Origin of the sequence: Mesorhizobium denitrificans (assembly GCF_003403035.1) — a bacterium.
Lineage (GTDB): Bacteria > Pseudomonadota > Alphaproteobacteria > Rhizobiales > Rhizobiaceae > Mesorhizobium_G > Mesorhizobium_G denitrificans.
In genome coordinates, this window is the sequence record NZ_QURN01000006.1 from 56,924 (window position 1) to 114,594 (window position 57,671).

Below are 57,671 nucleotides of genomic sequence, written 5' to 3' on the forward strand. Positions count from 1 at the left end.
CGACATTCTGCTCATCCCGGATGTGGCGATTTACACCGTTTCGGCGCGTTTTCTGCTTGCAGCGCTTGTGCTCACCGTCATCGAGCTTCAATACAGGTACAATGTTCAAACAACCTGGCTCGACTTCACGTGCGCTCTGACGATCGTATCGGGCTATCTGGTCTGGCTGTTGCCCGCGTCAGAGACTGTATTCAAGCAGACATTCTCTTATTACATGATTTTCGGCGCCATCTTCATGATGGGCGCGAACCTCTTTTTCAGCCTGCGTTTTTTGATGTCGGTCATCACATCAGGGCTGGTTCTCGTCATCTTTCTGCTCGCTCTTTTTGAGTTTTCGTCCGACTGGGCGTATCGGATAACGCTGGTCGTCTTCTATGTGTCGTGCTTTGCGTTTTCGTCGCACATCAACTGGAAGCTCAACCGCGAACGCTTCAATGTTTTCTTGAAAGCGCTGGAAGCTGAGGCCCGACAAAATGAAGCGATTGAGCGCGGTCAGGCGCTGCTGCGCTTGTCGCGCACCGACTCGCTCACGGGATTGAAGAACCGGCGCGCTATCGACGAAAGCCTGCGCGAATATTGGCGCGAGTGGAAGCAGTCGGGGCGCAACTTCGCTGCCATGTTGATCGACGTCGATTACTTCAAGAAGTTCAACGACTATTACGGCCATCAGGAGGGCGACGGCTGTCTGGTATTTGTCGCTGAGGCTTTGAGCCATGTCGTCAAGAATCACGAGGCAACCATTGGGCGCTATGGCGGCGAGGAATTTCTTGTGCTGGCGCGCGCCAGGAGCAAAAGACAAATTGCCGAGTTGACTGAGGCGATGCGCAGGGCCGTCGAGGATTTGGGACTGGTCCACGAAAAGCGGCATGACGGTATGTCTGTCGTAACGGTCAGCATTGGCGGTGCCTTCACACGCAAGCAGATCGGCACGAAATTCGAGAAGATCATTCACGAGGCTGATCGCGCGCTTTATCTGGCGAAGGCGAATGGCCGCAATTGCGTGCGGCTGTTTGATCCGGCCGATCTCGAATTCGGCGCCGAGAGCGAAGACATTGCGCTGTGGCTCAATGAAGCCATTGCGCAGGATTTGGTGGCTCTCGCATATCAGCCGATACTGGACATCCGCACCGGTCGCATGGAGGCTGTTGAGACTTTGATGCGGCTAAAGGCGCCGGACGGAAGTTCCATATCACCCAATCTTTTCGTGCCAATTGCGGAGCGCACCGGCGCGATTATCGAACTGGGTCGATGGGCGGTCGAAAAAGCCTGCACCGAAATGCTGGTCGAAAACCGGATCGAAATGGTGACGGTCAATGTTTCGCCGATCCAGCTCAAGGCACCCGGCTTTGCGGCGTCGGTCGGGGCAATCCTGTCGGAAACCGGGGTTGCGGGGCAACGCCTTGCTTTTGAGATAACCGAGGGGCTGGACCTTGAACGTCAGCCAGAGATCGCGACCTGCATCAGCGATTTGCGTGCCTTGGGCATCAACATCTGGCTGGATGATTTCGGAACCGGCTTTGCAAGCTTGTCGTGGCTTAGATTGATCGACTTCGACACCGTGAAGATCGACCGCTCCTTCCTGCATGATGCGGGCTTGCCGAGAGGAAAGGCGATGTTCCAGGATATGATCAGCCTGGTTCGCAATCACGGCCACAAGATTTTGATCGAAGGGGTCGAGACCGAAGAGCAGATGGCGTTTTTGCGCAAACTCGGCATCGACAAGGCGCAAGGTTTTCTCGTTGGTCGCCCTGTGCCTGCAAGATCCTACCCGCCTCGCGATCCAAATCGCCCTCAAACTCTGACCCGAAAACTGGCTTGATAGAGCTGCCGTTCGGCGCGAGCGCCTGTCAAAATCGTTTGTGATAAACCAGCGATTGATCGCTCGTTGTGCCTTGACGCCGGTAGTTACATGATATTCAACTAATAAAGAGATACTAATATTAAATTTGAACGCTGCGTGGCGTTTTGTATTCGGGGGCATAATCTATGCATGCTTGGAGTATTCGGAGCACCTTGGGAAATTGGCGTGCGGTACGGCTTTCGCTGTTGAGCCCTTTCCTGCTCTTCGCCTTGGCGGGCTCGGCAGCGGCTGCCGAAAAGGCGGATCAGTTCACGCTTGGCGGTAATTTGGGCAGCAATCGGATCGGTGGCTCAATCTCCTATTTGCATGCATTCTCGGGAAATCTTCGTAAAAGCGGCGCGATTGTGCGACTTGGGGCTTCCTCGGGCGAAACGGACGAGGATTACATATTTAATCCGGCTTACAGTGGCAGCAACTATTCGCTTGAAGCCCTTGCGGGCTGGCAGAGTTATTATCAGGGCTGGCGGTTCCGCGCACTCGCGGGCGCGCTCTATCGTGGCCGAGGTGGAGAAAACAACAACACGGACGGGCTCGCATTTAAGGTCTTGATGTAGGCCACTTCGCCCTGGTCCGCACCGACCTATGTCAATGGGACTGCCAGTTACGACACCGCAACGGATAGGGTTGTCTCACGCCTTCAGGTTGGTAAGCATTTCGGCAATAAGATTATTGGTCCGGAAGTCGGCGTTGCCTATACCTCCAAAAACCAAAGATATGATTTTGGATTGTTTTTGACCGGCGTCAAAGTGGACAAGCTCGGCCTGTCGTTCCGTATTGGCTATAGTCACAATGAGGGTGAAAGCGAAAAAATCGACTTGCCCTATCTTGGTATAAGCGCAACGTACCAGTTCTAGACGTTGCCGGACGTTGGAAAAGCACAGTCAATTTTCAAGCCGGTCGCTGCCAGGTTCTCGCTCGGAAGGCTTGCCGGTGCATAGAGCGCGCGGTCTCCAGCCAACGGAGTTTATCGAGCGTTCTTGGCCATGGGCTCTGGGTGGTGCGATACTGTGCTTGGCTGTGACCACGCTTCTCAAATGGCCGCATTCGGCGGTGCCGTCGAGATTTTTTCTTGCGTTCGGATTTATCGCCGTATGGCGATATAGCTGGGGAACCCTCCATTTCATTCGAGGCCTGTTATATTTGGGGTTCGTATTTCCGCGCCGTCGCGCCGCAGCGGCTGCGCTGGGCCCGGCCCATCCAATTGAGCATATTTTTGGAGTTATCTGCTCATTTCGTATCCCGGAAACCCAGTTCCGCGCCGTCTATCGTTCTTTGATTGCAAATTGTATTTCAAGCGCAATCCCGGCCACGCTTGTTGCCTCGGTCACGTCCGATCGTGATTGCGCAATTCTTGCAGAATTGCTTGAAGAAGCAGGAAATCCCGAGGCTCTGCGCATAATTGTGCAGTTCCAAAGAGGTGATGGCAAGCGCGAAGCCATGGCTATGGCTTTGCGCGCTATCGCGAGGGAGCAGCCGTCGCGGAATTCGGTGACGGTGCTGCTGGACGGCGATGTTGTGCTATCACCTTGTGCGCTTGCCAAATGCATCGACTTTATGGCCGCCAATCCAAAGCTGGCGGCAGTGACCACAAATAATGATGCGAAGGTCGAGGGCGGAAATCTGGTCCGCCATTGGTATCAACTCAGATTTGCCCAGCGGCATCTTTTGATGTCATCGCTTTCGCTTTCCGGGCGGCTTTTGGTTCTGACGGGGCGATTTTCACTTTACCGGACCTCAGAGGTCATCAAGCCCGCGTTCATAAATATCATTGAGCGCGACAGCATAAGCCACTGGCTGCATGGCCGCATCAAGCTGTTGAGCGGCGACGACAAATCTGCATGGCACCAGGTTTTGAAAGACGGTGGGCGGATGGCCTACTTGCCGGATGTGCTTGCGACGTCGTTCGAAGCAATGCCGGGAAACCGGGGTTTCGTTGCCGAAAGCACATCATTGATGATGCGGTGGTTCGGGAACATGCGCAGGGAAAATGGCCGCGCCATAGGGCTCGGCGTCAAACGCTGCGGCCCGTTTCTGTGGTGGTGTCTCGTCGATCAGCGAATTTCGCCTTGGACGACCCAGCTTGGATGCGCAATGGCCATCGTGACGTTGCTGCGCGGGCACCCCGACCTACTCATAATATGCGCTGCTTGGGTTGTCATGTCGCGCACGATATTGTCAGCGGCGTATGGCGCAATTTATGGCGGCTTTCATCCGGCTTGGCCAATGCTTCTTCTCTACACTCAGTATTGGGGAAGCGCCCTGAAGATTTATATGGCCTTCCATCCATATCTTCAAAGCTGGACGAGGCAGGGTATTTCGCGCAAGGAATCCAGCAAGCCCGCTCGGCTCGCAGCGACATGCCTTCACCTCTTTTCGATATTTTTCATCGCGGTAGCAGCGGTCAGCGTTGCCCGTTTCATGGGTGAAAGCTGATGAATCTGCATGCGGTGGCGAAGCCCCTCCCTCAGGGGTTGGAAGTTGAACGGCGGGATTCAAGAGAAGGCGTTGAGGTTACTCTGCCATTCAAGGTTTTTCACGGCGAGCACTGTTACAAAGGGATAAGGCTGTCACGCACCCATCTTGTTGTTGCCAACGATCATGAGATGCCAGCTTTTCCGGCGTCGCAGCCAATTGATGTGTCCGTGCGTCTCACGCTCTCTGGAACAGAATTTGTTTTGTCGCTGAGTGTCATGGCGAATGCTTGTGAACCCGGTATGACGAAATTGGACATCGCTGATATCAGCGAAGAAGCCGCGACTACACTTAGCAATTTCGTACGCATCGCCGTAACCGGGTGGCTTCCCCGCGCGGAAGATCTTGCGAAAGGCTGGGATAGTGAAACGCCGCTAAAGCAGGCTTCAACTCCGTCAGTACGGCGCGGGATATTTCCGTGGCTGGTTTTTGGGGCCAGCGCCTTGCTGCTGGCGTTCGGCGTAACGTTCACAGCCCAGCAAATTTATTATGACATGACGCGCATACGTGCAGAAGCGGCAGCAATTTCTGCGCCGCGCACAGATCTCATAAGTCACGAATATGGAAGCGTTGCGCCGGATATAGTCGGTGTCGGGGCAAAGGCAAAACCGGGACAGTTCCTCGCCCGTGTTGTCTCGGATGATCTGGAAGCTTCCATGAAGATGGAAGAAGCGGATCTGGCTCTATTGAAGGAAAGCGAGAGCGTTCCATCTTCCGCCGGCAAGCAGGAAATAATTCAAGGTCGAATTGCTGCGCTGGAGCGGCGCCGGCAAGCGCTATCTTATCGATCCCAGTGCGAGTGCAAAGTTATCTGGGCTGCGCCGCCGAATACGCCGGTCGCGCCCGGCACGTTGTTGGTCAGCCTTGTTGCGTCTGGTGCCGACCAGATCCGCGTGGAAGCGCTGGTCTCGCCTGCGGACGCACTCAACATATCACCCGGGCAGATGGCTACCGTTACGCCTGCTGGCTCGGCTATCGGTCGTAGTGCTCATGTAGGAGCAGTAAAATACGAGTTTGTACCTGCGCCAAAAATAGGACTCGGCAAGCGTGAAGGCTTTGTCACCGTCGAGCTTGTGATTGACGGCGCAGTGGATGAACTCATCCCCGGAACCCCTGCGGACGTTCTAATATGGAAATAAATTCATTGCGCCATCTCGCCTGGCCGAAGGTTTCAACTGTGCTCGCTGCAGCGCTTCCCTTCCTTCTGGCCTTTATTCCCGCTGCGGCGTTCTCAATGTCATCGGAGGAACGCGCGCTTCTCGATTTGAGCGTGTATAGCGTCCACGACAAAAACGCGGGTTATTTCGATAAGGAGCAGCGTAGGGCTGAGCTTGCCCACACGACTGATCGTGGTTTGCGCGCAGTAATGTCGCGCCTGAAAAAACGCGAACTGTGCGCTGCAAGCGTGTCGATCCCCGTTATATCAGGGGCGGAAGTCACTCCCCGTTTTTACGAGGACCGCGATGCGTGGCGTCGAGCCGCAGCGCCGTATCATGACTTCGAGGACATGGTCAGCAATCTGGCTGCCCAGCAATTCATAGCGCCGGACAAAAAATCGGGCGAATGCCTCATTTCTCTTCTGGATCATTGGGCGGCAAATGGCGCCTTTCTCAAGTTCGATATCGAGACTTCGGAGCGCCAAACCTGGTATCAGATCGAGTCATCCCTTTTCGCGGCCGCCTTTGCCTATTCGATCATTCGCGGCGACATAGTTGGTCACGACGAGGAGAAAGGACGCATCGAGTCATGGTTGGCAAAGGCCGCGAAGATGCATCTCGCGCATCCTGGAACGGACGATAATACGTGCTGCAACAACCATTTTTATCGTCGCGCGCTTTACGCTGCGATTATCGGCGTTGTTGTCGACGATGACGCCCTTTTTCGAGTCGGTATCAGCGCCATCTATTCCGCGCTTTCAGATGCCTCGCCAGATGGTGCGCTTCGCCTTGAAATGACCCGTCAGCAATATTCCGCCAAGTATCAGGTGTATGCCACTATGTATCTGGCCTTCATCGCTGAAGTGGCGGCGCGGCAGGGCTACGATATGTACAACCTCAAATTCAACGGGCGCTCGCTCGACGAAGTCGTGAGTTTCTCAGTCGCATCGATACTCTCGCCAGAGACTGCTGCGCAGGCCGCAAATACGCCGAATCAGGACACAGAGTTTTTGAAGGACAAGCAGTACTTCAGCTGGCTGGAGTTGCTATCACGACGCCCGCTTTGGCGAGACGCATCTGAAGCGCTGCTTTCGTCGCGTCGCCCTGCGTATAATCGTAGTCTGGGCGGCTACACGACGCTCTACTATTTCCCGGCAGCGCCGGCACAGAACTAGTTGGCAATCGAAACCGCGCTGAAAAAGAGGTTCTGGTAGCGGAGGAGGGATTTGAACCCCCGACACAAGGATTATGATTCCTTGGTGAATTGCCTGTTTTATTGGTTTTTGGCAGATTTGTCGCGTCCATGTCGCGTTTAATCACGAAAGTACGAAGTCTGCATGGGCTTTTAACTCTCGCCGTGCACCTTTGTGTCCCAGAGTGCAAAGCATAACCTTCACGCCCTCGCGGCGGACAAATTTAAAAGCCGGCACAAAATCGCTGTCGCCTGTAACCACTGCAACCGCTCGAACAGTATCGCGCAACGCTAACCGAGCCATGTCAAGACCGATGCGGATATCAACGCCTTTTTGGCCTATATCGAGGTCAAAATCTTTGTCAGTTATCGCGCGCGGGGTCTTTATCAACTGCTTGGCTGATCTCGGCTTCATCTTCCACTGCTGAGGCGTAAGCCGCGTCTCACCCATTCGGATGGCCACCCCGTCTTTCAATTCGAGTTGATCATACAGGCTCTGCGAATGCCGATATCGTTCGGTCGAAGAAAGGGGAAACTCTTCATTGCTGACCGGCTTTAGGATCGTTTCGCCTGAAGGCGGCGCATCATAATAGTATATGCGCATGAGTTCGTAGCTTTTGAGGTGCTCATTTGCACGGATTTCGTTGCACAGGTCGATTATATCATCGGCCAATGCCGGTCTTCCGAGCTTTTCTTTGAGCTTGCGAGTTACAAATCCGCCATCAAGCAAGATGGCATAGCGCGCGAGATACATGTTCCCCCAAAACGGATCCAGCCCATCCAAGCGCCGCTACTGCAGTGCTTATCGGATGGGCTGTCTCACCGTTTATCTCGTTGCTGGATCTGCCCAGCTGTATGAGGAGAGATAAGACTCAACTGCTTAACAGTCAATAATAGTCAATCGGTCTGAATCGATTTTATGTGCCACTTATCCGAGCAGCGCAGCTTCGGCAGCAGCTAGTTCATCAGCATCATTGGTACGCGGAAAGAGATGTCCATAGACGTCTGCCGTCATTGTGATCGATGAATGGCCCATGCGTTCCTGCACCACTTTCAACGGCAGGCCCAGACCGCCCTCCTGCGGCCGATTGATGAGCCATGATGCATAGAAATGCCGGAGCGCATGCAAGCCGGTGTACTTTGCGGCGAGGATCGGCTTGCCGTCCTTATTCAGATCGCCCGTGTCCACTGTAACGCCAGCCGCGATCATCGTCGGCACAAGTCCACGGCTGATGATGTTAGCATGGCTCTCGACCTTGCCGTTGCCGTTGGCGAAAATCAGATGCGAGGGGCGGGCGTCTTCGCGGATTGGGTTGCCCTCATTGTCCCTGCCTTTGACTGGCCTGCTGTAGCCGAGCCTCCATTCTCTGAGTGCATTCACCACCATTGGCGGAACAGGGATAGTCCTTTCGCCAGCACCAGATTTTGGGCGGCCAATATCGCCGAACTCGTCGGCCCGTTGCCGAACGCTGACAGATCGCCCTTCAAGGTCTACATCCTGCCAGCGTAAGCCGCGCAATTCGCTGGAGCGAACGCCGGTGAAGATCAGTGTCAGGAACAGTGGCCGCCAGCGGCCCGACAGTTTGCCCACAAACGCTTTGATCTCGTTCGGTGCCGGAATGTCTGTTCCCACCAGCAAACGCGCTTTCTGACGCCTTTCTGCCTGTTTCTCGCGGCCTCTGCGACGCGTTCCACGGATATCCTTCACAGGGTTACGCGTGATTAGCCCGCGTTCCTGCCCATCGGTGATTATTGCTCCAAGCGATCCTACAACCTTCTTGACCATTACCGCTGTGCGGCCCTGTGCTCGCAGCTTATCCTCGAAATCGCGTATGGCAGGCACAGTTAGCTTGGATAGCAGCGTGCTTCCAATAAATGGCTCTATATGCAGCGTGAGGTGTCGCTTACGTTGGTTCATGGTGCTACGTTCCAATCGTGCCTCATCGCCACTTGCGAGCCAGAATTTACCGGCTTTGCTAACGGTCACAGTGGCTCGGTCGGCAACGTGAACACCATCGCGAACCTCGACCTTGGCTGTGGCGGAAAACTGGTCGGCATCCTTCTTCTTCGCGAAAGTCTTCAGTCGGCGCACGTTTTTTGTATCGACGTAATCGACAATCCAAGCCTCTCTGCGCTCGCCTTTTGTGGTCCATACACGTTTACGAACGCTCATTAGTCTTCTCCACCGCTGCGGCAAGTCGCTCGATGGCGAGGGTGAGCCGATCATCGATGCCCATTGCACGATCCACAGCCTTAACGAAGGACATCTGCAAGCGGTGGACGATTTCAGCGCCAAGCGAGCGGTTATTTGCTTCTGCCTCTTCGGTCAGAAGGTCTCGAAGGCTAGCGGGATACCTGAAAGTCAGGCGGGCTTCTTCATCGGGTTTCATATCTTCTCCTTTTCGGCTGCTCATTACGCTCTGTCTCATATTGACACAGACCCCCGTATGTCCTATTTTGTCATCATATGTCACAAATAAAGGAAAGTCCATATGACTGACACTAATGAAACCTCGCCTCTGCTCTGGGAAGTGAAGGAGATTGCAAAGGCAATCGGGCGCACCGAGCGCGCAACCTTCCACCTTCTCGCCAAGGGACGTATTCCCGCAAAGAAGATCGGTTCGCAGTGGGTTTGCGACCGCGAACAGTTGATGAATTTCTTCAAGGAGACGGCAGCATGATCGAGGCTGTCGGTTCCATTTTTCTTGCCATGCTGGCCGGTGCGCTGGTGGGCGCACTTATCATGGGTGCCGTGTAGCGGCTCTCACACCATGATGCCCGAAAACAAATTTCTTCTGCCCGACAGCACGGTCGTCAAGGCCCTCTGCCGGGTTACGCGCGTATTGGAAGAAGCCGAAAAGGCGGTTGCGGATGGACGGACAGTTGCCGCCCGCAGCCATCTTAAAGCGGCACGCGCACACATCGATTTCCTCTTTGAGGATTACCTCCGTGCATTCTACTCCGACTAAAAACCTGCCCGTGATCGAGCAGGCACTTGAATACGCCCGTAACGGCTTTCCTGTTTTCCCCGTCAACCCGCAAACCAATAGCCCGCTGACAAAAAACGGCTTCTACGATGCCACGACCGATCCGGCACAGATTAAACAATCGTGGGACTGGACGCCCGACGCCATGATCGGCATTCCAACCGGCGCAGTGTCTGGTGTGTGGGTGCTCGACCTTGATAGGCCGAAGGAAGGCAATCAGGTCGATGGCGTTGAAGAGTTCGAAAAGCTACTCCGCCAATACAATGCCGATCCGATTATCACCCATACCGTCGTTTCTGCACATGGCGGACGTCATCTGTATTTTGCATACGACCCGGCTCACCCGATCAGGGGTTGGACCAATCTTGACAAAAAGCATATCGATACTCGCGGCGACGGCAACTACATCATCGCTGCCGGTTCGATCACAAGCGCCAATGAGCGCTATACGTTTGAAGACCCGTTTAGCCTCTACAAAATCGCGACAGCGCCTGACTGGCTGTATCAGTGGATTGAGGAGGCACGGCGGAAGCCATCCGCCGTTGACAGGCAGTATCAGCAAACGGCACAGCAGCAGATGGCTCAGCCTGCGGGCACAAAGCCTGCAACGCCTGAGTACGGCAGGAAGGCGCTGGAAAGCGAAGCGGCCAAACTGGCCGGAGCCCCCACGGGCGAGCGCCATAACCATACACTCAACAGCGCCATAAGCATGGGAACGATTGTTGCGGCAGGCGCGCTTACCAAAAGCGAAGTCGTCAGCGCACTGACAGATGCCTGCCACACGAATGGTCACATCAAGGATGACGGGGATCGCTCCGTGGAACAGACGATTAATGACGGGCTGGCTTACGGCATAAGCAAAGGCCCCCGCATGTTGCCTGAAAGCAAGTTCCACGATGAAACCAACAATACGGCAGACGCCGCACGGTTGCAAAAGGCGACCTGGGTCTGTGGTTCGGATTTCGCAGGTCAAGACATTCCCCCGCGTGAATTTCTCGATGATCGCGAGCTGATCCCGGTAAAGGCCGTTACACAACTGAGTGGTGACGGGGCCGTAGGAAAATCCCTTCTTGCCTTGCAAACTGCGATTGCAGTTGCGACGGATACAGAATGGCTTTCCAAGAAAGTTAAAGGTGGATCAGCGATCTATTTGTCCGCTGAGGACGATCTCGATGAAATTCGTCGCCGCATTGCCAAGATTTGCGAAGGTGAAAATATCGACCCCAACGATCTCAAAGACCTCCATATCCTCCCCTTGGTCGGAAAAGATGCATTGCTCGCCACTGTTCGGAAAGATGGTGTTGTCAAAGCGACTGAGTTGTTTGGAGAGCTTGCACGGAAGGTCGCCGAGCTTCAGGCAAAGCTCGTAGTAATCGATAATCTCTCGAATGTTTTCGCCGGAAATGAGAACGACCGCTCTCAGGCAACACAGTTTATTTCGCTATTGGACGGCATCGCCCTTCAATCGCGCTGTGCAGTGCTTCTGCTAGCACATCCCTCCGTGTCGGGCATGAATGACGGGACAGGCCGTTCCGGCACTACAGGTTGGGGGAACAGAGTTCGTTCCAAGGTCTATTTCGAACGCGTAAAGGGCGAGAAAGGCCTTGAGAAGAACGAAGACTTGCGGACGCTTACCTCGAACAAAGTTAACTACGCTAAGCAAGGCGAGGTCGTCCATATGCGTTGGGAAAACTGGCGCTTTGTGGCCGATGGTGTGGAAACGAGTCTGAACAAGGACGCACTTGCGGCAAAGGCTGATCGTGTCTTCATGATCCTGTTGCGGTGGTACAATGACAACAACCTATCAGTGGGTCCGAATCCCGGATCAAATTACGCGCCATCACTTTTCGCAAAAGACGACGCGGCGGAAGGCGTCACGAAAGAGCAATTTGGAAAAGCCATGAAGAGGCTGCTCGCTGCGGGTAAAATCGCGGTTCACGAAAACGGGCGTAAGACACAGCGGCTTCACATCACACCGCTGAAATATGGTGAAGAATGATGATCTTGGTGGCTTGCGGGTACATGACAGACGCGATGCAAACGCAATGGCCGAAAGTTACAGACGCGGTGCAGACGCCCGCAAACGCCGGAAAACATAGGTGCAGACGCCTTACAGACGCCAATCACGGCTATGCACACAGACGATCTGACAGACGCCCTACAGACGCTTACAGACGCCGCAAAAAGTACCTACAGACGCCTTACACACACACCCTCCTTTACTATGTAAAGGAAAGAGGGGCGCTTATTTGCGCGCCCTCCTTCTTTTCCCTTTTTGATTATCAAATGGATCGCAACCCTCTCGCAGAAGCGGGGCGGGCGTGGCGAAAACCTCCAGCGCATCGCACCGGTAACCGAGCGCCCCAATCATCTTAGCAAAACCTGTGTGGGAAAGTTTTAGCAAATGATGAAATATGAATGCCATCGTTTGAACTGCCGGGGGGCGGGTAAAGACCCATCAACCACCGATCAGCCAAAACCCGTCCGCCCCTCATGCGCAGATTTTTTTCCGCTGTCTGAAAAATCTAAACCGGAGTTTCTGCACCCTGTCATGAGCGTTTGATTTCGGATAGCTAATTAAGGACAATCAAACATGAAGGCATTTCCTCCGGATCGTTCCGCCGCAGAACGGCAGCGGCGCAGGCGGCTCCGTCAGCGACGTGGGTTATTGAGGTTGTCGTTCGATGTGGATGAGGTTCAGCATGTCGAACTGTTGATTGCCAGCGGGTATCTGCGAGCGGATCAGGCGGAAGATCGTGAAGCAATCAATCTGGCGACGCAGAGACTGAATCAACGGTTGGCGGTTGCAGACGTGGTTCAGTGACCGCTGGAATGCCTCCATTTGACTCAGCGAGACTCGCACAGCGCGTTTTGCATGGTTGCTGGTGTCGGACACCGGAAAAAGCTGGAGCCGCTGTAAGCGGCATTTCTGAGTCAAGAATCGAATATCAGTAACGGCTAAGAAGCCTGATTTCGGGGAACGATGCGTTGCTGTGGTGAGCGGCGGTTTCCGCGCAATTCAAAATAAGATTTTGCTTATGCCTCCCCTGTCTTCGTCTACGTCTGGGCCAGCAGCACGCTATTCAACTGCGAACTGCATACCATCTTGGAACAAACAAATAAGGGCGATCATGGATCAGGACCATGATAAATATCAAGATATTCATCAGATATTCCCATCCACGAATCACCCGCGGTCGGGCGATTCTTTCAGATTGTATCAATCCACCTAACCGACCAAAGCCAGATTAGTAATCGCTAATCCACAGGGCATAAAGTTAGATGTCAGCCCGGACATATAGGTAAACAACCCCTCACATCAACAATGACAGGCACTTGCCCAGTGAGGAACCCCACCTGATTGGATGGGGTTGCAGTGGTTTAACGCTTAGGCCAGCAAGACATCCTTTGGCGCAATACTGCCAAGACCTGTAAGTCTAACGCTGTCTGTCGCGCTCAACTGGATCACGCTGTCAGCACCGTCCGCAAGCAGGGAAAGACCAGCAAAGCTATAGACACCGAAGGCAGTCAGATCGAGCTTGTCTATACCTCTTTGGAAATCCGTGATTACGTCAGCGCCACCGCCCAAACCGATAACAAATGTATCTTTGCCTGCACCACCGGTCATGGTGTCATTGCCGCTTCCGCCCGTCAGCACGTCGTTACCGGAGCCGCCGTCGAGAATATTATCGGTGCCGCCATACACGGTAAGCCGGTCGTTGCCAGTGCCACCGAATACCCAGTTGGAACCAATGGACCCTGCCTCAATCCGTGCGACGAGCACGTCGTTGCCAGCGCCTCCGTCAAGAGTATTTCGAGACAGTATAAATTGATCGGTCCCGCGTATATAAGTTTGGGCAATGGAAGCGCTCAAGTGATCGTTGCCGTCGCCACCGTCAAGATTGTTGGAGAGGGTGTAAGTTCTGGAGGGACCGCCAGCTATAATTTCGGAGTTAAGATTGTCCTGACCCGCACCGCCAGAGAGCGAACTGTCAATCTTCAGTGACATCCAACCATCGGCATTCGTGCTGGCAGTCAAGACGTCGTTGCCAGTGCCCCCGTCAAGATTGGTCTTTATGACCGTGTCACCATTGCCTAATGCGGTGTGAGTTGAAGTCAGCACGTCATTGCCTTCCTCGCCAAACAGTTCGTTCGTGCCGTAAGCGGAAGAGGTATTCGAGGAGATTCTTGTGCTTGCGGTTACGGTATCGTTACCCTTCCCCCCATGAACGACATTACGTGCGTCATATGTTGACATTGCCGGCGCATAAACAGTTGCCTCAATGACGTCATTCCCGTCGCCGCCGCTGACGTCATTCAATGCCAATTCCAAGTCTGAATGTTTGTGCGCAGCAGCATAGGCGACGATGTGGTCTTTGCCAGCACCGCCGTCAATTACGTTTACTACCCAGTTATCGCCAATGTTCCCCATCGCCTCGGCTTTTGCGGTGATCGTGTCGTTTCCTGCGCCGCCGAAGATTCTGTTTGTGATTACCGCCTTTTCACTAGAAAGCTCATTGACGGTTCCTCTGACATTGATCGTGTCGTTACCGCTTCCACCGTCGGCAAAAAGGTCGGATGTCCACGTGTCAGCCTTCATCAACAATGGAGACGACGAGGTGTCAGCCGTCATCAACGACGGGAACGACGAGCTAAGGTTAAGTTCGTCGTTGCCCGCCCCGCCCATCTGAATACCGCTGACTGATTGAACAGGATCACTCGTAGCGCTGATTGTCGTTGTCAGAACGTCATTTCCTGCACCGCCGAATAGTGCCGTTTCATTCTGCGTGCTTGATAGCTTGTCAGTGCCGCCCAAGCCAAAAACCATATCACCAGGCAATTCAGCCGCCAGCACGTCGTTCTTATCGGTCCCCAATATCAGTCGGCGGATTGAGCGGATAAAAGGTAGCCAGTCCAGCCACGGAGAAGTTGCCGTGAGATTGTCTAAACCGCCAATTGCATTTGCCACTTGCACCGCGTTTTCGTCATTTACTGAAACTATGCGAACCATTGCGATCTATCCCCCTGCGATCAGATTCGTTTCGGAGGGAAAGTATTGCAGTTTGCTTGAACAACTGCACTAGGGCGCGCGGGCAAGCGCAAATATACAATTAGCGCTACCACGGCCTAAATGGAATGAGCGATGCTCAAGAAAGACTCGACAAGCTTAAATGGCTTGTCATATGCATCCACAGAGCAATGCCCAGCCTGCTTGAACGTATGAAAAACGGCACCCTTCGCCATTATGCGAGTTAAGGTGACACTTTCGGATTGTGTGAAATTTTTTTTGATGAGCAAGAACGAAGATTAGCAAGCACTAGTCACAAAGCCTGACGCCCGAAAGTCGGCTCCCGGCGTGGGTAGGCCGCGCAAGCCTTCATGTCAGCAAGAATCAGTTACTTGCTTTCGATCAGTTCAATTACCTTAAACAACCCATCCAGATCAGATGGGCAGTTGTCCGTGAAATCTTGGTCGCAAGCGTCAGAAATTGCGATTGCTTCGGCAAGTTTACGCACACCTTCTTCACCCCACTTCTGGGATACTTTATATCGCAAGGATTCCTCATATGCTGTGTTGAGCATCCGAAGACCATAAGAATTCAGTTCGTCACGTGAAAGCTTGCGAATTCGCAGCGAAGAAGTTGATTTCATGAGCGCCAAAACGGAGGTGCTAACTCTATTGCGCTCAAAGAGATTCTCTATTTTTTCATATGTGGTCGCAAAATATCTATTAATAGATGTCGGGTTATTTGGTACGTCACTCGGTAGTTGAGATACCGAAATATTATGGACGCCAACTTCACCGCCGATATATCTGTATCTCCCTCCTGCTAATATAAGTACACAACTACTGTAGCATTTGTTGGAGACACCAACACGAGCGCCATACTTCGAGAATATGTTAGATATGTTGATCGCCGGTTCAACATAGCCCCCCTCACTGTCGAGGCGGACTTTCCATATTGATCCAAAACTTGTGGGCTTGTTGGTATTCTTGTCGTAGAAAAGATCATATATAAAAGTTAAAAAAATTGAATCGGCGTAGTTTATCTTTCCATATATGGTTACATCTACATATTTCGACGGGCATCCAAATGCGTTTTGGATGTTATCTAGTTTTGAAAGGAGTTCTTCCCTTTTTTCTGTGGGAAAACAGCTTCCGCAATCACCTTCCATTTCGAGAGTTGTAATATACTTGTCGTCTATAGAGCAGTTCAAGCGCACGTATGCATACGCCGACTCAGCGTTGCACACGAAGAACGCCGACAGCCCAAAAAGTAACAGTGATGATGACACGTGCTTTAGGTACATGGCACACCTTGGATAACCTAACTCTATCGCTGTTTTAGAAGCCGCTTTACAACTGCGGCAAGTTCGACGTTCCGATAATCAGGTCGAACAATAGTGTTAACCTCTTGCGTTTATTCCTAGGTATGTAATCCTATCTTGACTGATTCACCCCAATTCCGATTGGTCGATTATCGCAAGATACACCCCGATGCGCACGGCCACACCCCGCATTATCTCGTTTACAGGGATGATCTTTGGTGCGGCTCGATCTACCGATGGCCGGGCACTGCAGAGGTGCAGTGGCACTGGATAGTCAATGGCTGTGTGTTTGTTCAGCAGCAGGACCAGAGCACCGGCGTGATGCACTTCAGCGAGCATGGTTCAGAGGATACGAGAGAGGAAGCCATGAAGGCATGGCGGGCGGCATGGCACCGACTCAATCCAGACCTTGACGCCATGCGCGTCGATCAAAACAACTTCAAATCGAGAGTGCGACGGCCTGTAGATCAGTATGCCGAATACCAGCGCGTCGTTAAACGGGACAGGGAGGCGTTTCTGGCGCGAATGGCAGAGACGGTGATGCGGTAGGATTTTGCTATTCCTTTTTGTCCTCGATGAAATCAGTCAGAGAACTCAGGAGTCCTTTTTGGTTTGAGTTTTTTTCAAGCTCCTCAGACAATATCGAAGAAGTAGATTTGATTTCATCAAAACTTTTAGGCCAGAACGCAACGGGACGACGCATTGCGTCGCGACGGTTGCCCAGCAAAGCTTCTGCGATTTCTTGAACGTTCTGGTCGTGAACCAATTTACGAACGTCGGACTGAATGAAAGTTATAGCTCGCTCTATCCGCTCCATCCTTTCTGCTGGAGTTGGCTCTGCCATCACTTCATGCTCAGAGAATTCTATTTTCGCATAGGTAACTTCGAATTTTGGCCACCAAACCTCAAAAGTCTCCTCCAAATTCTGTTGTAGCAATGGCGAAGGCAGTTCGCCATTTAGCGTCCGAACCAGCGACAATATCCCGTCTTTGCTGACCTCTGCCGCTTGGAACGCCTGCAGAGGATTCCCGGTGAGTTCAATCACTTTCATCTGGCAAAGCAGTGGAACGACTCGTCCCTCCACGTGTTTTGAAAGCGCCCCGGCTTCGAACTGAATCCAAGGCGCTTCTTTGTTGGAGCGGGTTACGATCACAATTCCAAAGTTTGTAGATTCGAGTTCTTCCGCCAAACGCGGATACCAGCGTTCTCCGCCTTTAATGTCCTTGGAAGAGACGAAAACTCGAACGGTCTGAAGGACGTTTGGCAACCAATTATGCAATAATTTAGCTACTGCTTGACTTGAGTCACCTGACCAACTGACGAAGACCTTAAAATGTCCCGCTCCTTGCCCTGCTGACATGGCTCTGCTCCCTCTCCATGTCGCAATCATGTCGCATGGATTTGCCGAGCGCCAGTGGAAGTCATTGAAATTCAACGGAAATGGTTTGCAACATAATGCAACATAAAATCTGCCGTTACGGAGGATTTGGTAGAAGCTAATCTATTGAATTTGCTACGGAATTTAATGGTAGCGGAGGAGGGATTTGAACCCCCGACACAAGGATTATGATTCCTCTGCTCTAACCAACTGAGCTACTCCGCCCCAAGATGAGCAACGCAGATGCGCGGCTCTGTCCGAAGGACGCGCGGATATAGGATTGGACTGCGGGGCATGTCAAGTTGCCGATTGCACTGCAGCAGTGCAAATCTGCTTATGCGTCCGCAGCGAAAATCACCAGCAGGTCCTTCGCGTCGATCTGGTCGCCGCTGCGCACCAAAACTTCGGCGATTGTGCCGTCGCGTTCGGCGTGCAGCGCCGTCTCCATTTTCATGGCTTCGATGGACAACAGCACGTCTCCGGCCTGCACGCTCTGGCCTGCATTCACCGCAAGCGTTGAGACGACACCTGGCATGGGCGCGCCGACATGCAGCTCGTTGCCTACGTCCGCCTTGCGCCGTGCCTTACCATTGGATGCGCCATGCGCGCGATCTGGCACCTTGATGCGGCGCGGCTGGCCGTTCAATTCGAAGAACACCGTCACCATGCCCTTTTCGTCCGTATCGCCGATTGCGAGGCAGCGGATCACCAGCGTCTTGCCGCGCTCGATGTCGACGAAAACCTCGCCCTCTGCTTCCATGCCGTAAAAATAAGTCGGCGTCGGCAGCACGCTGACGGGCCCATACAGTTCTTGCGCGGCCGCGAAGTCGGTGAACACCTTCGGATACATCAGCCACGACGCAAATTCGTATTCGCTCAATGTGCGGCCGAGCTTCTCCTCAATGTCCTTGCGGCTTGCCTTGAGATCGGCGGGCTTGAGCAGTGCGCCGGGCCGTTCGGTATACGGCTTGTCGCCCTTCAGCGCCTTTTTCTGCAACGCTTTCGGCCAGCCGCCGGGGGACTGCCCCAGATCGCCGCGCAACATCGAGATCACCGAGTCGGGAAACGCAATGTCTTTAGCCGGATTCTCGACATCTGCTACGCTCAGCTCCTGGCTCACCATCATCAGCGCCATATCGCCGACCACCTTGGATGATGGTGTTACCTTAACAATATCGCCGAACATCAGGTTCACGTCGTGATAGGCTTGCGCCACTTCATGCCAGCGCGTTTCCAGCCCAAGCGAGCGCGCCTGCTCCTTGAGGTTGGTGAACTGGCCGCCCGGCATTTCATGCAGATACACCTCGGATGCAGGGCCTTTCAGATCACTTTCAAACGCCGTGTATTGGTTGCGCACTGCTTCCCAATAGAAGGAAATGCGGCGGATCCAGTGCGGATCAAGACCGGAATCGTGCGGTGTGCCGCGCAGCGCTTCCACAATCGAGCCGAGGCAGGGCTGAGACGTATTTCCTGAGAACGAGTCCATAGCGGCGTCGATGGCGTCGGCACCGCTCTCCACTGCCGCCAGCACGGTTGCTGCCGAAAGCCCGGACGTATCATGCGTGTGAAAATGGATCGGCAGGCCCGTCGCGTCGCGCAACGCCTTGAACAGCACGCGCGCGGCACCGGGCTTCAGCAGGCCGGCCATGTCCTTCACAGCTATGATATGCGCACCCGCCTTCTCAAGCTCCTTGGCCAGTTCAACGTAGTAGCGCAGGTCATATTTCGCGCGCTCCGGGTCAAGAATGTCGCCCGTGTAACACATGGCCGCTTCGCAAAGCTTGTCTTCCTTGCGCACGGCATCCATCGCCACGCGCATGTTTTCCACCCAGTTCAGGCAGTCGAACACGCGGAACAGATCAATGCCACCGCTTGCGGCCTGCTTCACGAAATGCTGCACGACATTGTCGGGATAGTTCGTGTACCCCACGCCGTTCGCGCCGCGCAGCAGCATCTGCAGCAATATGTTTGGCGCTGCTTCTCGCACCTTGCTCAGGCGTTCCCACGGGTCTTCCGTCAGGAAACGCATCGCAACATCGAACGTCGCGCCACCCCAGCATTCCAGCGAGAGCAGTTGAGGCAGGGCGCGCGCATAGGTTCCCGCGATACGGGCAATGTCGTAGGTGCGCATGCGCGTTGCCAGCAGCGATTGATGCCCGTCGCGCATGGTCGTGTCAGTCACCAGCACTTGCTTCTGCTCGCGCATCCAGCGTGCAAAACCTTCCGGGCCGAGCTCATCCAGTTTTTGCTTGGTGCCGTTTGGAATCGCCCCGGTGAACCACGGAATGACCGGTGCTGCCGCTTCGGGGTCTGGCGCCGGTCGTCCGCGCGTTTCGGGATGTCCGTTCACGGTCACGTCCGCCAGATAGTTCAGTAGCTTGGTGGCGCGGTCCTGCCGCTTCACCTGCGTGAAAAGCTCCGGTGTCGTATCGATGAAGCGCGTCGTGTAGGAATTATCGTGGAAGCTCGGATGCGCAATGATGGCTTCGAGAAATGTCAGATTGGTCGCCACGCCGCGGATGCGGAATTCGCGCAGCGCGCGGTTCATGCGCGCGATTGCCTCTTCCGAAGTCGGAGCCCAGGCCGTCACTTTTTCCAGCAGCGGATCGTAGAAGCGGGTGATCACCGCGCCGGAATAGGCTGTTCCTCCATCCAGCCGAATGCCGAATCCCGTCGCGCCGCGATAGGCGGTGATACGCCCATAATCGGGGATGAAATTGTGCTCCGGATCTTCCGTTGTGATGCGACACTGAAGGGCGTGGCCGTTCAGCTTGATGTCTTTCTGCTTCGGCACGCCGGATTCGGGCGTGCCGATTGCATAGCCGTCGAGAATGTGAATCTGCGCCTTGACGATGTCGATGCCGGTCACAGCTTCCGTGACCGTGTGCTCCACCTGAATGCGCGGGTTCACCTCGATGAAGTAGAATTTGCCGCTATCGGCGTCCTGCAGAAACTCGACCGTGCCGGCCCCGATATAGTCTGTTTCCTTCGCGATCTTCAGCGCATAGCCGCACAACTCCTCGCGTTGTGCGTCATTCAGATATGGCGCGGGCGCGCGCTCGACAACTTTCTGGTTGCGCCGCTGGATTGAGCAATCACGTTCGAACAGATGAACGGCATTGCCATGCGTGTCGCCCAGAACCTGCACCTCCACGTGGCGTGCGCGCTCTACCAGCTTTTCGAGATAGACTTCGTCCTTGCCGAATGCGGCTTTCGCCTCGCGCTTGCCCTCGACCACTTCACGCAGGAGGTCTGCTTCGGAGCGAATGGCGCGCATGCCGCGTCCGCCGCCGCCCCATGATGCTTTCAGCATCACCGGATAGCCCATCTCGCGGGCAAGCCGCTTCACCTCGTCCATGTCGTCGGGCAGCGGGTCGGTCGCCGGCACCACTGGTACACCCACCTGAATGGCGAGATTGCGCGCGGCCACCTTGTTGCCCAGCCGCCGCATGGTTTCCGGTTTGGGGCCGATAAACGTTATCCCTGCTTCCGCGCAGGCGTCGGCGAATTCGGGGCTTTCCGAAAGCAGGCCATAGCCGGGATGGATCGCATCCGCGCCTGAATATTTCGCAACGCGCAATATCTCATCGATCGAGAGATAGCTTTCGATCGGGCCCATGTCTTTGGTGAGCCATGGCCCGCGCCCGACCTGATAGCTTTCGTCTGCCTTGAAGCGATGGAGCGAATATTTGTCTTCTTCCGCCCATATGGCGACGGTTTTCAGGCCCAGCTCATTAGCTGCACGAAAAACGCGGATGGCGATTTCCGACCGATTGGCAACGAGAATTTTCTTGATAGCCACGCACCAGCTCCCGCAGAACTTTTCCTATCTGCTTAGCTGAAAAATTGTGCAGTGCAAACAAATTTGGCAACATGAAAATCGGCCAATCTGCGAGAGATGTTTATCACCTCGTAGCTTGGCCGCTTTTGCCGTGGAGCAGGTGGGCCGATCCGCGTCTTATTTGTTGAGGATCAGCTTGCCCTGACGCGTGATCTTCAGGCGATAGAGCGACTCGCCATGCGCAATCCCGATTTCATGTTCTCCCCGCTCGAACAAGCTGCTGCTCGACAGGGTCCGCACGCCAATGCGCGTTTCGAGCGACCGTTGCGGTTCGTTGCGTTCATTGCGGAGCGAGCGGTGGAACTGGGGATTATACGTGTTCATCAGTGGGCCCTATTGATCGGGTGGTTCGAGCCGAACCGCTATATTCTTGACGAAAAATATCAAGTTTAATTCGGAACGCAAGCGGCGAATTTGGAAACGACCAATTTTCGTGTTGGATGAGTGTATGAGGTGTCGAATTGTATCCCTCATCCCGCTGCCGGCACCACACGCCCCAATTAACTTTTCTGGCCCATTCAATACACCTTGACGCTGCATTGAACCGATTTAACTTTGCGCGGATTCGGGAAACGGGTGGATTTGCATGAACACCGCGCAGAATTTGGCAACGGCGCAGCGTGGGCGCTGGGCAGTGGCAGGGCTGTTCTTTCTGAACGGCTTCCTTGTCGGCAGTTGGGCTCCCCAGATTCCAGAACTCGCAACGCGGCTGGCAATTCGCGAGTCGACGCTCGGCATTCTGATATTGGTGTTCGGCCTGGGCGCGATGTCGTTCATGCCGCTGTCGGGTGTTCTCATGTCTCGCTATGGTTCGCGCCGTGTGGGGCTCGGTTTCGCCTGCGCGTGCGTTTTCGCGCTGCTCGCAGTCGTATCCGCTCCCAACGTTCCGCTTGTGGCCATTGCGATGTTTTTCTTTGGCGGCGTTGTCGGCGCGATGGATGTCGCCATGAACTCCAACGCCGTTGCGGTCGAAAAGAAATTGTCGCGCGCGATCATGTCCTCGTCGCACGGTTTCTGGAGCCTGGGCGGCTTTGTCGGCGGTGGTCTGGGCGGGCTCATCATCCAGAATTTTGGGGCGTTCGCCCATGCGGTGAGCGTCACCATCGCACTGGCCATCATGCTGGTGCTCGCTGCGCGCTATGTCATCGACGACAAGCATCCGGAAGCGAGCAAGCAGAAAAAGCCGATGCGGCTGCCGCGCATTGCATCTGTTTATCTCGTGGGGGCGGTGGCGCTCTTTGCAATGATACCGGAAGGCGCGATTCTGGATTGGGGCGCGCTTTACCTCCGCAACGAGCTTGGCGTATCCATCGCCACCGCCGGGCTTGGCTTCGCACTCTTTGCGGGTGCGATGGCGGTGCTGCGATTTGTGGGCGACCGTGTTCGTAATCGCTTCGGCGCCGTTCAGACCATGCGCATTTCGTGTCTTATCGCAGCGGCGGGCATCTTCGTGGCGGGGTTGTCGCCATGGGCGTGGCTGGTCATTGCGTCATTCGCTGTTGCGGGTGTTGGCATCGCCAACATCGTGCCGATTGCCTTCTCAGCCGCAGGCAACCAGCCTGGCATTTCTGCCAGCACCGGCATGAGCGTCGTCACCACGATTGGCTATTCCGGAATTTTGCTCGCGCCTTCGGCAATTGGCTTCGCCGCTGAACATGTAGGCTTTTCTTGGGTGTACATTGCGCTGTCAGTGCCGCTGATCGTCGTTTGCGCATGTGCGGAACTCGTGCGTGCTGCGGACTTCCAGCCGGATCGGCAGATAGCCGGACCTGAGATGATCTAGGAGACGCTCCACCCGACCCTTCGGGCCATCTTCATCAAGTGGAGGGAAGGTGCCACCCAACCGAAGTTTCCAAACATAAAGGTTGAGAGGCTATCCAAGTTAACCCCCTCCCCTCGATGGGGAGGGTGGCCCGAAGGTCCGGGTGGGTGAAATCTTGATCGTCTACAGCCGTCCCATCAACAGCAATACCAGCACGACGACGAGCAGTACGCCGACGATACCTGACGGGCCATATCCCCAACCGCGAGAATAGGGCCAGCTCGGCACTGCGCCGATCAAAATCAGAATAAGAATGATGAGAAGAAGTGTGCCTAATGTCATATCCGGGTTCCCTCCGACTATTCGGACCGGAGATGAAATGCGCGAACCCCGCTAAGGGTTCCCGAATACGCTGTGCGCGCATTCGGGAAGATGGATTTTTACTCGGCGGGTGCAGGTGTTGCGCCGCTGTCGGCCGGTCGCGGAGCCGTGCGGATAGCGCCCTTTTTCTCGCGCCGGAAAAGGCGATCTTTCAATCGGCCAATCCACCCTTTTTGGCCGGGTGTGCGCTTGTCGCGCGTGAACACCATCAGCATTGAAGGCGTTACGATCAACGTCAGCACGGTCGCGAAAGAAAGGCCGAACACGATGGCCGATGAAAGCGCGATCCACCATTGCGTGGAGGGCGCGCTTATCGTCGTTTCGTGGTGGAAGATTTCCAGACCAAGACCGAAGGCGATGGGCAGCACGCCGAGGATGGCCGATACCGCCGTCAGCACCACGGGGCGCGCGCGTTCGCGGCAGGTTTGCAGCACCGCATCGAGCTTGTTCCAGCCTTCTTCGCGCAGCCGGTCATAGGTATCGATCAGCACGATGTTGTTGTTCACCACAACGCCAGCCAACGCAATAATGCCGATGCCAGACATGACAATGACAAAAGCCTGCCCAGTCAGCATCATGCCCAATAGCGCGCCGATGGTCGCCATGATGACGCAGGACAGCACAAGAACCACGCTGGTAAACTTGTTGAACTGCGCCAGCAGCACGATGAAGATCAGGAAGATCGCGGCGCCGAATGCATTGGTAAGGAAGCTTTGCGCTTCCGCGCTGTCCTCATCGGAGCCAGCCATTTTCCAGTTGATGCCGGGCAAATCCATTTTGCTCACGGCTTCGCGCACTTCATTCTGCACCGCGTTTACCTGATAGCCGGAAGCGACATTAGCCTGCACGGTGATCGTGCGCTTCCCATCGATGCGGTTCAGAATACCTACCGTATGTTCCGGCTTGCGCGAAACGAAGTTTGAAATCGGCACGGAGCCGTTCGCCGTCTCGATGCGCAATTGATCCAGTTCGGTGAGCGTGCGCCGGTCTTCCGGCAATCGCAGCCGAATGTCCACGGCATCGTCAGCGCCAGCCGGACGATAGTCGGTCAGCTTGAGTCCGGTCGTGACCAGTTGCACAGCCGTACCAACAGCCGTCGGCGATACGCCATATTGCGCGGCCTTCGAGCGATCGACCTGCAGCGCCCAGTCAACGCCGGGCGGTGGCAGGCCGTCATCGAGATCGATGACGCCCGGAATCTTGGCGACCGCCGCCGCGACCTCTTTGGCCTTGTCGTTCAGCCCTTCGGGATTTGTCGCGGACAATTGAACCTGCACGGCCTTGCCGGTCGGCGGGCCAGCTTCCGGCACGCGCACCTCGACATCCACGCCCGGAATGCCGGCCATCGCTGCGCGCAACTCGTCCAGAATTGCGTGAGCGGGCTTGCGCTCGCGCCAGTCCACAAACTCGTACTGGATTACGCCGACCACATCTTCGGGGATTTCGTTGCCGCCGCGGGATTTACCCACACGCGTATAAACCGACTTGATACCCGGCCAGCCGAGCATCCGGCTTTCAGCCTGCCGGGTCGCCGCGTCCATTTCCTCAAGCGAGAGATTGCCGCGTGCGTGCACATAGAGCAGGCCGTAATCCGGCTCGACATTGGGGAAGAACTCTACGCCGCGCCCGAAATGCGAATAGGCGTAAGGCACGGCGACCAGCAGCGCCAGCGTCAGCAGCAGCACCGTTTTCGGATAATGCACCGCCTTGTTGACGACGGCCATGTAAAGCCCGTCCTTGTGCTCTTCCTGATGGTCCGGCGCCTTGGCAAACATCGCGCCCAGCGTCGGCGCAAAGATCAGGGCATAGGCCATCGATGCTGCCAGCGTCACGATCAGCGTGATCGGCAGATACTTCATAAAGTCGCCGATAATACCCGGCCAGAACAGCAGCGGCGAAAACGCCGCGATGCGTGTCATCGTCGCCGCAATAACCGGCCCCGCCATGCGCTTGGCGGCAAGCTCGAATGCCTGCTCGCGGGGCATGCCTTCCGACATGCGCCGTTCGGCAAACTCTGTCACGATAATCGCATCGTCCACCAACATGCCGACCGCAAGGATCAGGCTGAACAGCACGATCATGTTGATCGTGTAGCCCATCAGCGCGAGTGCCAATATGCCCATCAGGAACGACGACGGAATCGCGATTCCGATCAGCAGGGAGGCGCGGCCCGACAGTGCGTAGAGAATAACGATAAAGACCAGAATCACTGCGATCAAAACGTGGTTCTGCAGGTCGGAAAGCAGTTGCTTCACGAATACGGATTTGTCCTGCGTATAGGTCACGACCATGCCTTCCGGCGCGGTCTTGACGAACTCGTCGGCGACTGCCTTTGCGCCGTCGATCGTCTCGACAATATTCGCGCCGATGCGCTTCTTCACCTCGATTGCGATGGCGTTCTTGCCATCCAGCCGCGTGATCGTCTCAGCATCCTCGAAGGTCGAGCGCACCGTCGCAATGTCCTGCACGCGCACCACCGCGTTCGGTCCCGCCACGACCGGCAGTTTGGCGACATCTTCCGGCGTCTCGATCAGCGCCGGAACCTTGATGGCATATTTGCCCTCGGAGCCCTCCATCGCGCCAGCGGCCACGAGGTTGTTCGATTGCCCGATGCCTTGAATCAACTGGTCGAGCCGCAAGCCGTAGGACGACAGCCGCATCGGATCGATGATCGCTTCCACAAGCTCGTCGCGAGAACCTTGCAGTGTGCCTTCCAGCACGCCGGGCACTTCCTCGATGCGGTCGCGCAGTTCCTTCGCAGCCGCTGTCAGCACACGCTCCGGCACATCGCCCGAAAGCGTCACCACCAGCACAGGAAATTCGGAGAGGTTCACCTCGTTGACGGTCGGTTCCTCAACGCCTTGTGGCAGGTCGCGCTTGGCGTCCTGCACCTTGTTGCGCGTGTCGATCAGCGCGTCGCCGAGATCGGTTGAAGGGTCGAACTCGACCAGCACATAGCCGCCGCCCTCATAGGCTGCGGAGCGCATCTCCTTGAGCCCCTTGAGATTTTTCAGCTGCGCCTCGACTGGCCGCAGCAGAAGCCGCTCGGAATCCTCCGGCGAAATGCCCTGATAAATCAGGCTCACATACATGATCGGAATGGCGACGTCCGGCTCGGCCTCTTTCGGCACGGCGCGATATGCAAGCGCGCCCGCGATGATGAGAAACAGCAGAACGGAAAGGGTCAGCCGCGCATTGCGGATCGCAAGTTTGACGATGTCCATTTGCTTACTGCGTTCCGGTTGCGTCCTGAGCGAGCTTCTGGATCATTGCCGGATCTGCTGCGACCGGCTTCACCTCGTCGCCTTCCTTGACCAGATCCTGACCGGCCATGATCACCCGCGCATCAGCGGGAATACCTGCAAGCAGCAAGCCAGTCGGTGTGTCGTCAACGAGATCGATAGGGAAGAACACAACCTTGTTCGCACTATCCACCGCGCGAATGCCGAGATCGCCTGTCGCGGAAAGCGTAACGACCGAACGCGGCAGTGCCACGGCATCGACCGGCGCGCTGCGCAAGGTCAGTTCGGCCGTCATGCCCGCCGGTATCCTGCCTTCGGGGTTCGGAATCTGGATTTCAACACGGTAGGTGCGCGTCGCTGCCGTTGCCTCCCGGCTGATGTAGCGAACCGAGCCGTCCACCTTCGCGCCATCCACAAGAGTGGCCTCGGCCTTATCGCCGATCTTGATGTGGGAGAGGTCGCGCTCGCTGATTTCGCCGCGCACCACCACCGGGTCGAGGCTCAGCATGGTGGCGACGTCACCACCCTGTGGGACCGAGCTTCCCAGTTCTACGGTCACATCATCCACAATGCCGTCGAACGGCGCCACGATGCGGGTCCGCTCCAGTTCCGCGCGCGCGGTTTCCAACTGTGCGCGCGCCTGTGCCAGAGCCGAAACGGCGGTCGTCAGTTGCAGCTTGGCCAGGTTGCCGCTCTTGGAGAGCTGCTGCGAGGCTTCCAGTTCCGCCTCGCGCTGTTTCACAAGCTGCATAGCCGTCTCAACGGCGGCCGGCTTCTCTTCCGATTCAAGGCGTAGAATAAGATCGCCCGCCTTCACGCGGTCGCCTTCCTTCACAGGCAATTCGGCAATGATGCCTGCCGCGCGCGTTGCCAGCACGGCGCGCTTGTCTGCCTGCGTCTGGCCGGAAATCCGAATCGCGCGTGCGTGGCCTATGCGCGGCGGGGTCATCACCGCCACTGTGCGCAGCACAGGTTTGTTTTCTGCCGCTTTCTTCGCGGCGTCAGCCTTTTCCGCCGTTTCGTTTTCGGCAGAGGCGCTGCCAACCGAGGAGAACTTGCCGGTTGCCATCCATGCAGCAAATCCGATTAGCACGACCACAGCCGCGATTTTGTGAAATCTATATTTAGCCATTGGCATTTTGTCCGTTTTGTCGGCGAACTAGACGTCCATGCAAGAACGTTTGATATGGGGCGGTGCCGACATGCCTTCAATCAAATTTCGTACGTGTCCGAAATTTCGGCGCTTCATATACGAAATTTGCGATTCAAAATAGTCTTAGGCTGCTGAAATGTGACTCATTCTTGAGGGCAGGGCGCGCCCGCTGCTGCCCATCTCTCCAGCTCTTCATAGGTTCCTTCGGCAGAGCCCGGCGCGGGCTCGCGTCCCGGTCCGGGCTTCCACCCCCAGCCCACCAGCGGGTCCTCGCGCACATGCTCTGCAATTTCCTGCAATGTGCGGCCGCCATTGCGTTCAGGATCTTTGATCTGGGCACAGATTCCGGCAGAGGATATTTTGTGCCACACCATTTCCGCCGGTGCGAGGTGCCAGCTCGGTGCGCCGGGCGGACCATTCAAGTGCTTGGAATTGCTTTCAAAATGGCAGGATGTGCAGCGCAGGCCAGCATTGCCGAAGCCTGAACCGTCGACGCCGCGCTGCACATTGAATGCGTGAATGCGCTCAGCCGAACCGGCTGCGCCCACCCACCTCGGCCGCTCGTCTGCCACATGGCAATTGGCGCAGCGCGGATGCGAAAACACGGCGTAAACTTGTTGCCATGCAGCCAGTCCTTCCTGCTGCGAGGGGGCATTATCCTGCGCAAAAGATGGCGCTGTCAGCATCAGCATGGCGGTAGCTGTCAGCAGTCTCCCCCGCCAGTTCATGCGAACACCACCTCGTCCGAAAGCGGCAGTGACCGCACACGCTTTCCGGTCAGCGCAAACACGGCGTTTGCCAGGGCCGGAGCCGCCGGTGGTGTTCCCACTTCGCCAACTCCGCCCATGCGGTGATAGTTCTCCAGTATCGCGACCTCGAATTGCGGCGCCTGGAAAATTCTCATCGCGTCGAAGTCGTGGAAATTGGATTGCTCCACGCGACCGTCCGCAAATGTGATCTTCTGGTTCATCGCTGCTGAAAGTCCGAAGATCGCGCCCGAAACCATCTGTTGCTCGATAATGCCGGGATCGAGAGCCGTGCCGACATCGACGGCGATCCACATCTTTTCCAGCTTGATGCCGCCCGGCGTCTGCGCAATTTGCACCACCTGTGCGCACCAGCTTCCAAAGGAAAGCACAAAGGCAAACCCCTTGGCCTTGCCTTCCGGCAGCTTTTCGCCCCAGTTCGACATTGCTGCCACCTTGTCCACCACGGCGACGGCTGCTGGAAACTCGCGCATCAATTTCCGGCGCAGTTCAATTGGGTCGGTCTTTCCCGCGTGGGCGATTTCGTCCATCGCGCTTTCGTGGAAAAAGCCATTCTGCGAATTGCCGACTGAGCGCCAGAAGCTGACCGGCAGCGTCAGCGGTGCCTTGATGCCCGTCACCCGATAGTTCGGAATAGTGTAGGGCTGGTTGTGCGAGCCATCAGTCGTGGTGTTGTCTGGCCCCGGTGCTGAGCGTCCCGGAAAAATGCGCCCTACGAGACTGGCCATCATGGATTGACCAGCGACGCGCAAGTCCAGCGCTTGTGGCAATCCGTCGTCGCCAAGGCGCGCGCGCATCCGCGCGATAAAGGCCGACCTATAGCAGTCATGCTGCATGTCTTCCTCGCGCGTCCACGTCACTTTCACGGGATGCCCGTCGGCTTCCTTGGCAATCAGTGTCGCATAAAGCGCGTAGTCGATTTCGCCGCGCCGCCCGAAGGCTCCGCCCATATATGTCGTGTGCACGGTCGTCTGTTCCAGAGGCACCCCGGCAAGGTCCGCACATAGCCAGCGGATAAGCGTCGGCATCTGGTTGGGCGCCCACACGGTCAGGTGGCCATCCTTCAGTTGCGCGGTGCAATTCATCGGCTCCATCGGCGCGTGCGAAAGATACGGCACGCGATATTCCGCCTCGATAAGTTGCGCCTGCGGTGCATCGGCAAATGCGGTTTCAACGTCGCCATCATTGCGCATCACGTCGCCTTCGCCCTTCGTGGCGGCGTCGGCAATCACCTGCATCAGCCCGTCTGTGTCTGCGGGATTGACCGGCTTGCCCCATTCAACGTCGAGCGCTTCAGCGCCTTTAAATGCGGCCCAGGTATTTTTTGCGATCACGCCAAAGCCGGAGCCATAGACCGTTTCAAGCGGCACGATCTTTATGACGCCCGACATTTTTTCGGCTTTGGATGTATCTGCCTTCACCGGCTTTGCGCCGAACACCGGGCTTATCAGCACGGTCGCGTAAAGCATGTCTGGCAGGCGCACATCGATCCCGAATATTGGCGCGCCGGTCACCTTGTCGTGCATATCGACGCGCTGCTGCGTCTTGCCCAACAGCTTCCAGTCCTTCTTGTCTCGCAGCGTTACCGATTTTGGCGGCGCAATGCTCGCTGCATCAAGTGCAACCTCGCCATAGCTCACGCTACGGCCAGACCGGGCATGAACGATGCGGCCATTCTCCGTGGCGAGTTCAGCCACGGGCAAGGATAGTCGGGCCGCCGCCGCCTGCATCAGCACTGCGCGTGTGGCCGCGCCCGCCTGCCGCATTTTCTCAAATCCATCACGCGCAGAGGTGGAACCTCCAGTTCCTTGCAGCCCCAGAACCTTGCCGACCGTTCCCAATGCGCTGCGTGTCATTTCGGCAAGAAAACTGTCGTCGAAAAAGTTGAACGGCCCGCTCTCGGCAAGCATCTCCGCGTTGTAATAGGCATAGGAAGCGGGTCCGTGCTCAACCTTGATCCGGTCAAGCGTCACGTCCAGTTCTTCCGCAACAAAAGCAGCCAGCGTGGTCGCAACGCCTTGGCCCATTTCGGCCCGCGGTGCGATAACCGTGATCGTGTCGTCAGAAGCGATTTTCACATAGGGGTTGAATGTTGCCTCGCCCTTGGCAACTTCGCCTTCGAGCGGGTTTTCGTAAGGTCTGCTCACATACCAGTAGCCGACCGCAACGCCGCCTGCGACCGCAGCCGCGCCGAGCAGAAATGTGCGTCGGGCAATCTTTCCAATGCTGGCCATCTCTATAGCTCCGCCGTTTTCAGCGCAGCGGCGCGTTTCACTGCGGCGCGAATGCGCGGATAGGTTCCGCATCGGCACAGATTACCGCCCATCGCATTGTCTATGTCTTCGTCAGTCGGTTCCGCAATCTCGTCCAGCAAAGCAACTGCGGTCATGATCTGCCCGGCCTGACAATAGCCGCATTGCGCAACCTGTTCTTCAAGCCAGGCTTGCTGAACCGGGTGCAGCTCGCCACCCTTCGAAAGCCCTTCGATTGTTGTGATTTCACCCTCTACGGCTCCCACCGGAAGCGAGCAGGAGCGCACCGGCACGCCGTCAATATGAACCGTGCATGCACCGCAAGCGGCAATGCCGCAGCCGAATTTCGGACCCATGATACCGGCAATGTCACGCAGCGCCCAAAGCAGCGGCATATCGGGATCGGCATCGATTTCGAGGGAATTGCCGTTTACATTGAGGCGCATGGGGATACCCTTTGTTCTCGTCCAGCGTCGTTATCTTAACACATTGACAATTTCCGTATATTTTGTCAATTAGCTTTGAAGCAAGAAGAAAAAGCATTCTGAATCATGCCTTTCGAAATCGCACTGCCATCTGATGGTCCTGAAGACGCGAAGAAAATTCGTGCGCTTCACGGCGCGATGACTGCGTTCTTTTCTTACGGTTATCAGCGCACTTCGATGGACGACATCGCCAAGGCTGCGGGCATGTCTCGTCCAGCACTCTATCTGCTTTTCAAGAACAAGGCGGATATTTTTCAGGCCGGTGCGGAGCGCGTTTTCCAGCGCTCGGCCATGTGTCTTGAGGAGGTGCTGAACGGTCCGGGATCGTTTTCGGAGCGTCTTTTCCAATCTGTCGATCGTGGAATGATCGCCATGATGGCAAAAATGAACGCATCGCCACACGGCGCGGAATTGATCGATATGAAAAACGATGTTGCTGGCGGGCTGATGCAGGCATGGCATGGCAAGTCAGTAGCGCTTTTCCAGAATGCCATTGAGGTCGAAACGAAAGCCTCCGGCGTCGATCTTGCGGCGCGCGGGTTAACCTCGCATGTGCTGGCCGAATTGCTTGTTGATGGTCTGGAAGGTGTCAAGCATCGCGTCGCCGATGTCGAAACCCAGCGTACAGCTTTACGCCAGCTTATTCGAGTTATTGAACTGGCATTGAAAAAATAGCTTTGTAGTTTGACCATGCGGGCCGGTGCAGGGCATAAGAAACAGCCCTGAGCCGAGGCAAAGCATGGTGATTTCCCGTCCATGAACGAGCATATCCAGCAGCGCCCTTCTTCGCTTGCGCCGCTCTCGCATTCGACATTTCGCGCCGTGTGGTTGGCCAGTCTCGCGTCGAATTTCGGCGGCCTGATTCAGTCGGTTGGCTCTGCGTGGCTCATGACCGCCATCACGACCTCCGACGACATGGTGGCATTGGTGCAGGCGTCTACCACCCTGCCCATCATGCTCTTCTCATTGGCGTCTGGCGCGATTGCCGATAATTTCGACCGCAGGCGCGTCATTCTCATTGCGCAAGGCTTCATGCTCGTTGTTTCAACTGCGCTGGCGGCCTTTGCGTGGTTCGGCCTCATCACCCCGTGGCTTTTGCTGGCCTTCACCTTTCTCATTGGCTGTGGCACCGCTCTCAACAATCCGTCGTGGCAGGCGTCTGTCGGCGACATGGTTCCGCGCGATCATTTGCCCGCAGCCGTCGCGCTAAACAGTGTCGGCTTCAATCTCACTCGCAGCGTTGGCCCCGCAATCGGCGGTGCCATCGTTGCCGCCTTCGGCGCTGCTGCTGCCTTTATCGTCAATGCTTTCAGCTACATCGCCTTGCTGATCGTCATCGCCCGCTGGCAGCCTAACATCGCGAAAAGCAGCCTGCCGCGCGAAACGATGGGCCGCGCCATGACCGCCGGTCTGCGCTACGTCGGCATGTCTCCGCATATCGAAATCGTGCTGTTTCGCGCGCTCCTGTTCGGCTTTACGGCAATCGTCATTCTGGCGCTGCTGCCGCTCGTCGCGCGTGACCTGCTTGGTGGCGGCGCGCTCACCTATGGCATTTTGCTCGGTTGCTTTGGCATTGGTGCAGTTTGTGGCGCATTCATCGGGGGGCGCGCACGTCAACGCATTTCCAACGAATGGATCGTGCGCCTTTCATTTGCGGGCTTCGCTTTGTGCGCCGTCATCTGCTCCTATGGCACTGCCATCTGGCAGACCGGGGCAGGGCTCTTGCTTGGCGGTGCCTGCTGGGTCATGGCGCTGTCGCTCTTCAATGTCACCGTCCAGCTTTCAACCCCGCGCTGGGTGGTTGGTCGCGCCCTTGCGCTCTACCAGACCGCCGTTTTTGGCGGCATGGCGCTTGGCTCCTGGATCTGGGGTATTGTCGCTGAATCCCAAGGCGTCGGCATTGCGCTCCTTTATGCCGCAGCCACCATGCTCATTGGCGTCGTCGCCGGATTGCGCTTTCCGATGCCTGCCCAGCAGGCGCTAAATCTCGATCCGCTCAATCGCTGGCAACAGCCCGATGTCGCGTTGGACCTGCGCCCGCAGAGCGGCCCCATCTTCATCGTTATCGAATACATTATTCGCGAAACCGACTTGCCCGCGTTCATGGAGGCCATGTCAGAACGTCGCCGCATCCGCCTGCGTGACGGTGCTCGGCAATGGGAGTTGATGCGCGATCTGGAAAACCCCGAAATCTGGCGTGAAACCTACCACGCTCCGACCTGGGTCGAGTATGTCCGCCACAACCAGCGCGCCACCCATGCCGATGCCGTGATCGGGGAGACGCTGCGCGCGCTTCATGCCGGTCCTGAGCTTCCAAAAGTGCAGCGCATGATCGTTCGACCGACCGACTGGACCGAGGCCCTTCAACAGGTCAAGCCGTCGATGGATATGCACTGAAAAAGCCGCTCTATTCGCCGCAAAATGCGATTATACGGGCGTATTTTTCCGATTATACGGCCGTATTTTTCCACTTTCAGACAAAAATAGCCCGCAAAAGCGGGCTATTTCAAAAGGAATTCGGCGATTTTGTCGCTTAGTTGCCCTTGGGCTCAAGCACCTGACGGCCACGATACATGCCGGTTTTCAGGTCGATGTGATGCGGGCGACGCATCTCACCCGAGTTCTTGTCCTCAACATAGGCCGGGGCCTTGAGGGCGTCTGCCGAGCGGCGCATGCCGCGCTTTGCCGGCGAGGTTTTCTTTTTAGGGACTGCCATTTTATGCTCCACTCAATTCGTCAAAGCCCCGCCAGCCCTTACAGAGCCGATCTCAAGGCTGAAATCCGGGAAATCGGGCGTGCCTATACAACGCCTGTGGGCTTTTGACCAGCACTTGGCCCAAATATTTTGCGCAATCCCTATTCTACACAGTCAACATAGCCCCCGGCGCGGCTTGCGCGGCGCTCGATGACGCGGGCGATAGCTCTCATGCCGGGCTTAGCCTTGGCCGGATTGCGGGTAATAGGGTTGGGAAGTGCTGAAGTTAACAGTGCTGCTTGCCGTGCCGACAAGTCTTTTGCCGATACCCCGAAATAATACTGAGATGCGGCTTCGATGCCGTAAATATTCGGACCCCATTCTGCGATGTTAAGATAGATTTCCAGAATGCGATATTTCGGCAATACAAGGTCGAAGTAGATTGCGAGCGGCAACTCCATTGCCTTGCGGAGGAAGGACCGCCCATTCCATAAGTACAGGTTCTTCACGGTCTGCATCGGGATCGTGGACGCGCCGCGTGTTGGGCGTCCCGCAAAGAGGTCTTCAACTTCGCCCTTCAGTTCACCCAGATCAACACCAAAATGCGAGCAGAACTGCCCGTCCTCGGACATGATGACCGACCGGCGCATGACAGGCGCGACATCCTCAAGGGCAACCCATTGGCGGTCATACCCTTGAAATGTAACGAGATCTCGAAGCATCAGGGTTGATACCGGATGCACGAATGACGGGAAGTAGAGGATCGTCAGAACGACAGGAATGAGCGCAACAACAATCGCCGCCTTTACAAGACGACGAAGCCACAAACGCGTGCGGCTGGTTCCAAGCAGCTTCCGAATCGACGCCATATCCGGCTTTCCCGGATCGGGCTCCGCACTAGGCTCCGTCGTTCCGGCAATCCCTGTCTCCATTCTCACTCGCATAGCGGTGCGAAGCGAATAGTGCAACGGATTCGGCGCTTGACCCGCCAAGCCTTTGCCGTAAACGGTTCCGCCATGTTGCAGATAACACAATCAGATTTCGAAACTGCGCTTCGGCGTTGCGCGCGCGAGGTTGAGGCCGAGCTCGACGCGATCCTGACCGCGATCCCGCAATCGGGTGAAATCGAGCGTCCTGAAAAGCTGCTCGCGGCTATGCGTCACGGTGTTCTGAATGGTGGCAAGAGGCTGCGGCCCTTTCTGGTGTTGGAAAGCTCAGCGCTTTTTGGCGCGAAGCGCGGTGCTGCGCTTCGTGTGGCGGCGGCGCTGGAATGCATCCATTGCTATTCGCTGGTGCATGATGATCTGCCGGCAATGGACGATGATGATTTGAGACGTGGGCAACCGACCGTCCACAAAGCGTTTGACGAGGCGACGGCCATTTTGGCGGGCGATTCCCTGCTGACCCTGGCGTTCGATATTATCGCGGATCCGGCTACGGAACTTCCTGAGGATGCCCGGCTGAAACTGATATTGGCGCTTTCGCGTGCCGCCGGTATTGGCGGCATGGCTGGCGGGCAGGCACTTGACCTCGCGGCGGAACAGGATGCGCCCGACGAGGCGGGCATCATTCGACTGCAAGCGATGAAAACTGGCGCGTTGATCCGGTTCGGGTGTGAGGCTGGTGCAATTGCAGGCAAGGCGAGCAATGCCGACCGCGAGCGCATGGCCGAGTTCGGATCGGCGATTGGGCTGGCTTTCCAGCTTGCCGACGATCTGCTCGATCTCACTTCAGATGCGCAGACAATGGGCAAGGCCACCGGCAAAGACCAGCAGGCCGGTAAGGCGACCCTTGCGTCGTTGCACGGGTCGGATTGGGCGCGCGCACAACTGCGCGGTTTGGTGAAACAGGCGGAAGATTTGCTCGCGCCTTATGGCGAGGCGGGAAATCTGCTCCGAGCCGCGGCCCGGTTTGTGGCTGAACGCAGTAGCTGATTACCCCTCATCCGCTTCGCGGGCCACTCCTCACCCCACAAGGGGTATTGAACGCAGCAGCTAGCGATTGCGCATGACGATGCAGGAACCGCCAGCGCCTTGGAGTTGCTGGCAGATGATGTTGGCGTTGGCGCGGTTCTCGACACCGATACGAACTGCATAAATTCCGCGCCGCCCGATTGGTGTACGAACACGGCTCACGACCGGCTCGTACTCCTTGAGCAACGCAGGTAAGCGGCCGCGAACGCGCTGCCATTGCTTTATTGCGGCTGAACGGCGGAAGTTGCCCGCGACCTGAACACCCCAAGGCTTCGTGTGGATTGTAGCCATTGCGATGGTGGTCGTACGCACAATCGGCAGGCGGCGGCACGCCTCGGCAAAACTGTGCTTTTCTTCCAGCGGCCGGTTCGTGCCGGTATAGGCGGCGTTCGAGAAATTGTCCGCTGGCTCGCCCATAATGTCGAGCACATAGTCTTCCGTTTCGAGCGGCAGGAAACCGCCGGATGATAGCCATCGTGCCACGCGATTTTCGCCCGAATTGTAGGCGGCTGCAGCAAGACCGAGATTGCCGAAACTGCGCTTCATCTCTCCCAGATATTTGGCTGAAGCGGCGATTGCCTTGGGCACGTCGAACGGATCATCGAGGCCGCGCATCTTTGCTGTGCCGGGCATGAATTGGGCGATGCCCTCTGCTCCAACAGGGCTGACCGCATTGGCATCGAAGCGGCTTTCCTTCCAGATGAGTCGGGCAAAAAACTCGCGCGGAATGTCGTTCAGAACCGCGTGCGTTTCGATGAGCCTGCAGATGCGATGTACGGGATCAGGACCACCAACGCGGTCATCACGATCCGCGCCGAAAGCATCGGCTTGCGGCATAGAGAGAGTGATGATGGCAGCCAGAACGCTTCGCAATGCAGCCATTGCGCCGCGTCTATTCTGCGGCAACGCGCCCGCGTCCGTAGCGCCGCTCTATATAGTCCGCCACCATGCGTTCGAAGTCGCGCGCAATGTCCGGTCCGCGCAAGGTGGCGGCCTTCTGACCATCGATATAAACGGGGGCAGTAGGCGTCTCGCCAGTGCCTGGCAACGAAATTCCGATGTCGGCATGCTTGGATTCGCCGGGGCCGTTGACGATGCAACCCATGACGGCGACCTTCAACTCTTCGACGCCTGGATAGCGCTCGCGCCAGACCGGCATGTTGCGGCGAATGTCTTCCTGAATGTTTTGCGCAAGTTCCTGAAAAACCGTCGATGTGGTGCGACCGCAGCCGGGGCAGGCGGCGACAATCGGGATGAATTGGCGGAAGCCCATGGTTTGCAGAAGTTCCTGCGAAACCTGCACCTCGCGCGTGCGGTCGCCATTTGGCTCAGGCGTCAACGAAATGCGGATCGTGTCGCCAATACCTTGCTGGAGCAGGATTCCCATCGCAGCCGACGAGGCAACGATGCCCTTGGTACCCATGCCTGCTTCCGTGAGGCCAAGATGCAAGGCGTGATCCGAACGGCCTGCAAGCTCGGTATAGACGGCGATGAGATCCTGAACCTGACTAACCTTCGCCGACAGAATGATCTTGTCGCGACCGAGGCCGATTTCCTCTGCTGCGTGCGCGGAAAGCAGGGCGGATTGCACGATTGCCTCGCGGGTGACCTGCTGGGCGGTCAGCGGTGAGCCATTCTCGTTGTTCTCATCCATCAGACGCGTGAGAAGCTCCTGATCGAGCGAACCCCAATTCACGCCGATGCGCACCGGCTTGTTGTAGCGGATCGCCATTTCGACGATTTCCGCAAATTGCCGGTCCTTCTTGTCCTTGAAGCCGACATTGCCCGGATTGATGCGGTATTTGGCGAGCGCCTCCGCGCAGGCCGGATGATCGGCCAGCAGCTTGTGGCCGATATAATGGAAGTCGCCGACCAGCGGAACATTGACGTTCAGGCGGTCCAGCCGTTCGCGAATCGCGGGAACCGCCGCAGCGCTCTCGTCGCGATCGACTGTAATGCGGACGAGTTCGGAGCCCGCGCGATGCAGCGCGGCAACCTGCGCGACGGTCTGGTCAATGTCAGCAGTGTCCGTATTGGTCATCGACTGCACAACGACCGGGGCCGAACCGCCGACCATCACGCCGCCGACATCGACGCCGACAGATTTGCGGCGCGGGAAAGGTGAAGAAAAATATCCGGACATGAGCCGGTTTGCTCCGTTGCGGAATTCGCAGATCAGGTGGCGGATGCAGTGACAGATGTCAATGGATCAAATCTAATGTGATGGTTCGGGCCGATAAATGCAAAGCCCCGCCGAAGCGGGGCCAAGGACAGCGACAATATCCAGGCTATTCAAAACTTGTCATCGTTTGGCGAATAGCCTTTCTGGCGGGCCACGTCTTAAAGCCCGATAACCGGGATACCCGCTTTCGCAAAAATCTGTACGCCCGATGGCATAATCGATCAAGAAAGCGAATCTATTTTCCGCTGCATGGCGGCGATCTGCTCTTTCAGTTCCTTTAGGTCGTCCGGCTTTTCAGGAGCGCTTTTTTTTTCCGGCTCATCAGACGGCGGCGTTGTGCCGGCGCCTGAAGGAAAGGGCGTAAACATGCGCATGGCGTTTTGGAAAAGCTCGACATTGCGGCGAGTCTGCTCTTCGAGAGCCTTCATTGAAGTCGGCAAATTTTCCATCATGCCGAGCGGCGTTTTGCCGAAACTCGCCTTCATCTGCTCGCGAAAGCGTTCCTGCTCCTTGGCAAACGCGACCATGGATTGTTCGAGAAAGGTCGGCACGACCATCTGCATCTGGTCGCCGTAAAAGGCGATGAGCTGGCGCAGGAAAGGAATAGGCAGCATGTTCTGCCCATCTTTGTTTTCAAGCTCGAAAATGATCTGCGTGAGTACCGGGTGAGTGATGTCCTCACCAGTCTTGGCATCATGAACCACGAATTCCTCATCTCGCTTTACCATTTCCGCGAGGTCTTCGAGCGTCACGTAGGTGCTGGTTCCGGTATTGTAGAGACGGCGGTTGGCGTATTTTTTGATCACCACCGGTTCGTCTTTTGCTGCCATTATCTGCCTCCCGAGCCGGTTGGTACCAATTATGGCTCTTCTACGGCAAGATATGCGGAAATCCGCCACGAATCCAAGCATTTTGTGCAGTGCGAAACCTGCACATGAAATTGCCGGCTTACGATTGCCCGTTTCATTGGCCCTCAGGTGCGTTGCAGGGCACATTTCGGTTTGACTTGCCGGGCAGAAAGTGAAGAAATTCAAATTCCATTATTGCTTCACAGACTCTCCTGAGCCACGCCCCTTTCCTGCTCAGATTTTTTCGGAGGAATTAAAATGTCCGCATCTTCGATTGTTGTTGCGAGCGCCGCACGCACCCCTGTCGGCTCTTTCAATGGTTCGTTTGCCAATACTCCGGCTCACGAACTGGGCGCAGTTGCGATCAAGGCTGTGCTTGAACGCGCCGGCGTCGATCCGAAAGAGGTGGATGAGGTCATTTTCGGCCAGATTCTGACGGCAGGGCAGGGCCAGAACCCAGCCCGTCAGGCCGCGATCAAGGCTGGCATTCCGAATGAAGCGACTGCCTGGGGCCTCAACCAGCTTTGCGGTTCCGGCTTGCGAACAATCGCAATCGGCATGCAGCAGATCGCCACGGGTGATGCCAAGATCATCGTTGCCGGCGGACAGGAATCGATGTCGATGGCGCCGCATTGCCAGCATCTGCGCAATGGCGTCAAGATGGGCGATTTCAAGATGATCGATACGATGATCAAGGATGGCCTGACGGATGCCTTCTATGGCTATCATATGGGGAATACCGCGGAAAATGTCGCGCGTCAGTGGCAGCTTACGCGTGACGAACAGGACGCATTCGCTGTTGCGTCGCAGAACAAGGCCGAGACAGCACAGAAGGCTGGCCGGTTCAAGGATGAGATCGTTCCGGTGACGGTCAAGGGCCGCAAGGAGGATGTCATTGTTGATGCGGACGAATATATCCGTCACGGCGCGACTATCGAGGCGATGGCCAAGCTGCGGCCTGCTTTTGACAAGGAAGGCACGGTGACGGCGGGTAACGCTTCCGGCATCAATGACGGTGCTGCTGCTGCTCTGCTGATGACCGAGGAGGAAGCCGCGCGCCGCGGCCTTACGCCACTGGTGCGAATCGTGTCGTGGGCGACTGCTGGCGTCGATCCGCAGATCATGGGTACGGGGCCGATACCGGCTTCCCGCCGCGCGCTGGAGAAAGCCGGCTGGAAGGTGGATGATCTCGATCTGGTCGAAGCCAACGAGGCGTTCGCTGCGCAGGCTTGCGCGGTCAACAAGGATATGGGCTGGAATACGGACATCGTGAATGTCAATGGCGGCGCGATCGCAATTGGCCATCCGGTCGGCGCGTCGGGCGCTCGCGTTTTCAACACGCTGGTCTATGAAATGGGTCGCCGTGGTGCAAAGAGGGGCCTCGCTACGCTTTGCATCGGCGGTGGCATGGGCATCGCCATGTGCGTGGAATCGATGAAGTAAATCAGACCCCGCAAACGGGACAGCATTCAGGGAGGAGAACGGCCATATGGCAAGAACAGCAATCGTGACCGGTGGATCGCGCGGTATTGGAGCGGCTATTTCAATAGCTCTCAAGGCGGCTGGCTATAATGTAGCCGCCAACTATGCCGGCAATGACGAGGCGGCGAAGAAATTCACCGCGGAAACCGGCATCAAGACCTATAAGTGGTCGGTGGCCGACTATGATGCTTGCGTGGCGGGCGTCAAACAGGTGGAAGCGGAGCTTGGGCCCGTCGATATCCTGGTGAACAATGCGGGCATCACGCGCGATGCGATGTTCCACAAGATGACGCCGCAGCAGTGGAAGGAAGTGATCGACACCAATCTGTCGGGCGTCTTCAATATGAGCCATCCGGTGTGGGGCGGTATGCGCGACCGTAAGTTCGGCCGCATCATCACCATCTCCTCTATCAATGGTCAAAAGGGGCAGGCAGGGCAGGTGAACTACTCGTCGGCGAAGGCTGGCGATATCGGCTTTACCAAGGCGCTGGCGCAGGAAGGCGCACGCGCGGGCATCACGGTGAACGTGATTGCGCCGGGTTATATCGCGACAGAGATGGTGAAGGCCATCGACGAAAAGGTGCTGAACGAGCGCATCATTCCGCAGATACCTGTGGGCCGCCTGGGCGAGCCGGAAGAGATTGCGCGCTGTGTTGTGTTCCTGGCTTCCGACGAGGCAGGGTTCATCACCGGCTCGACCATTTCGGCGAATGGTGGTCAGTATTTCGCCTAACCAACGGCGCTTGTGAAAAAGAAAAACCCGGCTCGATGGCCGGGTTTTTTGTTTTTATGAGGCGCGCCTATCAGGCAGCTTCTTCCTGCTCGGCTTCCTCATTGTCAGCCTTCGTGCCGCGCTTCGGACCCTTTGCAAGGTTCGCTTCGATCAGGCGGACGGCTTCCGTGTCCGACATTTTGTTGACGGCCGCGATTTCGCGCGCCATGCGGTCAAGCGCAGCTTCATAAAGCTGGCGCTCGGAATAGGACTGCTCAGGCTGCGTGTCTGCACGGAACAGGTCGCGTACGACTTCAGAGATCGAGATCAGGTCGCCGGAATTGATCTTTGCATCATATTCCTGCGCGCGGCGCGACCACATGGTGCGCTTGATACGGGCGCGGCCCTGAACAACCTTGAGAGCGCGGTCAACATAGTCCGTCTCGGAAAGCTTGCGCATGCCGATAGACTGTGCCTTTGCGACCGGCACCTTGAGGCGCATCTTGTCTTTCTGAAAGTCGATCACGAACAGTTCCAGCTTGTGACCCGCTACTTCCTGCTCGTCGATAGACACGATTTGTCCAACGCCGTGTGCGGGATAGACGATGAACTCGCCGGTCTTGAAACCGTGACGGGCGGGCGCGGGCTTCTTCTGCTGGGTGGTCGATGCCATTCGCTTATGACTCCTTTTGGGTACTATCTGCGAAAACATGGCCGAGACGGCGTTTTCGTCCAAGATTGTCCCAAGCGACCGAGAAAAAACTTTCCCACCGGCGTCGGCCAAATAGAGGCCGCAGCATCCAGTTCAACAACACCAGTATTGCTGGTGCGGAAATATGGGAAACGACCTTTCAGCGAGTGGCCTGAGCGACAAGATTGACGATATGCCGACGGCATTTCTTAGACAGGTAACATAAAACCTGCCAAGAATCAAGGTTTTTGCTGCAAGCGCGAACAATCGCGCGTCAAGTGCTCATTTTGTGAGCACAAATGAAAAGATCAATCGCCGGTGCCGGGTTCGGGCGAAAAATACTTTAACTTGTCCGGCACGCCGTCAAACTCTTTGGCTTCAGGCAGTTCCGGCTTCTTCTGGGTGATGTTCGGCCATTTCGCCGCATATTCAGTATTGAGCGCCAGCCAATCATCCAGATTGCGCTCCGTATCGGGCTTGATGGCGTCGGCTGGACACTCGGGCTCACACACGCCGCAGTCGATGCATTCGTCTGGATGAATGACGAGCATGTTCTCGCCTTCGTAGAAGCAATCGACCGGACAAACCTCTACGCAATCCGTGTATTTGCACTTTATGCAATTGTCGGTGACGATGTAGGTCATGCTTCAGGCATTCCGGTTCTGCTTGTGCGGTGAGGTAACGCCTTTGCAATCTGCTTGCAAGGGCAGCAAACACTCCAAAGTGTCGCTATTTAGGAAGGTTTTTCTTTCTTGGCGTCAACTGTCCGTTTTGTCTTCTTCCAAAGGCGTGCTGTCGGGCGACAGATCTTCATACATCAGCCGGGCCTCAACGGCGGGGCCTCGGCGTTCGCCGAGCGACAGGACACGGTAAACGAGAATTCGCCGCTCAAGCGTGATGGTGAGCACATCGCCCAGCTTGACGCTGTCCGACGATTGGGTGGCCTTTTCGCGGTTGATGCGTACGCCGCCAGCTTCGACAAGCTTGGCGGCCAGCGAGCGCGACTTAACCGCGCGTGAGAAGAACAGCCATTTGTCGATGCGCTGCCTTCCGCTCGCGATCAACGAACGTCTCTACTTGCGAAGCTGGTCGCGCAGTGCCGCGAGCTTGGCAAAAGGCGAGTCAGGATCAATGCGGGCAGGGCGTTCTTCCCGCGGCTTCTGCTGGTGAGACGGCGGGTTTTTCTTGCCGCCCTCATGTGGCTTGCCGCCATGATCTCCACGATGCGGCTTGCCCTTGAATGGACGGTCCTTGCGCTCGCCGGCCTGCTGCTCTCCACCGGGTTTGCGATGCTGCTGGCCGTGTCGGTTGCGGTTTTGGCCGTCCTGACGCTGGCTTGCGCCATGTTGACGCGGACGATGATCGAACCGCTGCGGCCGCCACAGGATGATTGGCTTGGGCGCTTCTGCAGGTTCTTCGGATGGAGTTGATTGCGGCTCTGTTGCCGGAGCTTCTTCCGTCGCTTCCACGACTACGTTGGGAGCAGCTTCGGTTGCGGGAGCTTCTTCCTGAACTCCGGCCACAGCAATCGGCTCGGCCTCATTGGCCTCAGTTGAAACTTCATCAGTTTGAGGTGCAGCGACGGCTTCGGCTTCGACAACAGGCCGTGGCTCAGCGGCTTCCTTTGCTGCCGCATCCAGCGATTCCAGTTTCGCCTTTACTTCTTCGGCGGGTCGAGCATCGCCGCGATAGCCGAGCCCTTTCAGGATTTGATCCATATCGTCGGCGGTTGCACCGAGAATAGACATCATGGGCGGTGTGACCATGAAGGCATTGCCGTCAAACGCGCCGTCTGGACGTGCACCGGTTCCGGCCTTCCATGCCAGTGCAGGGCGGATGAGGTCTGCAAGGCGCTCCAGAATGTCAACGCGCACTGCGCGCTTTCCGAGCACGCGATAACCGGCGAGCCGATAGAAAGCAGGCTCAAACTCAGCGTCTACGGCAAGCGAGGTGCGTCCGGTCGAAAGGGCATGCACGACATCGCCAAAGCCAGGCTTGCCCTTGCCGTCATGTTTCAGCGACCAGAGCAGCGTGACCAGACCGGCGGGCGCGGGCTTTAACAAGGACGGGACGAAGATGTGATACGCGCCGAAGCGCACGCCAAGACGGCGCAGGGCTGCGCGCCCTTCCTGATCCAGCGCCTTCATTTCGTCGGCAATATCGCGGCGGCTAATGACACCGAGGTTTTCAACCAACCGGAATGCGATGCCCCGCGCGATGCCGGAAACCTGCTCGGCATTTTTCAGGTCGAGTAGTGGCTTGAGCAAGGATTCGATCTGGAAGTTCACGAAGCGCTCGGCGCGGGCCGCGACCTTATCGCGGGCTGTGCCGGTCAATTGCTCATCTGCCAGCAGCACAATGCGCGGCTTGAGCACGTCTTCGCCATCCGTGAGTGTCGCGATGGGCGCACCGATCCAGCGGAGCGTTCCGTCGGACGCAATCGCGATGTCTCCATTCGGTCCACCGGAGAAGCGTTCAGCACGCGTTTCAAACTCGGTCGCAAGCGCCTTTTGTGCGGCAGCGCGGATTGCCTTTCCGTCTTCGCCACCAGCGCTCTGGTCAGCGGTAAAACGGAACCCCTGCAATTCGCCGACATGGTGGCCTTCCACCGTGACGGTTCCTGCGGCGTTTATTTCAGCTTCAAGCATCGTGTTCTCTCTCAGGCGGCGCATGAGGACGGAAGTCCTGCGGTCTACGAAGCGTTTCGTCAACCGCTCATGCAGCGCATCTGATAGACGATCTTCGATTTCCCGTGTCTTTTCTTGCCAGTGAAGGGGATCGGCGAGCCAGCCGGGCCGATTTGACACAAATGTCCAGGTGCGAATCTGCGCGATGCGATGCGAAAGCGTATCGATGTCGCCCTCGGTCGCATCGGCGCGCCGCACCTGTTCAGCCATGTAGTCTTCATCGACGTGACCGCGCTTTACGAGGTCGAAATAGATGTTCGCGATGATGTCCGCATGTTGCGCGGGCGCGATCTTGCGGTAGTCCGGCAGCGCGCAGACTTCCCACAACAGGCCGACGCGCGATGAACTGGTGGCGAGCGCCTTGACCTCACCGTCTTTGGACAGATGCTCAAGCGCTTGTGCGTCCACGGCAGGCGGGGCGCGGGTCAAACCCTCGATCGGTGCATTCGTTTCAATGGAGCGCTTGAGCGCATCAAGGCTGCTGTAGTCGAACTGCGCGGTGCGCCATTGCAGCACCTTCGTCGGCTCGAAATCATGGGATTCGAGTTTTTGAATCAGCTCTTCATCGAACGGATCGACACGACCCGTGACGCCGAATGTGCCGTCACGTAGATGCCGACCGGCGCGGCCCGCAATCTGCCCGAGTTCTGCTGGGGTGAGCTGGCGGTATTGGTATCCATCGAACTTGCGGTTCTGCGCAAACGCGACGTGATCAACGTCGAGATTGAGCCCCATGCCGATTGCGTCGGTGGCGATGAGATAATCGACATCGCCGGACTGGTAGAGCGCGACCTGCGCGTTGCGAGTGCGGGGACTGAGCGCGCCGAGGACGACCGCAGCGCCGCCCTGCTGACGGCGGATCAATTCCGCAATGCCGTAGACTTCATCCGCCGAGAAGGCGACGACAGCTGAGCGACGGGGCAACCGTGTAAGCTTTTTCGAGCCCGCATAGGCGAGGTGGGACAGGCGCGGACGCGTCAGCACATTCACGCCGCGCAGCAGCTTTTCCAAAATGCCGCGCATGGTGGGAGCGCCGAGCAACAGCGTTTCCTGACGCCCGCGCAGATGCAGGATGCGGTCCGTGAAAATATGGCCGCGTTCCAGGTCGCCCGCGAGCTGCACCTCGTCGATTGCGACAAAGGCGGCATCGGTTTCGCGCGGCATGGCCTCAACGGTGCAGACCGAATATTTCGCGCCGACGGGCTGGATTTTTTCCTCGCCCGTGATGAGTGCGACCTTGTTTGCCCCGACCTTGTCGCAAACACGCTGATAAACCTCACGAGCCAGCAGGCGCAGCGGCAAGCCGATAACACCGCTTTCGTGGGCAACCATTCGCTCGATGGCCAGATGGGTCTTGCCGGTGTTCGTCGGCCCAAGAACCGCGGTCACATCACGGCCCGATAGGATGAGGGGCTGGGCGGGTTTTGACTGAACGTTCATAGGGAAGGGATTGCCGAACTCCTGCGGCGGTTTGGGGCAAGTTGCCGTCGCGCGCGTTTGTCCACACATAGGCATTTAAGCACGGATGCGAAAGGATATTCTTTTTTGAACGCCTCCGGCGATTAACTTGTGGAACGAGTCTGGAACGAATCGGCGACGAATCGCTGACTCTGCGAAATTCTGTATTTGTTCACCCCTAGATTTAGATTTTCACCACTCAAGTTGCACCACATGCTGAATCGGGGTGTGGGAGTCGAGCGTCAGTAAACGGTGCGGTGTTAACCTTTACAGGCAATTCAGTTTCGAAGGGTCTGGTCGTGCCGATAGAGGTTTGAAAAATAAAGATAATCTTAATTCAGCTTAACCGTTCCTTTATCGAATTTCGGTGTTTTCGTTAACGCTTCGAACCAAGGCGGAACGAATCGGCGACGAATCACGGATCGAGCGAATTTCACGTTTTGTTCTCTACCAGATGTTGTGCCATACAGAAGTTCTCCCGCTATTTTGCACAGGTTTTCCACAGGGGGAGAGGTGCAAATGCCGGCTAATGGTTAACGTGGGAAAGCTGGATCACCCCTTATCCGCCTAGCGGTCGGTGACGATCTTAACCTTATAACCGGCCGGAACCGTGTTGCCGGTTGGGATCTCGTTCAGCACGCGGAAAAGCTCTTCCTTACGGTCCACACCGACCATGCGCGAGGACAGCGAGGCGACAGTATCGCCGGACCTTGCCGTGAGGATACGGATGCGGAGCGGCTTGAGCGCTGCCTTTTCGCTCGCGCTGAGAACGCGGAAACTGTCGCTGACCGTGCGGGCCGTTGCGTCGAGGCTGGTAGATGCAATCGGTGCGGCGGTGAGCAGGCGATAGACCTGTCCGCCGGCGCGGATCACAGCAATGTCGAATTGCCAGTTGTCGGCGCGGGCGCGCGCAATGGCAGCATCGTTGCCGTTGATCCGAACAGAACGGATGCTGTCTGCATCAAGGCCCGTAACCCAACCGCTGCGCAGATAATCCGGCAGGGTGACGTTGGGCTGAAGTGTGACGCCATCGAAGCGAATGGCAATATTGCCGGGTCCGTTTGCCGTGACGGCGGCTGAAGAATTGTCGATCACGAAACCTTCAGGCACGGAGAAGGAAACGCCGAGGCCGGGATGCAGGAAGGTGTGTCCGCGCACATAGCCTTCTTCCGGTGTGTCACCGAACAGCAGGCCGTCAATGCCCGCAAGATACGCGTCGCGGTCCACGATGCCGGTGCCGGGCGGGCCGAAGTCCCGCGCGTGCCGCTGTGCAAGATCGATGCGCTGCGGCGTGTTCGGATGGCTGGCCAGAAAGTCGAGGCTGGCATCGGTAGCGCCCGAAACGCTTCGCAAATTGCTGTAAGCCGCCATGGATTGCAGGAAGCGCCCCGCAGCGTAGGGATCAAAACCGGCCTGACCGCTGGACCTGATGCCGATGACATCCGCCTCCAGCTCCTGATTGCGGGAGAACTGCGCGAGCTTGAGCTTTCCGCGCAAGGCCGCGACCTCTGCGACCGAGCTTTGGCCGAACAGTTCGGTCGCCGCTTTGGTGGCAAGCTCGGCTTCGGCCTCTGCCTGCTGGCGCGCAATGCCGTGATTGGCGGTTACGTGGCCCATTTCGTGGGCGAGAACGGCGGCGAGCTCGGCAGAATCGTTGGCGAGCGCGAGAAGGCCGCGCGTGACGTAGAGATAACCGCCGGGAAGCGCGAAGGCGTTCACGTTTGGCGAATTGAGGATCGTGATGCGGTAGGCCTGCCCCGGATTGCCTGCGACAGTCGTGAGGTTGCCGACAACCTTGGCGACCATGCGTTCAAGCTTGGGATCGGCATATTCGCCGCCATAGGTCGCCAGAATTCGGGGATGCTGCGCGCGGGCAAGGGCTGCGAGCTTGTTGTCCTTCTGGACCGTATCGACGGTGACGGGATTGTTTGACGGCTGGAATGCTGACTCGTCCACACGGGACGGATAGACATCGACGCCCTGGCAGGCGGTGAGCAGTGTCGAAAGCGCAAGCATAGCCATAGCTCGGCGCACCGCGCCGAAGCTTCTCAGCTTCATCCCGGTCGTTCGGGTTTTGCCCGTCACGCTCGTCCTTCCCACCTGTCATTACGCATCCTGCTGATGGATGCGTTCCGCCGCTGACGCTGTGGCGACAAATTATGTCCGCTTCCGGGCAAGATTTGCCGATTCGTCAGCACCTATATATCGCCTGAACGCTTCTGGTGCACCGTTTCCGAAGAAATCATCAATAGGACCAGTCGCCGCAACCTTGCCTTCCTCTATGAAAATCATGAACTCGGCAATGCGGCGTGCATCCTCCGGCTGGTGCGTGACGAACAGCAAGGTCATGCCCTTTTCGGCGTGGAGTTTTGCCAGCAGGTCCAGCATGTCATCCCGCAACGCAGGGCCAAGGGACGCGAAAGGCTCGTCGAGCAGGAGCACCGGGCGGTCCCGCACGAGCGCACGGGCAAGTGCGACGCGCTGGCGTTCGCCGCCGGAGAGTTCGGAAGGGAGGCGCTTTTCCTTACCGGTAAGGCCGGTCTGAGCGAGCGCGTCGCGGATGATTGCGCGATCTGAATCGGTGAGGTGCAGCGATGGAGAACGGCCAAGGCCGACGTTTTTCTCGACATTCAGATGGGCAAAGAGGTTGTTCTCCTGAAACACCATCGAGACGGGACGTTCGGAGGGGGCGAGTTCGGACACGTCCTTGCCGTCGATGAGGATGCGGCCGGATTCCGGTTTTTCGAAACCGGCGACGAGGTTGAGCAGCGTGGTCTTGCCGGCGCCGCTCGGCCCCATGATCGCGGCAATGACGCCCGGCTGGACGGCAACGTCGAACAGCACGCGGGTTTCGGCATAACCGAAGGCAACTTGATCCAGCTTGACGCTTGCGTCGGTCATTCGGAGGTTCTCCCAAGCCGGTCGGCGATGAGCATGAGCGCAAGGCAGAGCGCGCCAAGCAGTAGCGCAATGCCTGCCGCATCCTGCGTGCGATAGCTGCCCATGCGGCCAAGCAGAAGGTATGGCAAAGTCTGCACCGCATCTGACCCGAAAAGAGCGATGACGCCGAGATCGCCCAGCGACAGCGCCATTGCGAATGCAAGCCCGGTCATCATGGGGCGGCGCAGCACGGGCCAATCGATCAGGCGCAGGCGGTTCCAGCCGGTGATGCCAAGCTGCGAGGCAATGCGGTCGTGGCGCGTGGCGGCGGCATCATGCGCGGGACGAATTGCGCGGATGGCGAAGGGCATGGCCATGACGGCGTTGACGGCGACGACCATGACGGGCGCGACACTGAAAACGTCGACATGATTGCGCAGCAGCAAGAACCAGCCGGAGCCTATGACGATGGGCGGAACGATCAGCACGAAGCCTGCGCCCGTATCGAAAATGCGCTCCAGAAAGCTGGCTGTGGCGGAGCGGCGGGCGCTGGCGAGGCTCCAGCGCGCGGCCACCAGCGACCAAGATATTGCGAGGCAGAGGATTGCGGAACAACTGGCGAGTATGAGGCTCGTCAGTGCGGCGTTCTGCACCGCGTTTTCGGTGATGAGACGTGCGAGGTCGGCGCGAAGTCCCGCGATGATTGTTGCGACCATCGGGGACAAGACGAACAGCGCGGCGAGAAGAAGGATGATGCTGTTGGCAATGGTTTCGGGCGTCGAGGGCGACACGGCCTTGCGGCGCGATACGGCAAGGTTTGCATCGCCTGCAACGTTTGCGCCGACGCGCGTCAACACGGCGATGACGATGGCGGTCAGGATGATTTGCAGGACCGTGACGGCAACTGCGCGCGCGGGATCGAAATCAAAACGGAGAGCTTGATAGATCGCGACTTCCAGCGTCGTGGCGCGTGGACCGCCGCCGAGCGTCAGCACGATGGTGAAAGAGGTGATGCACAGCATGAAGACCAGCCCGGCGACAGCAGGTAATGCGCGGCGCAAGGCGGGCCATTCGATGAAGATGAAGGTCGAGCGCGCATTCATGCCGAGTTGCGCTGCGAGCCGCCATTGGTCAGTAGGGATCGTGTCGAGCGCTTCAAGCAAAAGCCGTGTTGCAAGCGGCATGTTGAAAAACACGTGCGCGACGAGAATGCCGGACAGGCCGTAAATGCCAGGCCACCCATCGCCCCAAAATGTGGCGAATAATCCCGCACGACCAAGCAACGCCAATATGCCGAGCGCAGCGACGATTGCCGGCAGCGCCAGCGGCACGGCGAACAGTTTCAGGATGAGGCTGCGCCCGATGAAATCAGGATGTCGGGAGAGTGCGCGCGCCACAAGGATTGCCGGAGCGACGGACAGCAATGTGGAAAGCAGCGCCTGCCAGAGCGTGAAGCGCGCGACGCGAAACAGATAGGGATCGAACGCTGCGATGGCGGCGGGCAGGTTGGTGAAGCTTTCCGACAGCAGCCCCGCAAACGCGCCGCCAATAAGCAGCGCGATTGCAGCAAGAGCCAAAAGGCCCGGAGTGATCGATCTGCTCAACTATTGACCCATGACCGAAAGCCACTCATCCGTCCATGCCTTGCGGTTGCGCTCGACAATGTCCGGCGCGAAGAGAAGTGGCTTGACCGGCTGGGGCAATGTTCCGAACGCGGGGTTCAGCGGCTTCGAGGTTTTGGCTGCCGGAAACATCCAGTTCGTTTCGGGGATTACATCCTGAAACGCGGTGCTGGTCATGAAGCTCATGAACTTTTCAGCAAGCGGGTTCTGGGCGCCTGTGTTGGTGACACCGGCCACCTCTACCTGCATGTAATTGCCCTCCTGAAACACCGTCGCCTTGTAGGTGTCGACCTTCTCGGCAATCAAATGGTAGGCGGGCGAAGTCGTGTAAGACAGCACCATCGGAGCTTCGCCCTTGGTGAACAGGCCATAGGCTTCGCTCCAGCCGGGCGTAACGGTAAGCACGCGGCCCTTGAGTTTCGCCCAGGCTTCGCCAGCCTTGTCGCCATAGACCGAGCGCATCCACAATACGAGCGCGAGTCCCGGCGTTGAAGTGCGTGGATCCTCAATGATGATCTTCTCGCTCGAATTACCCTCGACCAACTCCTTGAGGCTCTTTGGCGGGTTGGGCAGCTTGTCCTTGTTGTAGACGACGGAGAAATAGCCGTAGTCGTAAGGAACGAATGTATCGTCGTTCCAGCCGCCGGGGACTGTGAGTTCTCCGATTTTGCCGTGTGGTGCAAACAGGCCGGTCGACTTTGCTTCGGCGGTCAGATTGGTGTCGAGGCCAAGCACGATGTCGGCCTTGGTGGCTTTGCCTTCCAGCTTAAGGCGGTTGAGCAGGGCCACGCCATCTGCGACGGAAACAAATTCCAGATCGCAATTGCATTGTGCTTCAAAGGCTTTTTCGACCTGCGGCCCCGGTCCCCATTCGGCTGTGAAGCTTTCATAGGTATAGACCGTCAGTTTGTCTGCTGCAGACACAGGCGCGGCAAACAAAAGAACAGCAGTTGAAACAGAGGCGAACAGGTGACGCATTCAATCAATCCTTCTGTTTCGGAGTGAAATGCGTCGTGTGACCGAAGCATCTAATCCCTCCGCCGGTACAAACCGGATCAGGTTCAGCGGGTTGGCGATATGCCTCTCAGCCGCAGGCGCGGCACCCCGTTAGAGCGGGGAAACACATAGGGCGGATTTTTATGCAATGCAAGTTGATGGACCTGTGCCAAGCCGAAGCCTCTGGCATCGCGCCGCATCGCCTGATAGAGCCGCGCCAATGAGCCGTTTTACGATCCTTCTCGGTGGCGACTTAACCCCGACCCCGCGCCTTGCGGCGCAGGTGACCGGCACGCGCGTGATTGCCGCCGATGCCGGTATTCGTCACGCGCAGATGCTCGGCCTCGTGCCTGAATTGTGGGTTGGCGATTTCGACTCCGTGCCTTCGAGGCTTGAGGGTGGGCTCTCCAATGTGGAACGCCGGACCTTCCCGAAAGAGAAGGACCAAACCGATGGTGAGCTTGCCGTGACAGAAGCGCTGTCGCGCGGGGCGACGTCGCTGCTCATCGCGGGCGCATTCGGCGGGCCGCGCTTCGATCACAGTTTTCTCCATGTGACTTTGGCGATCAGGCTCGCGGAGCAAGGCATTGATGTGATGCTGACCAGCGGCGCGCAGGAAGGCACGCCGCTTTCGCCGGCAATGCAGAGCTTCGACTATGATGACGCCACGGTGTTCAGCGTGCTTGGCCTGACGCAACTCGACGGGCTGAGCGTGGAAGGCGCGCGCTGGCCGCTAAAGGCTGTGCAGGTGCCGTTTGGTTCGTCATGGACAGTTTCAAATGAGGTGCGGGGCGCATTGCGCGCGTCGCTCTCGAAAGGCCGCGCGATGCTGCTGGCCCATCCCTATCCGGCAGAAGGTTTCTGATGGCTCCGCCGCTTCTCAATCTCGATGGCATTAAACTGACATTTGGTGGTGCGCCGTTGCTCGATGGCGCATCGCTTTCAGTCGAGGCCGGTGATCGCGTTGCCCTTGTGGGACGCAACGGTTCCGGCAAATCCACATTGCTCAAGATCGCGGCGGGAATGGTTGAGGCGCAGGACGGCGTTGTGTTTCGCCAGCCCACGGCGACCATTCGCTATCTGCCGCAATTGCCCGACATGGATGGGTTTGCCAATGTGCGCGAGTATGTGGAGTCCGGGCTTGGGCCTGCCGATGACCCGCACCGCGCGACCTATTTGCTGGAGCATCTTGGCCTGACCGGAGACGAGCAGCCTGCCAATCTTTCCGGTGGTGAAGCGCGCCGCGCTGCTCTGGCGCGCGTTATGGCCCCGCAGCCGGACATTCTGTTGCTGGACGAGCCAACCAACCATCTGGACCTTTCAGTCATTGAATGGCTGGAAGAAGAATTGGCGCGCGGCCAGTCTGCGCTGATCGTCATTTCGCACGACCGTCGGTTTCTGGAGCGCGTTTCAAAATCGACCGTCTGGCTGGATCGGGGGCAGACGCGGCGCATGGATCGTGGGTTTGCGCATTTCGAGGAATGGCGCGACCAGATTCTGGAAGAAGAAGAACGCGAGCAACACAAGCTCGGCCGCCAGATCGTGCGCGAGGAGCACTGGCTGCGATACGGCGTGACCGCGCGACGCAAGCGCAACATGCGGCGGTTGGGCGAATTGCACGCGATGCGCCAGAAGTTCCGCTCACATCGCGGCGCAGAGGGAACAGCGGTGCTGGCCGCGAGCGATGCGAGCGAATCCGGCAAGCTGGTGATCGAGGCGAAGGAGATTTCCAAGAGTTTCGGGGAGTCGGTGATTGTCGATAGGTTTTCGACGCGCATTCAGCGTGGTGATCGCGTGGGCTTTGTGGGGCCAAACGGAGTGGGCAAGACAACGCTGCTGAAGATGCTGACCGGCGTTTTGAAACCGGATTCCGGCACTGTGCGGCTTGGCGTGAATCTGGAAATTGCGACGCTCGACCAAAAGCGCGAATCGGTTGACCCGAGCGAAACGCTGGCGAATTTTCTGACCGATGGCCGCGGGGAAAATCTCGTTGTGAATGGCGAGCAGCGACACGTCGTTTCCTACATGAAGGATTTTCTGTTTCGGCCTGAGCAGGCCCGCACGCCTGTGCGCGAACTTTCCGGCGGCGAGCGGGCGCGGCTGATTCTGGCGCGGATGCTGTCTCGCCCGGCGAATCTGCTGGTGCTCGACGAACCGACAAACGACCTGGATATGGAAACGCTGGATCTGTTGCAGGAACTGGTGGCGGGCTTTCCAGGAACCGTGCTGCTGGTGAGCCACGACCGCGATTTTCTGGACCGCACCGTGACAAGCGTGATCGCGCCGGACGGCAATGGCCGCTGGGTGGAATATGCTGGCGGCTATTCGGACATGCTGGCGCAGCGCGGCAGCAAAAAGTTGGAGGTGCGCGAGGCGAAGAGGGGCAGCGCGGGAGCGCAGACTGCCAGGGCAGAGGCGCCAAAGGCCGCTTCGAAGAAGCTGTCGTTCAAGCAGAAATTTGTCTTGGATAATCTGCCCGGAAAGATGGAGGCCCTGTCTGCCGCGATTTCCACCCTGGAAGACAAAATGGCGGACCCGGCGTTTTATGAACGCGACCCTAAAGGGTTTGCCCAGACCATAGCCATGCTCGACAAGGAGCGCGCATCATTAGCGGCTATGGAAGAAGAATGGCTGGAACTGGAAATGCTGCGCGAGGAGTTGGAGGGGTGAGGAATGGTCCGCGAAGCGAATGAAAAGCCCCGAAATGGGCTTTTCAAATGACGAACGCCCGGAGCCATAGCGAAGGGCCGGGCGGTGCCCGCATACGCCTCATCCCGCGAAAATGACGCCGAGCGTCAGGATGAGCTGGGCGACGTAATAAAGCACCCACACGGCAATGCCAGCAGCCCAGCGACCCTGGCCGATGCTGCTCATGACGAATCGCTCGAAACCCAGAATCGTATCTGACGCCATGAAGAGCATCGCGCCGATGATGACCCAAGGCTGGCCGGTGGTGAGTGAAGCAAGACCCATAACAAGGATCGCGATGCCGTAGGCCAACACGGGAAGGCGCAGCGCTGCCGGCACTTTGCGCAACAGGATGTTTAGCGTTGCGACGGTGGTCACGGCCATGACGAAGGCTATTGTCGTGAGCAATGCGCTGGAGGCTATCGGCGCGAGCCAGCCAAGACCGTGACTCAGGAACAGCGCGATATAGGCGATGTGGGCGGCGAGGAAACTGGCCAAACCGCCGAGGAACGCAGCGTCGCCATCACGGGAAAGTGCTGCATCTCCAATTGCGCTGAGCGCGAGCGCAAGGACCAGTAGCCACGGCGCGCCCTGCATAAAAGCAAGCACGGCAAGCAATGCGATTGCCAGTGTTTTGACGGCGGTGCGGCGCAGCGATGGCGCGTGGGCGGTGGCAAACAAATAAAGGATCGCCGCGCCGACAGACAGGATCAGCGCGCCGTTTGCGGTGTTTTCGATGCCGCCGGGGAAAGGCATCATGGCTGCGGCTCCGTGATGGCTTTTTTATCTTCGCCGAAAAGCAGGGACTTCGCGGCGAGAACCGCACCGCTCGTGATGAGCAGGCACGCAACGAGAATGCGCGGCGTTGGCTCGGCAAAGCCGGCCACAATGAGCACCAATGTTGAAAGCAGCGGCGAGGCATAGCTGGCTGCGCCGAGCACCTGAATGTTGCCGCGCTTCACGCCGTGATCCCATGCGTAAAATGCAGCGCCGACCGGCATGAGCCCAAGCCCAAGTACGGCAAGCCATTGCGTTGGGTTGGCGGGCAGAACGGTTTGCTCGAGCGCAAAATGGCAGATGAGCGATAGAATCGCTGTGGCGGCGCAGAACCATGTCACGATGCTGGTGGGCACGGATGGAAAGCGGCGCGACAGTAGCGAATAGCCCGACCAAAGGAATGCGCAGACGAATGCCATTGCATAGCCGAAGGAATATTGCGGGTCGAAAGACAAACCGCCGCCCTTGGTGATGATGAGGATCGTGCCGCAGAGGCCAAGCAATGCGCCAGCGACGTGATACCAGCGCAGGCGTTCGCCCGGCATGAGCGCAGACCCAACCACGATGAACAGGGGCCAGAGATAGGCGATCAGACTGGCCTCGACGGCTGGCGCGTTGCGTAGCGCTGTGAAGTAGAAAAAGTGATAACCGAACAGGCCGCCAATGCCGATGAGCCAGACGACAGGCGGGATCGAGACTTTCTCCGTTGGTGGCGAAAAGAAGCGTGCGACCACGCCCACGAGTGTGCCGATCGTGAAGGTCATTGCGGAGAGCAGAAATGGCGGGACATCGCCGGAGGCATCGGTGAGCAACGCCAGCAACGCCCACATGGCAACTGCCGTGAAGCCGATCAATGTGGCTCTACCCATTTCCCGCTCCCATGGCGCGGGGTGGTTAGCCCTTCGTGCGACGCGCCGTAACTGTTACCGTGCCGATCTTGGTGCCCACGGTTGCATAAACCGGAGCGTATATGCCGGTCTTGCCAAGCGGCGCAAACGCGATGGTGATTTTAGACTGATTTTTCAGGTAGGCCAACGAACTCGAATCAGGCCGATAGCCGGAAACGGGCACGAATTTTGCCGAGCAGGTGACGGCCTCGTCGCCATATCCTGGAACATCGCCCGTGGAAATATGGCCCAGCACGACATTGGCGCGCATTTCACCATCATAGACCTTGATCGTGCGGGTGCAGATTTCCGCAGGCGATTTCACGCGCAGAAGCGTGGCCGATATCGGGTCGGAGACGGCGCTTAAATCGCCTGCGCGCAGCGGTATCCAACGGCGGCGTTTCTTCGTGGGCGGCGTGTTGACGGTTTTGACGACATTGCCGTCGGCAAAGGTGATCGATGTGCGCTGCGATTTCCTGCCGGATTTGTAACTGGTGTTGAATGCAGCCGGAATCACACCCTGCGGACCGATGCGGCCCGCGAACGAGCTTGAGCCGGTGGTGCTGTCGAAGATTTTCGCAATGCCCGCACTGCTGACTGAACCGTTGATGCGCACCTGATCGCCATTGAACGTGCTGGTGAAGGTGGAGCGCGCGATGGGCAGGCCGAGATAGCTCACCGTATATTCGCCTGTATAAATTTCAGCCGCATTTGCAGCGCCCGCCGAAAACAGCAGGCACGCGGCCAGATAATATGCTGTTTGCCTCGAATGATTGGCCATAGTGCCCATATTGCCCGTGCGTTACCCAGTTAAGAACGCGTGCTGCCCAAGTCCAGAGGTTATAAATCCGGCCAGAATAAGGTTCTGCACTGCTGTCGCGCTTGACGCATCGACAAAATGACACTAATGAGCGGCCAACTTTCCATGAGGCCGCTTGCTTGACCGCGCGCCCGGCGGCGCCGCGAGGCTTGTTGGCTCAAGAAGATAACTGAAGGTACGAAAAATGTCCCGCTCTTGCGAACTGACCGGCAAAGGCGTCCAGTCCGGCAATAATGTGAGCCACGCGAACAACAAGACGCGTCGCCGCTTCCTGCCGAACCTCGTTAATGTGACGCTGATCTCTGAAACCCTTAACCAGAACGTGCGCCTGCGCGTTTCGGCCAACGCTCTGCGTTCGGTCGAGCATCGCGGTGGCCTCGATGCGTTTCTGGTCAAGGCTGATGCTGCCGAGCTTTCGCAGAAGGCTCGTCTGCTGAAGAAGCAGATCGCCAAGAAGCAGGCTGAACAGCCCGCTTAAGCCTTTCAGGCGGGGGACAACCGCCTTTGGAGCCTTGATCGTTCGCGGTCGGGCTCCTTTTCATTGATGGCGAAGCAATGTAGCTTTCGCCGCACCAACTGGTTCCATCACCCAGGATAAAAAAATGAAGCGATCAGCGCTCTATTTTCCTTTTGTACTCGCTATGGCCGTGGTGGTCGTGGCGTCGAATATTCTCGTGCAGTTTCCTGTTCAGGGACAGGTCGGAGGCTTGCAGCTTGCCGATATTCTGACATGGGGTGCGTTCACCTATCCTTTTGCGTTTCTGGTCACGGACCTTGCCAACCGGCGCTACGGACCGGCCGTGGCGCGGCGAATCGTGTTCATCGGCTTCATGCTTGCGGTGACATGCTCGATCATCATTCCGCCGCTGCTGTTCAAGCTGGGCCTGATTGAGTTTGGGACAGCGGCGGGGCGGCTGGTGCGGATTGCAGCAGCGTCGGGCGCGGCGTTTTTGACGGCGCAGCTTCTGGACGTGACCGTGTTCAACTGGCTGCGCAAGAAAAGCTGGTGGCGCG

49 protein-coding genes, 1 tRNA gene, 2 pseudogenes and 1 riboswitch (2 of these 53 running past the window's edge) are annotated in these 57,671 nt (G+C 57.3%); of the genes and pseudogenes, 21 read left to right on the top strand and 31 right to left on the bottom strand.

Annotated elements, in window-relative coordinates:
• From DY251_RS08830 to DY251_RS08855, 6 genes and pseudogenes are all read left to right on the top strand, one after another.
• Positions 1 to 1,819: the 3' portion of a putative bifunctional diguanylate cyclase/phosphodiesterase gene (locus DY251_RS08830; protein ID WP_425373290.1), read on the top strand. 143 nt of this gene lie to the left of the window's left edge; only the last 1,819 of its 1,962 coding nucleotides appear in the window; its start codon lies beyond the left edge, outside the window; the stop codon is at positions 1,817 to 1,819.
• Between the two features lie 227 nt (positions 1,820 to 2,046).
• Complete coding sequence (locus DY251_RS08835) at positions 2,047 to 2,415, top strand: hypothetical protein (protein ID WP_137113608.1); 369 nt, start codon at positions 2,047 to 2,049, stop codon at positions 2,413 to 2,415.
• A gap of 27 nt (positions 2,416 to 2,442) precedes the next feature.
• Positions 2,443 to 2,715: pseudogene (gene bcsS / locus DY251_RS21950) on the top strand (cellulose biosynthesis protein BcsS); the annotation flags it as partial.
• A gap of 286 nt (positions 2,716 to 3,001) precedes the next feature.
• Entirely contained in the window at positions 3,002 to 4,294 is a 1,293-nt protein-coding gene (locus DY251_RS08845; RefSeq protein WP_158553237.1) for a glycosyltransferase, read from the top strand.
• Between the two features lie 281 nt (positions 4,295 to 4,575).
• The gene (locus tag DY251_RS08850; protein ID WP_137113609.1) at positions 4,576 to 5,472 is read left to right on the top strand and encodes an efflux RND transporter periplasmic adaptor subunit; all 897 of its coding nucleotides are present in this window, start codon (positions 4,576 to 4,578) and stop codon (positions 5,470 to 5,472) included.
• On the top strand, positions 5,463 to 6,665 hold the full coding sequence (locus tag DY251_RS08855) for an alginate lyase family protein (RefSeq protein ID WP_116623536.1): 1,203 nt from the start codon (positions 5,463 to 5,465) through the stop codon (positions 6,663 to 6,665). The genes DY251_RS08850 and DY251_RS08855 overlap by 10 nt, the downstream gene beginning before the upstream one ends.
• Before the next feature lie 141 nt (positions 6,666 to 6,806).
• Here the strand turns inward: DY251_RS08855 and DY251_RS08860 are convergent, their stop codons facing one another.
• From DY251_RS08860 to DY251_RS08870, 3 genes are all read right to left on the bottom strand, one after another.
• Complete coding sequence (locus DY251_RS08860; RefSeq protein ID WP_116623537.1) at positions 6,807 to 7,436, bottom strand: NYN domain-containing protein; 630 nt, start codon at positions 7,434 to 7,436, stop codon at positions 6,807 to 6,809.
• 174 nt (positions 7,437 to 7,610) lie between these two features.
• Positions 7,611 to 8,855 carry a tyrosine-type recombinase/integrase gene (locus tag DY251_RS08865; protein WP_116623538.1) on the bottom strand — a complete coding sequence of 415 codons (1,245 nt, stop codon included), beginning with the start codon at positions 8,853 to 8,855 and terminating at the stop codon, positions 7,611 to 7,613.
• Entirely contained in the window at positions 8,842 to 9,072 is a 231-nt protein-coding gene (locus DY251_RS08870) for an Arc family DNA-binding protein (RefSeq protein ID WP_116623814.1), read from the bottom strand. Before DY251_RS08870 ends, DY251_RS08865 begins: the two co-directional genes overlap by 14 nt.
• A 102-nt stretch (positions 9,073 to 9,174) precedes the next feature.
• Here DY251_RS08870 and DY251_RS08875 point away from each other — a divergent pair, with 102 nt between their 5' ends.
• From DY251_RS08875 to DY251_RS08885, 4 genes are all read left to right on the top strand, one after another.
• Complete coding sequence (locus tag DY251_RS08875; protein ID WP_116623539.1) at positions 9,175 to 9,363, top strand: MerR family transcriptional regulator; 189 nt, start codon at positions 9,175 to 9,177, stop codon at positions 9,361 to 9,363.
• Positions 9,364 to 9,453: 90 nt separating this feature from the next.
• Complete coding sequence (locus DY251_RS21455) at positions 9,454 to 9,651, top strand: hypothetical protein (protein ID WP_158553238.1); 198 nt, start codon at positions 9,454 to 9,456, stop codon at positions 9,649 to 9,651.
• Positions 9,632 to 11,668, top strand: coding sequence for a bifunctional DNA primase/polymerase (locus DY251_RS08880; protein ID WP_158553239.1), 2,037 nt, complete (start codon positions 9,632 to 9,634; stop codon positions 11,666 to 11,668). The genes DY251_RS21455 and DY251_RS08880 overlap by 20 nt, the downstream gene beginning before the upstream one ends.
• A gap of 594 nt (positions 11,669 to 12,262) precedes the next feature.
• Positions 12,263 to 12,493 carry a hypothetical protein gene (locus tag DY251_RS08885; RefSeq protein ID WP_116623541.1) on the top strand — a complete coding sequence of 77 codons (231 nt, stop codon included), beginning with the start codon at positions 12,263 to 12,265 and terminating at the stop codon, positions 12,491 to 12,493.
• A gap of 564 nt (positions 12,494 to 13,057) precedes the next feature.
• Here DY251_RS08885 and DY251_RS21745 read toward each other — a convergent pair.
• Positions 13,058 to 14,680, bottom strand: coding sequence for a calcium-binding protein (locus DY251_RS21745; RefSeq protein ID WP_116623542.1), 1,623 nt, complete (start codon positions 14,678 to 14,680; stop codon positions 13,058 to 13,060).
• A 385-nt stretch (positions 14,681 to 15,065) separates the two neighbouring features.
• Positions 15,066 to 15,845, bottom strand: coding sequence for a hypothetical protein (locus DY251_RS21265; protein WP_158553240.1), 780 nt, complete (start codon positions 15,843 to 15,845; stop codon positions 15,066 to 15,068).
• Between the two features lie 270 nt (positions 15,846 to 16,115).
• On the opposite strand from DY251_RS21265, the gene DY251_RS08900 reads away from it, so the two are divergent.
• Positions 16,116 to 16,547 (top strand): hypothetical protein, encoded by a 432-nt coding sequence (locus DY251_RS08900; RefSeq protein ID WP_147307425.1) that lies wholly within the window; start codon positions 16,116 to 16,118, stop codon positions 16,545 to 16,547.
• A gap of 7 nt (positions 16,548 to 16,554) precedes the next feature.
• Here the strand turns inward: DY251_RS08900 and DY251_RS08905 are convergent, their stop codons facing one another.
• From DY251_RS08905 to hemP, 4 genes are all read right to left on the bottom strand, one after another.
• Positions 16,555 to 17,358: a toll/interleukin-1 receptor domain-containing protein gene (locus DY251_RS08905; RefSeq protein WP_158553241.1), complete on the bottom strand. Its 804-nt coding sequence runs from the start codon at positions 17,356 to 17,358 to the stop codon at positions 16,555 to 16,557.
• Positions 17,359 to 17,524: 166 nt separating this feature from the next.
• A tRNA-Met gene (locus DY251_RS08910) sits at positions 17,525 to 17,601 on the bottom strand.
• Positions 17,602 to 17,710: 109 nt separating this feature from the next.
• A complete protein-coding gene (gene pyc, locus DY251_RS08915) occupies positions 17,711 to 21,178 on the bottom strand; it encodes a pyruvate carboxylase (RefSeq protein WP_116623546.1) in 3,468 nt (1,155 codons plus the stop codon).
• A 156-nt stretch (positions 21,179 to 21,334) separates the two neighbouring features.
• Positions 21,335 to 21,541, bottom strand: a complete 207-nt coding sequence (gene hemP / locus DY251_RS08920; protein ID WP_116623547.1) for a hemin uptake protein HemP — start codon at positions 21,539 to 21,541, stop codon at positions 21,335 to 21,337.
• A 262-nt stretch (positions 21,542 to 21,803) separates the two neighbouring features.
• Here hemP and DY251_RS08925 point away from each other — a divergent pair, with 262 nt between their 5' ends.
• On the top strand, positions 21,804 to 23,000 hold the full coding sequence (locus DY251_RS08925; RefSeq protein WP_116623548.1) for an MFS transporter: 1,197 nt from the start codon (positions 21,804 to 21,806) through the stop codon (positions 22,998 to 23,000).
• A 162-nt stretch (positions 23,001 to 23,162) separates the two neighbouring features.
• Here DY251_RS08925 and DY251_RS08930 read toward each other — a convergent pair whose 3' ends face one another.
• The 6 genes from DY251_RS08930 to DY251_RS08955 form a co-directional block, all read right to left on the bottom strand.
• The gene (locus DY251_RS08930; RefSeq protein ID WP_116623549.1) at positions 23,163 to 23,321 is read right to left on the bottom strand and encodes a DUF3309 family protein; all 159 of its coding nucleotides are present in this window, start codon (positions 23,319 to 23,321) and stop codon (positions 23,163 to 23,165) included.
• A 98-nt stretch (positions 23,322 to 23,419) separates the two neighbouring features.
• Positions 23,420 to 26,584, bottom strand: coding sequence for an efflux RND transporter permease subunit (locus DY251_RS08935; RefSeq protein WP_116623550.1), 3,165 nt, complete (start codon positions 26,582 to 26,584; stop codon positions 23,420 to 23,422).
• Positions 26,585 to 26,588: 4 nt separating this feature from the next.
• On the bottom strand, positions 26,589 to 27,734 hold the full coding sequence (locus tag DY251_RS08940; RefSeq protein WP_116623551.1) for an efflux RND transporter periplasmic adaptor subunit: 1,146 nt from the start codon (positions 27,732 to 27,734) through the stop codon (positions 26,589 to 26,591).
• A 164-nt stretch (positions 27,735 to 27,898) separates the two neighbouring features.
• Positions 27,899 to 28,483: a hypothetical protein gene (locus DY251_RS08945; RefSeq protein ID WP_116623552.1), complete on the bottom strand. Its 585-nt coding sequence runs from the start codon at positions 28,481 to 28,483 to the stop codon at positions 27,899 to 27,901.
• Positions 28,480 to 30,756, bottom strand: a complete 2,277-nt coding sequence (locus tag DY251_RS08950; protein ID WP_116623553.1) for a xanthine dehydrogenase family protein molybdopterin-binding subunit — start codon at positions 30,754 to 30,756, stop codon at positions 28,480 to 28,482. Before DY251_RS08950 ends, DY251_RS08945 begins: the two co-directional genes overlap by 4 nt.
• Before the next feature lie 2 nt (positions 30,757 to 30,758).
• The gene (locus DY251_RS08955; RefSeq protein ID WP_116623554.1) at positions 30,759 to 31,220 is read right to left on the bottom strand and encodes a (2Fe-2S)-binding protein; all 462 of its coding nucleotides are present in this window, start codon (positions 31,218 to 31,220) and stop codon (positions 30,759 to 30,761) included.
• 105 nt (positions 31,221 to 31,325) lie between these two features.
• Here DY251_RS08955 and DY251_RS08960 point away from each other — a divergent pair, with 105 nt between their 5' ends.
• Both DY251_RS08960 and DY251_RS08965 read left to right on the top strand, forming a co-directional pair.
• On the top strand, positions 31,326 to 31,934 hold the full coding sequence (locus tag DY251_RS08960) for a TetR/AcrR family transcriptional regulator (RefSeq protein WP_116623555.1): 609 nt from the start codon (positions 31,326 to 31,328) through the stop codon (positions 31,932 to 31,934).
• An 81-nt stretch (positions 31,935 to 32,015) separates the two neighbouring features.
• Positions 32,016 to 33,656, top strand: coding sequence for an MFS transporter (locus tag DY251_RS08965; RefSeq protein WP_116623556.1), 1,641 nt, complete (start codon positions 32,016 to 32,018; stop codon positions 33,654 to 33,656).
• A 136-nt stretch (positions 33,657 to 33,792) separates the two neighbouring features.
• On the opposite strand, the gene rpmF is transcribed toward DY251_RS08965, so the two are convergent.
• On the bottom strand, positions 33,793 to 33,975 hold the full coding sequence (rpmF, locus tag DY251_RS08970) for a 50S ribosomal protein L32 (protein ID WP_116623557.1): 183 nt from the start codon (positions 33,973 to 33,975) through the stop codon (positions 33,793 to 33,795).
• 140 nt (positions 33,976 to 34,115) lie between these two features.
• On the bottom strand, positions 34,116 to 34,823 hold the full coding sequence (locus DY251_RS08975) for a biosynthetic peptidoglycan transglycosylase (RefSeq protein WP_116623815.1): 708 nt from the start codon (positions 34,821 to 34,823) through the stop codon (positions 34,116 to 34,118).
• A gap of 147 nt (positions 34,824 to 34,970) precedes the next feature.
• On the opposite strand from DY251_RS08975, the gene DY251_RS08980 reads away from it, so the two are divergent.
• Positions 34,971 to 35,888, top strand: a complete 918-nt coding sequence (locus DY251_RS08980; RefSeq protein WP_116623558.1) for a polyprenyl synthetase family protein — start codon at positions 34,971 to 34,973, stop codon at positions 35,886 to 35,888.
• Positions 35,889 to 35,948: 60 nt separating this feature from the next.
• On the opposite strand, the gene DY251_RS08985 is transcribed toward DY251_RS08980, so the two are convergent.
• From DY251_RS08985 to phaR, 3 genes are all read right to left on the bottom strand, one after another.
• Entirely contained in the window at positions 35,949 to 36,809 is an 861-nt protein-coding gene (locus DY251_RS08985; protein WP_425373286.1) for a lytic transglycosylase domain-containing protein, read from the bottom strand.
• A gap of 10 nt (positions 36,810 to 36,819) precedes the next feature.
• Positions 36,820 to 38,070: a flavodoxin-dependent (E)-4-hydroxy-3-methylbut-2-enyl-diphosphate synthase gene (gene ispG, locus DY251_RS08990; RefSeq protein WP_116623559.1), complete on the bottom strand. Its 1,251-nt coding sequence runs from the start codon at positions 38,068 to 38,070 to the stop codon at positions 36,820 to 36,822.
• 260 nt (positions 38,071 to 38,330) lie between these two features.
• Positions 38,331 to 38,939, bottom strand: a complete 609-nt coding sequence (phaR, locus tag DY251_RS08995; protein WP_116623560.1) for a polyhydroxyalkanoate synthesis repressor PhaR — start codon at positions 38,937 to 38,939, stop codon at positions 38,331 to 38,333.
• 276 nt (positions 38,940 to 39,215) lie between these two features.
• Between phaR and DY251_RS09000 the strand changes: the two genes are divergently transcribed.
• Together DY251_RS09000 and phbB are read left to right on the top strand one after the other, a co-directional pair.
• Positions 39,216 to 40,400, top strand: coding sequence for an acetyl-CoA C-acetyltransferase (locus DY251_RS09000; RefSeq protein WP_116623561.1), 1,185 nt, complete (start codon positions 39,216 to 39,218; stop codon positions 40,398 to 40,400).
• Between the two features lie 46 nt (positions 40,401 to 40,446).
• Complete coding sequence (gene phbB / locus DY251_RS09005; RefSeq protein WP_116623562.1) at positions 40,447 to 41,172, top strand: acetoacetyl-CoA reductase; 726 nt, start codon at positions 40,447 to 40,449, stop codon at positions 41,170 to 41,172.
• 70 nt (positions 41,173 to 41,242) lie between these two features.
• On the opposite strand, the gene DY251_RS09010 is transcribed toward phbB, so the two are convergent.
• The 8 genes and pseudogenes from DY251_RS09010 to thiB form a co-directional block, all read right to left on the bottom strand.
• The gene (locus DY251_RS09010; protein ID WP_116623563.1) at positions 41,243 to 41,824 is read right to left on the bottom strand and encodes a CarD family transcriptional regulator; all 582 of its coding nucleotides are present in this window, start codon (positions 41,822 to 41,824) and stop codon (positions 41,243 to 41,245) included.
• Positions 41,825 to 42,150: 326 nt separating this feature from the next.
• Entirely contained in the window at positions 42,151 to 42,486 is a 336-nt protein-coding gene (gene fdxA / locus DY251_RS09015; protein ID WP_116623564.1) for a ferredoxin FdxA, read from the bottom strand.
• 117 nt (positions 42,487 to 42,603) lie between these two features.
• Positions 42,604 to 42,906, bottom strand: a pseudogene (locus DY251_RS09020) (RNA-binding S4 domain-containing protein); the annotation flags it as partial.
• 9 nt (positions 42,907 to 42,915) lie between these two features.
• Positions 42,916 to 45,969, bottom strand: coding sequence for a helicase-related protein (locus DY251_RS09025; protein WP_116623566.1), 3,054 nt, complete (start codon positions 45,967 to 45,969; stop codon positions 42,916 to 42,918).
• Between the two features lie 585 nt (positions 45,970 to 46,554).
• Positions 46,555 to 48,003: a M48 family metalloprotease gene (locus tag DY251_RS09030; protein WP_245415916.1), complete on the bottom strand. Its 1,449-nt coding sequence runs from the start codon at positions 48,001 to 48,003 to the stop codon at positions 46,555 to 46,557.
• A 141-nt stretch (positions 48,004 to 48,144) separates the two neighbouring features.
• Positions 48,145 to 48,888, bottom strand: coding sequence for a thiamine ABC transporter ATP-binding protein (gene thiQ / locus DY251_RS09035; protein ID WP_116623568.1), 744 nt, complete (start codon positions 48,886 to 48,888; stop codon positions 48,145 to 48,147).
• Positions 48,885 to 50,471 (bottom strand): thiamine/thiamine pyrophosphate ABC transporter permease, encoded by a 1,587-nt coding sequence (thiP, locus tag DY251_RS09040; RefSeq protein ID WP_116623569.1) that lies wholly within the window; start codon positions 50,469 to 50,471, stop codon positions 48,885 to 48,887. Before thiP ends, thiQ begins: the two co-directional genes overlap by 4 nt.
• On the bottom strand, positions 50,472 to 51,467 hold the full coding sequence (gene thiB, locus DY251_RS09045) for a thiamine ABC transporter substrate binding subunit (RefSeq protein WP_116623570.1): 996 nt from the start codon (positions 51,465 to 51,467) through the stop codon (positions 50,472 to 50,474). It lies immediately after the preceding gene.
• A 37-nt stretch (positions 51,468 to 51,504) separates the two neighbouring features.
• A riboswitch (TPP riboswitch) is annotated at positions 51,505 to 51,606 on the bottom strand.
• Positions 51,607 to 51,705: 99 nt separating this feature from the next.
• Here thiB and DY251_RS09050 point away from each other — a divergent pair.
• The gene (locus tag DY251_RS09050; protein WP_116623817.1) at positions 51,706 to 52,350 is read left to right on the top strand and encodes a thiamine diphosphokinase; all 645 of its coding nucleotides are present in this window, start codon (positions 51,706 to 51,708) and stop codon (positions 52,348 to 52,350) included.
• A complete protein-coding gene (locus DY251_RS09055) occupies positions 52,350 to 54,155 on the top strand; it encodes an ABC-F family ATP-binding cassette domain-containing protein (protein ID WP_116623571.1) in 1,806 nt (601 codons plus the stop codon). Before DY251_RS09050 ends, DY251_RS09055 begins: the two co-directional genes overlap by 1 nt.
• A gap of 99 nt (positions 54,156 to 54,254) precedes the next feature.
• Here the strand turns inward: DY251_RS09055 and DY251_RS09060 are convergent, their stop codons facing one another.
• The 3 genes from DY251_RS09060 to DY251_RS09070 are packed head-to-tail and all read right to left on the bottom strand — an operon-like array spanning position 54,255 to position 56,618.
• Complete coding sequence (locus tag DY251_RS09060) at positions 54,255 to 54,932, bottom strand: lysoplasmalogenase family protein (RefSeq protein WP_116623572.1); 678 nt, start codon at positions 54,930 to 54,932, stop codon at positions 54,255 to 54,257.
• Positions 54,929 to 55,819, bottom strand: coding sequence for an aromatic amino acid exporter YddG (gene yddG / locus DY251_RS09065; RefSeq protein ID WP_116623573.1), 891 nt, complete (start codon positions 55,817 to 55,819; stop codon positions 54,929 to 54,931). The genes DY251_RS09060 and yddG overlap by 4 nt, the downstream gene beginning before the upstream one ends.
• A 25-nt stretch (positions 55,820 to 55,844) precedes the next feature.
• Positions 55,845 to 56,618: a DUF3108 domain-containing protein gene (locus tag DY251_RS09070; RefSeq protein WP_116623574.1), complete on the bottom strand. Its 774-nt coding sequence runs from the start codon at positions 56,616 to 56,618 to the stop codon at positions 55,845 to 55,847.
• 223 nt (positions 56,619 to 56,841) lie between these two features.
• Between DY251_RS09070 and rpmB the strand changes: the two genes are divergently transcribed.
• Both rpmB and DY251_RS09080 read left to right on the top strand, forming a co-directional pair.
• Positions 56,842 to 57,135: a 50S ribosomal protein L28 gene (rpmB, locus tag DY251_RS09075; RefSeq protein WP_116623575.1), complete on the top strand. Its 294-nt coding sequence runs from the start codon at positions 56,842 to 56,844 to the stop codon at positions 57,133 to 57,135.
• A gap of 124 nt (positions 57,136 to 57,259) precedes the next feature.
• Positions 57,260 to 57,671, top strand: the 5' portion of a protein-coding gene (locus tag DY251_RS09080) for a queuosine precursor transporter (protein WP_116623576.1). It continues 266 nt past the right edge of the window; the window shows 412 of its 678 coding nt (coding positions 1-412); the start codon lies at positions 57,260 to 57,262; the stop codon falls past the right edge of the window.

Coding starts and splice junctions, on each gene's coding strand:
- DY251_RS08980 (WP_116623558.1), top strand. CDS start 34,971: ATGTTGCAGATAACACAATCAGATTTCGAAACTGCGCTTCGGCGTTGC.
- DY251_RS09060 (WP_116623572.1), bottom strand. CDS start 54,932: ATGATGCCTTTCCCCGGCGGCATCGAAAACACCGCAAACGGCGCGCTG.
- DY251_RS08875 (WP_116623539.1), top strand. CDS start 9,175: ATGACTGACACTAATGAAACCTCGCCTCTGCTCTGGGAAGTGAAGGAG.
- DY251_RS09070 (WP_116623574.1), bottom strand. CDS start 56,618: ATGGCCAATCATTCGAGGCAAACAGCATATTATCTGGCCGCGTGCCTG.
- thiB (WP_116623570.1), bottom strand. CDS start 51,467: ATGCGTCACCTGTTCGCCTCTGTTTCAACTGCTGTTCTTTTGTTTGCC.
- fdxA (WP_116623564.1), bottom strand. CDS start 42,486: ATGACCTACATCGTCACCGACAATTGCATAAAGTGCAAATACACGGAT.
- phbB (WP_116623562.1), top strand. CDS start 40,447: ATGGCAAGAACAGCAATCGTGACCGGTGGATCGCGCGGTATTGGAGCG.
- DY251_RS08940 (WP_116623551.1), bottom strand. CDS start 27,734: ATGGCTAAATATAGATTTCACAAAATCGCGGCTGTGGTCGTGCTAATC.
- DY251_RS08850 (WP_137113609.1), top strand. CDS start 4,576: ATGACGAAATTGGACATCGCTGATATCAGCGAAGAAGCCGCGACTACA.
- DY251_RS08860 (WP_116623537.1), bottom strand. CDS start 7,436: ATGTATCTCGCGCGCTATGCCATCTTGCTTGATGGCGGATTTGTAACT.
- DY251_RS09010 (WP_116623563.1), bottom strand. CDS start 41,824: ATGGCATCGACCACCCAGCAGAAGAAGCCCGCGCCCGCCCGTCACGGT.
- DY251_RS08965 (WP_116623556.1), top strand. CDS start 32,016: ATGAACGAGCATATCCAGCAGCGCCCTTCTTCGCTTGCGCCGCTCTCG.
- phaR (WP_116623560.1), bottom strand. CDS start 38,939: ATGGCAGCAAAAGACGAACCGGTGGTGATCAAAAAATACGCCAACCGC.
- DY251_RS09025 (WP_116623566.1), bottom strand. CDS start 45,969: ATGAACGTTCAGTCAAAACCCGCCCAGCCCCTCATCCTATCGGGCCGT.
- DY251_RS21745 (WP_116623542.1), bottom strand. CDS start 14,680: ATGGTTCGCATAGTTTCAGTAAATGACGAAAACGCGGTGCAAGTGGCA.
- DY251_RS08870 (WP_116623814.1), bottom strand. CDS start 9,072: ATGAAACCCGATGAAGAAGCCCGCCTGACTTTCAGGTATCCCGCTAGC.
- DY251_RS08955 (WP_116623554.1), bottom strand. CDS start 31,220: ATGCGCCTCAATGTAAACGGCAATTCCCTCGAAATCGATGCCGATCCC.
- DY251_RS08865 (WP_116623538.1), bottom strand. CDS start 8,855: ATGAGCGTTCGTAAACGTGTATGGACCACAAAAGGCGAGCGCAGAGAG.
- DY251_RS08950 (WP_116623553.1), bottom strand. CDS start 30,756: ATGGCCAGCATTGGAAAGATTGCCCGACGCACATTTCTGCTCGGCGCG.
- DY251_RS09000 (WP_116623561.1), top strand. CDS start 39,216: ATGTCCGCATCTTCGATTGTTGTTGCGAGCGCCGCACGCACCCCTGTC.
- DY251_RS08975 (WP_116623815.1), bottom strand. CDS start 34,823: ATGGCGTCGATTCGGAAGCTGCTTGGAACCAGCCGCACGCGTTTGTGG.
- DY251_RS21265 (WP_158553240.1), bottom strand. CDS start 15,845: ATGGAAGGTGATTGCGGAAGCTGTTTTCCCACAGAAAAAAGGGAAGAA.
- DY251_RS09050 (WP_116623817.1), top strand. CDS start 51,706: ATGAGCCGTTTTACGATCCTTCTCGGTGGCGACTTAACCCCGACCCCG.
- rpmF (WP_116623557.1), bottom strand. CDS start 33,975: ATGGCAGTCCCTAAAAAGAAAACCTCGCCGGCAAAGCGCGGCATGCGC.
- DY251_RS08960 (WP_116623555.1), top strand. CDS start 31,326: ATGCCTTTCGAAATCGCACTGCCATCTGATGGTCCTGAAGACGCGAAG.
- DY251_RS08905 (WP_158553241.1), bottom strand. CDS start 17,358: ATGTCAGCAGGGCAAGGAGCGGGACATTTTAAGGTCTTCGTCAGTTGG.
- rpmB (WP_116623575.1), top strand. CDS start 56,842: ATGTCCCGCTCTTGCGAACTGACCGGCAAAGGCGTCCAGTCCGGCAAT.
- ispG (WP_116623559.1), bottom strand. CDS start 38,070: ATGTCCGGATATTTTTCTTCACCTTTCCCGCGCCGCAAATCTGTCGGC.
- DY251_RS08935 (WP_116623550.1), bottom strand. CDS start 26,584: ATGGACATCGTCAAACTTGCGATCCGCAATGCGCGGCTGACCCTTTCC.
- DY251_RS08885 (WP_116623541.1), top strand. CDS start 12,263: ATGAAGGCATTTCCTCCGGATCGTTCCGCCGCAGAACGGCAGCGGCGC.
- DY251_RS09055 (WP_116623571.1), top strand. CDS start 52,350: ATGGCTCCGCCGCTTCTCAATCTCGATGGCATTAAACTGACATTTGGT.
- DY251_RS21455 (WP_158553238.1), top strand. CDS start 9,454: ATGATGCCCGAAAACAAATTTCTTCTGCCCGACAGCACGGTCGTCAAG.
- DY251_RS09030 (WP_245415916.1), bottom strand. CDS start 48,003: ATGCTTGCGCTTTCGACACTGCTCACCGCCTGCCAGGGCGTCGATGTC.
- yddG (WP_116623573.1), bottom strand. CDS start 55,819: ATGGGTAGAGCCACATTGATCGGCTTCACGGCAGTTGCCATGTGGGCG.
- DY251_RS08985 (WP_425373286.1), bottom strand. CDS start 36,809: ATGGCTGCATTGCGAAGCGTTCTGGCTGCCATCATCACTCTCTCTATG.
- DY251_RS08925 (WP_116623548.1), top strand. CDS start 21,804: ATGAACACCGCGCAGAATTTGGCAACGGCGCAGCGTGGGCGCTGGGCA.
- DY251_RS08945 (WP_116623552.1), bottom strand. CDS start 28,483: ATGAACTGGCGGGGGAGACTGCTGACAGCTACCGCCATGCTGATGCTG.
- DY251_RS08855 (WP_116623536.1), top strand. CDS start 5,463: ATGGAAATAAATTCATTGCGCCATCTCGCCTGGCCGAAGGTTTCAACT.
- DY251_RS08930 (WP_116623549.1), bottom strand. CDS start 23,321: ATGACATTAGGCACACTTCTTCTCATCATTCTTATTCTGATTTTGATC.
- thiQ (WP_116623568.1), bottom strand. CDS start 48,888: ATGACCGACGCAAGCGTCAAGCTGGATCAAGTTGCCTTCGGTTATGCC.
- hemP (WP_116623547.1), bottom strand. CDS start 21,541: ATGAACACGTATAATCCCCAGTTCCACCGCTCGCTCCGCAATGAACGC.